Below are 57,671 nucleotides of genomic sequence, written 5' to 3' on the forward strand. Positions count from 1 at the left end.
ATTTGATGGCTGTACAAAGTACCGTTTGTCTTCCCAGCGCAGACAGGTGAGGTCTCCCCCCCAGCAACATCCCGTATCCAGCGCGTAGATACCTTCAGGCGTGCCTTTCCCCTCCAGCGATGCCCAGTGCCCGAAAGCAATGCTATAGGCTTCACTGACCGGTCCAGGAATGGCAAACCAGGGCTTCAGTGGGGCTGGCGCATCTTCTGGCGACTCTTTGCTGTACATATCCAACTGACCGTTGGGGAAGCAGTAGCGCATGCGGGTAAATGCGTTGGTAATAAAACGCAGGCGCGCCAGTCCCGTGAGTTCCGGTGTCCAGTTGTTTGGCATGTCGCCATACATGGCGTCGAGGAAGAAGGGATAAGAGTCGCTCGACAATACGGCTTCAACATCGCGGGCGCAATTCCTCGCTGTCTGCAGATCCCATTGTGGGGTAATACCGGCATGCGCCATCACCAGCTTCTTCTCTTCATCAATCTGCAAGAGCGGCTGGCGGCGTAACCAATTAAGCAACTCATCCGCGTCCGGTGCTTCGAGCAGCGGTGTGAGCCGGTCTTTCGGTTTGTTACGACTGATACCGGCAAATACGGCCAGCAGGTGCAAATCGTGATTGCCAAGGACTAACCGCACGCTATCGCCCAGCGATTTCACGTAGCGTAAAACGTCCAGAGAGCCCGGCCCACGCGCGACCAGATCGCCAGTGAGCCATAGGGTGTCTTGTTCGGGGTTGAAGTCTACCTGGTGCAGCAAGGCGATCAGTTCATCGTAACAACCGTGAACGTCGCCAATAAGGTATGTCGCCATAGTTATTGTTTTAGTGAATGAGTGTTGGAACGGCGAGCCGAAACACGGGAATGTCGATGGTAAAGGCGATGCCTTGTTCATCGATCATTTCGTAATGACCCTGCATGGTGCCCAGCGGTGTTTCAATTACCGCTCCGCTGGTGTACTGATACTCTTCGCCAGGTGCGATGTGGGGCTGAACGCCAACCACACCTTCGCCCTGAACTTCGGTTTCGCGGCCATGACCATTAGTGATCAACCAATAACGCCCCAACAGCTGCACAGGCGCTCGCCCCAAATTGCGGATAGTCACGGTATAAGCAAAAACGTAACGTTCATCATCAGGTGAGGATTGCGCCTCAATGTAGACGCTTTGTACCTGAATGCACACTCGGGGCGAATTGATCATCTTTAACTCTCCTTCGATGGCGCGTTTTCTGACAGATAGTTAGCCATCCGGCAGTATTGCGCGACAGAGATATTTTCCGCTCGCATCGCCGGATCAATACCCAGCTCGGTCAGGACCTCAACGCTAAACAGGTTGCCGAGGCTGTTACGTACCGTTTTACGGCGCTGATTAAACGCTTCGGTGGTAATACGGCTCAGCACGCGGACATCTTTAACCGGGTACGGCATCGTCGCATGAGGAACCAGACGCACAACGGCGGAATCGACTTTAGGCGCAGGCGTGAATGCGGATGGCGGTACTTCGAGTACCGGTATCACATTGCAATAATATTGCGCCATGACGCTTAATCGACCATACGCTTTACTGTTTGGCCCTGCAACCAGACGATTGACCACCTCTTTTTGCAACATGAAATGCATGTCGGCAATGGCATCAGTATAGGTAAAAAGATGGAACATCAGCGGCGTGGAGATGTTGTACGGCAGGTTGCCGAAAACGCGCAGCGGCTGGCCCATCGTTTGTGCGAGTTCGCCGAAGTTCATCGTCATGGCATCTTGCTGATAAATCGTCAGCTTTGGCCCTAAAAACGGGTGAGTTTGCAGGCGCGCGGCAAGGTCCCGGTCCAGTTCAATGACCGTGAGCTTGTCCAGACGTTCGCCTACTGGCTCGGTCAATGCTGCCAGGCCAGGGCCGATTTCGACCATTGCCTGACCCTTCTGCGGATTGATAGCAGAGACAATACTTTCGATCACAAACTGATCGTTAAGGAAGTTTTGCCCGAAACGTTTACGGGCTAAGTGGCCCTGATGGACTCGATTATTCATTAGTATTAACAATCATTTTGATGGCGAGATTAAGCGCCGTAATAAAACTGCCGACATCTGCTTGCCCACGACCCGCAAGTTCAAGCGCGGTGCCGTGATCGACAGATGTGCGAATAAAGGGCAGGCCCAGCGTGATATTCACCCCGCGACCAAATCCCTGGTATTTTAGCACGGGGAGGCCCTGATCGTGGTACATTGCCAATACGGCATCCGCGTGGTCGAGATATTTGGGCTGAAACAGCGTATCTGCTGGCAGTGGGCCGTTTAGTTTCATCCCCTGCGTACGCAGTGCATCGAGGACCGGAATGATGGTGTCTATCTCTTCCGTCCCCATATGACCGCCTTCACCAGCATGCGGGTTAAGACCGCACACCAGAATATGCGGATCGGCAATGCCAAATTTGGTGCGCAAATCATGATGCAGAATGCCGATCACTTCCTGCAACAGGGCGGGCGTAATGGCGTCGGCAACGGCTCTGAGCGGCAAATGCGTGGTGGCCAGCGCCACGCGCAGCTCCTCCGTCGCCAGCATCATCACCACTTTCTTTGCCTGTGAGCGCTCTTCAAAAAACTCGGTATGCCCGGTAAACGGCACGCCAGCGTCATTGATTACGCCCTTGTGGACCGGACCGGTAATCAGCGCCGCAAATTCACCTTGCAGACAACCATCACAGGCGCGAGCCAGCGTATCCACGACATATTGCCCATTTTCTACCGCCAACTGACCTGCGACTACAGGTGCTCGTAGCGCAATCGGTAACAGCGTCAACGTACCTGCTGATTGCGGTCTGGCTGGAGTATCTGAAGAGTAGGGGAGGAGTGAAAGCGGTAAACCGAGCATCGCTGCCCGGTCACTGAGAAGAGCGGCATCCGCACAGACGACGAGTTCTACGGGCCACTCACGCTGTGCGAGCTGAACCACGAGGTCTGGGCCAATCCCGGCGGGTTCGCCGGGAGTGATGACAACGCGTTGAATACGAGTCATTAGTTGCTCAGAATTTTAACGTATGCGCTGGCGCGCTGTTCCTGCATCCAGGTCGCTGCTTCTTCCGAGAATTTACGGTTCATCAGCATACGGTAGGCACGGTCTTTCTGCGCTGCGTCAGTTTTATCGACATTACGCGTGTCCAGCAGTTCGATCAGATGCCAACCGAAAGAGGAATGCACCGGGGCGCTCATCTGGCCTTTGTTAAGTTTGGTCAGCGCATCGCGGAAAGCAGGATCGAAAATATCCGCAGCAGCCCAGCCCAGATCGCCGCCCTGGTTGGCAGAACCGGGATCCTGAGAAAACTCTTTTGCTGCTGCCGCGAAGGTGGTTTTACCACTCTTAATATCTGCCGCGATTTGTTCCAGCTTCAGACGCGCCTGTTGATCGGTCATGATCGGCGATGGCTTCAGCAGAATATGGCGGGCGTGCACTTCAGTCACGGAGATGCTCTGGCTTTGACCACGCATGTCGTTGACTTTCAGGATGTGGAAACCCACGCCTGAACGAATAGGGCCGATGATATCGCCTTTCTTCGCGGTGCTTAACGCCTGAGCAAAGATGCCCGGCAGTTCCTGAATACGTCCCCAACCCATCTGGCCGCCTTTCAGCGCCTGCTGATCGGCGGAGTAAGTGATGGCCAGTTTGCCGAAATCGCTACCGTTACGTGCTTCATCAACAACAGAGCGTGCCTGGCTTTCAGCCGCGTTTACCTGCTCTGACGTTGGGTTTTCCGGTAATGGGATCAGAATGTGGCTCAGGTTCAGCTCGGTGCTGGCATCGTTTTGGTTGCCAACCTGCTGCGCCAGTGCATCCACTTCCTGCGGCAGAATGGTGACGCGACGGCGAACTTCGTTGTTACGCACTTCGGAGATGGTCATCTCTTTGCGGATCTGGCTCCGATAGGTCGAATAGCTTAAACCATCCTGTGCCAGACGGCTGCGCATCTGATCCAGCGTCATGTTGTTCTGCTTGGCGATGTTGGCGATAGCCTGATCCAACTGCTCGTCAGAAATTTTCACCCCCATCTTCTGACCCATCTGCAGGATGATTTGATCCATGATCAAACGTTCCAGGATCTGATGACGCAGCGTGGCGTCGTCTGGTAACTGCTGACCAGCCTGACCCGCATTAAGTTTTACTGACTGCATTAAGCCATCGACGTCGCTTTCCAGAACGACGCCGTTATTGACGACGGCTGCGACTTTATCGACTACCTGTGGGGCAGCGAAACTGGTATTCGCGATCATGGCGATACCGAGAAGCAGCGTTTTCCAGTTCTTCATACTTTTTCCATTTCAATTAACCGCAATGCGGATTACGTGTAAATTAATCAGATCATAAAGCGCTTTGATACGGCAAAATGTTCGAACGCAACATCTGGTTGGTGCCGAGACCGTAGTTGGAGCTCAGGCCGCGGAGTTCGATATTAAAGCCGATCGTGTTGTCATAAACTGCGTGTTTCTGGGTGTCATCCCAACCGTTCAGCTTACGTTCGTAGCCGAAGCGAATGGCGTAACAGCAGGAGTTGTACTGTAAGCCCAGCATGGAGTCTGCTTCTTTGTTCACGTTGGTATCGAAGTAGTAAGCACCGACAATCGACCAGCGATCGGCGATCGGGAAGCTTGCCACTGCGCCCACCTGCGAAATCCCGTTCTTATACTGATCGGCCGTCGAGTAGTAAGAAGGCAGGGTTGCCTGGATATACTCTGAACTGGCATAACGGTAGTTCAACTGCAGCATACGGTTTTCGTCGCGGCGGTATTCGATACTGCTGCTGCTGGTGGCGATGCTATCCAGACGCGTGTCGTACTGAATCCCACTACGCAAACCCCAGCGATCGGAGATGCGCCAGTAGGTGTCTCCCGCCCAGACCAGCGAACCCGTTTTGTCGTCATTCTCCCATTTAATGTTGTCATCGCCAGTGCGAGACTCAGTGAAATAGTAGATTTGACCCACAGAAATATTAAAACGTTCAACGGCCGCGTCATCATAAACGCGAGATGTGACCCCGGTCGTTACCTGGTTAGCGGAAGCAATACGGTCCAGACCGCCATAAGTACGGTCGCGGAACAGGCCGCTGTAGTCAGATTGCAGCAGGGACGAGTCATAGTTATAGATATGGCTTTGGTCGCGATACGGGACGTACAGGTACTGGGCGCGCGGCTCCAGCGTCTGGGTATATCCCGGCGCCAGCATTTGCATATCACGCTCGAATACCATCTTGCCGTCAACTTTAAACTGCGGCATGACGCGGTTGGCGGAATCATCCAGCTTGGTGTTTTGCGGGTTACTGTTGTACCAATCCAGATTGGTCTGCTGATAGTGCGTAGCCAGCAGTTTCGCTTCGGTATTGATACTGCCCCAGTTATTCGACAACGGCAGGTTGATGGTCGGTTCAAGGTGAACACGCGTTGCTTCTGGCATGTTGTCATTGGTGTTCACGAAATGGACCGCCTGGCCATAAATACGGGTATCAAACGGACCGACGTCATTCTGGTAATAGTTGACGTCTAACTGCGGCTGCGCAGAGTAACTGTTACTGTTTGCGGAATCGAAGACCTGGAACTGCTTGGTCGAAACCGTGGCGTCAAAGTTCTGTACCGCATAGCCGACGCTGAATTTCTGCGTGGCGTAGCCGTCGGTACTGGAGCCGTATTTGTTATCAAAATCATTAAAGTAACTGGTGTCGCTGACCTTGGTGTAGTCGACGTTGAAACGCCACACCTGGTCCATGACGCCAGAGTGCTGCCAGTAGAACAGCCAGCGGCGTGAGTTGCTGTCCTTCGGATTATCATCTTCGTACACTTTATCGGAGTTCAGATAGTCGAACTCCATCAGGCCTGCGCCCGCCTGGGTGAGGTAGCGGAATTCGTTCTCCCACATGATGCCGCCACGACGGTGCATATAATGCGGCGTGATGGTGGCGTCCATATTGGGCGCAATGTTCCAGTAGTACGGGAGGTAGAACTCAAAATAGTTATTAGTAGAGTATTTTGCGTTCGGGATCAGGAAACCGGAACGGCGCTTATCGCCGACGGGCAACTGTAAATAGGGGCTGTAAAAGACCGGAACCGGACCCAGTTTAAACCGGGCGTTCCAGATTTCCGCGACCTGTTCTTCACGATCGTGGATGACTTCGCTACCGACGACGCTCCAGGTATCCGAACCGGGCAGACAGGAGGTAAAACTACCGTTTTCCAGAATGGTATAACGGTTTTCCCCACGCTGTTTCATCAGATCGGCTTTCCCGCGTCCCTGACGACCTACCATCTGGTAATCCCCCTCCCAGATGTTGGTATCTTTGGTATTCAGATTAGACCAGCCCTTCGGTCCCTTCAGAATCACCTGATTGTCATCGTAATGAACATTACCCAACGCATCGACGGTTCGTACTGGCTCCGGCTGGCCTTCTGCTTGCTTCTGGTGAAGCTGAACTTCGTCGGCCTGCAGGCGGCTATTACCCTGCGCAATATCCACGTTGCCGGTAAACACCGCGTCATCCGGGTAATTCCCTTTCGCGTTGTCGGCATTAATGGTGACGGGTAATTCATTGGTTTCGCCCTTCACCAGAGGACGGTTATAGCTCGGCACGCCCAGCATACACTGTGAGGCGAGATCGGCTGCCAGGCCCTGTTGGCTATAAAGGGCGCTGGCAATCATGGTGGCCAGAAGAGTGGGAATACGTTTTTTCATACGTTGTATTTATTGTTCCATCATCGGTAGCGTCGCGCGTGACAAACGGTCACAGCCTAACTTATCTCATCTTCACTGCGCTAGTGTTAATCCTGCCCATTTAGGCATCCGTGGTGTTAGGCACGGCATTGAATGACAGGTATGATAATGCAAATTATAGGCGATGTCCCACAATTGACCGCAGCCGTAAAACGGTAAAAGCAGCTTATATTGTGGGACATAGCCTGGCTGAGAGCACAAAGATTTGGGGAGTCTATGCAGTATTGGGGAAAGATAATTGGTGTAGCCGTGGCTTTAATGATGGGCGGCGGCTTCTGGGGTGTGGTTCTGGGCCTGTTAGTCGGCCACATGTTCGACAAAGCCCGCATGCGCAAAATGGCGTGGTTTGCCAACCAACGTGAACGCCAGGCGCTTTTTTTTGCCACCACTTTTGAGGTAATGGGACATCTGACTAAATCCAAAGGTCGCGTTACGGAAGCCGATATTCATATCGCCAGCCAGTTGATGGATCGGATGAATTTGCACGGTGATTCCCGTACTGCCGCGCAACACGCCTTCCGGGTGGGAAAATCAGACAATTACCCGTTACGTGAAAAGATGCGTCAGTTTCGCAGCGTCTGTTTTGGTAGATTCGATCTGATCCGCATGTTTCTGGAGATTCAGATCCAGGCGGCATTTGCCGACGGGTCATTGCACCCTAACGAGCGTGAAGTGCTGTATGTGATTGCTGAAGAGTTGGGGATTTCGCGCACCCAGTTTGATCAGTTTCTGCGCATGATGCAGGGCGGGGCACAGTTCGGCGGCGGATATCAGCAGCAGTCCGGCGGTGGCGGCTGGCAGCAGGCGCAACGAGGCCCGACGCTGGAAGACGCCTGCAATGTTCTCGGTGTTAAAACAACCGACGATGCGACCACCATTAAGCGTGCTTATCGTAAACTAATGAGCGAACACCATCCGGACAAACTGGTGGCGAAAGGGCTGCCGCCAGAAATGATGGAGATGGCTAAGCAGAAGGCGCAGGAAATTCAGAAGGCGTACGAGCTGATTAAAGAGCAGAAAGGATTTAAGTAAATATACACAGCATCCTTCAAGCTGCCTCTTTGTTGGCTGCACTGTGAAACCCCAGTCACATAGTTATCTATGCTCCTGGGGATTTCTTCGTTTGCCGCCTCGATGCATCTCGAATGATTTGTGTCTATAAATAGAGACACAAAGCAAAAACGAAATGCGTCCCCAGCAACGTTTTAAAAATCCGCCGGGACTTTAAACGTCATGTTGTTGCCGTATGCGGGATGGGTGATGGTTAACATCTCTGCGTGCAGCAGCAGGCGTGGTGCTAACGCCAGGGCTTCTGGCGGAGCGTAGAAGCGGTCGCCGAGGATCGGATGTCCTAATGCCAGCATATGCACACGCAACTGGTGGGAGCGTCCGGTTATGGGTTTGAGCACCACCCGGGCGGTGTTATCTGGCGCGAACTCGACCACTTCATACTCGGTCTGCGCGGATTTCCCGGTCTCATAACACACTTTCTGCTTTGGTCGGTTCGGCCAGTCGCAAATCAGCGGTAAATCAACCAGTCCCTCGGCTGGCGCCGGATGTCCCCATACGCGTGCAACATACTGCTTTTTCGGTTCGCGCTCGCGAAACTGGCGTTTGAGTTCACGCTCTGCCGCTTTGGTTAGCGCGACTACAATCACGCCGCTGGTTGCCATATCCAGACGATGTACGGATTCAGCCTGTGGGTAGTCGCGTTGAATACGCGTCATCACGCTGTCTTTGTGCTCATCCAGACGACCCGGCACGGACAACAAGCCGCTCGGCTTGTTGACCACCATAATGTGCTCATCCTGATACAGGATAACCAGCCAGGGTTCCTGCGGCGGATTGTAGTTTTCCATCCCCATGTATGGCTCCGTTACTGGTGCGTCACGACGATCAGACGCAGGGCATCCAGACGCCAGCCCGCCTGCTCCAGGCTTTCCAACACCTGCTGGCGGTTGCTTTCAATGGCGCTCAGTTCGTCATCACGGATGTTCGGGTTAACGGCACGTAGGGCTTCCAGACGCGACAGTTCTGCTGTCAGCTTCTCATCCGCTTCTTTGCGCGCCGCGTCGATCAGCGCACGGGCGGATTTTTCCACCTGCGCCTCACCCAACTGCAGGATGGCATGAACATCCTGCTGCACGGCGTTGACCAGTTTGCTGCCGGTGTGGCGGTTAACGGCGCTGAGCTGACGGTTAAAGGTTTCGAATTCAACCTGCGCGGCAAGGTTATTGCCGTTTTTATCCAGCAGCATGCGTACCGGCGTTGGCGGCAGGAAGCGGTTCAACTGCAGCTGTTTCGGCGCTTGCGCCTCTACAACGTAAACCAGTTCAACCAGCAGAGTGCCGACCGGTAACGCTTTGTTTTTCAATAAAGAAATAGTGCTGCTTCCGGTGTCGCCGGACAGGATCAGATCCAGACCATTGCGGATCAGCGGATGCTCCCAGGTAATAAACTGCGCGTCTTCACGCGACAGGGCGACATCACGTTCAAACGTAATGGTGCAGCCATCTTCCGGCAGGCCAGGGAAATCCGGTACCAGCATATGATCGGACGGCGTCAGTACGATTAAATTGTCGCCACGGTCATCCTGATTAATACCGACGATATCAAACAGGTTCATGGCAAAGGCGATCAGGCTGGTGTCGTCATCCTGCTCTTCAATACTTTCGGTAAGTTGCTGAGCTTTTTCACCGCCATTGGAGTGAATTTCCAGCAGGCGATCGCGGCCTTGCTCCAGTTGGGCTTTCAGCGCCTCGTGCTGCTCACGGCAGGTTTTGATCAGGTCATCAAAGCCATCGGTATTTTCCGGCTCAGCCAGGAAGCCGATCAGATTGTTGTATACCGTGTCATAGATAGTACGTCCGGTTGGGCAAGTGTGTTCGAACGCATCCAGACCTTCGTGGTACCAGCGCACCAGCACGGATTGCGCGGTTTTTTCCAGGAACGGTACGTGGATCTGAATATCATGTGCCTGGCCGATACGGTCCAGACGACCAATACGCTGTTCCAGCAGGTCCGGGTTGAACGGCAGGTCGAACATCACCAGGTTGCTGGCGAACTGGAAGTTACGCCCTTCTGAGCCGATTTCAGAACACAGCATCACCTGGGCGCCGCTATCTTCTTCGCTAAACCAGGCCGCCGCGCGGTCACGTTCAATAATCGACATTCCTTCATGGAACACGGCGGCGCGGATCCCTTCGCGTTCGCGCAGGACCTGCTCCAGTTGCAGCGCGGTGGTCGCTTTCGCGCAGATAACCAGCACTTTTTGCGAACGGTGGCTGGTCAGGTAGCCCATCAGCCATTCCACGCGCGGATCAAAGTTCCACCAGGTGCCGGTATCGCCTTCGAATTCCTGATAAATCTGTTCCGGGTAGAGCATGTCGCGAGCCCGGTCTTCCGCACTCTTACGCGCGCCCATAATGCCGGAGACTTTTATCGCGGTCTGGTATTGGGTCGGCAACGGTAATTTGATGGTATGCAGTTCGCGTTTCGGGAAGCCTTTCACACCGTTACGGGTGTTACGGAACAGCACACGGCTGGTGCCATGGCGGTCCATCAGCATCGAAACCAGTTCCTGACGCGCGCTCTGGGCGTCTTCGCTGTCGCTGTTTGCTGCCTGCAATAATGGCTCAATATCCTGCTCGCCAATCATGTCGCCTAACATGTTCAGCTCATCGTTACTCAGCTTATTGCCAGCCAGTAGCATGGCGACGGCATCAGCGACCGGACGGTAATTTTTTTGCTCTTCAACAAACTGGGCGAAATCGTGGAAACGGCTTGGATCCAGCAGGCGCAGACGTGCAAAGTGGCTTTCCATACCCAGTTGTTCTGGCGTAGCGGTCAGCAGCAGGATACCCGGTACGCGTTCAGCCAACTGTTCAATGGCCATATATTCGCGGCTGGGCGCATCTTCGCTCCACACCAGGTGATGGGCTTCATCGACAATCAGCAGATCCCATTCGGCGTCACACAGGTGCTCCAGACGCTGTTTACTGCGACGGGCAAAGTCCAGCGAACAGATAACTAACTGTTCGGTTTCAAACGGGTTGTAGGCGTCGTGTTGCGCTTCTGCATAACGCTCATCATCGAACAGCGCAAAACGCAGGTTGAAACGGCGCAGCATTTCGACCAGCCACTGGTGCTGTAGCGTCTCCGGGACGATGATCAGTACGCGTTCAGCGGCGCCAGAAAGCAGTTGCTGATGCAGGATCATCCCGGCCTCAATGGTTTTACCTAAACCCACTTCGTCAGCCAGCAAAACGCGCGGGGCGTGACGACGACCAACATCATGAGCAATGTTGAGCTGGTGGGGGATCAGGCTGGTACGTTGGCCGCGCAAACCACTCCATGGCATACGGTACTGTTCGCTCTGAAATTTACGCGCGCGATAGCGCAGCGCAAAGCGGTCCATACGGTCAATCTGACCGGCAAACAGGCGATCCTGTGGTTTGCTGAATACCAGTTTACTGTCGAGCAACACTTCACGCAGCGTTACACCGGTTTCTTCGGTATCAAGGCGGGTTCCGATATAGGCAAGCAGGCCGTTTTCTTCTTTTACTTCATCGACATGCAGTTGCCAGCCTTCATGGCTCGTTATCGTATCGCCAGGATTGAACATCACGCGGGTCACGGGAGAATCACTGCGCGCATACAGACGGTTTTCGCCCGTCGATGAGAAAAGTAAAGTGACGGTTCGCGCATCCATGGCGACAACAGTACCAAGTCCCAGTTCGCTTTCTGTATCGCTGATCCAGCGTTGACCAAGTGTAAAAGGCATATATGTTCGGCTCTATATCTTTAATTGCAGGCAATACTCGTCATTTTCCGGACTAACCCGGTTTTTGAGAGCATACGACCCCGCTACCAGGCTAATAAATCAGTGGTAGTGGTGTTAAATGGGTCCAGGAATGGAAAGGGCGCTATGGTACTGGATGGCGGCGGTTTCGTCACGCGTCAAAATAACCCCAGTTGCCCTGTGAGTAGTGTAGCAAAGTTATCATCAATAAAGGGAAGTATTCCCTCGGCAACCGGTTGTATCTGACGGGTCAGATAGTGCTCGTAATCGAGAGCAGATTGCTGATAATTCACAGGTTCAGGGCCGTTTACTGTCCAGACATATTTAATGGTGCCTCGGTTTTGGTACTGTGGCGCGCGACCTCGTTTTATATTCTGCTCATCAGCCAGTCGTGCCGCGCGGACGTGTGGCGGAACATTACGCTGGTATTCACTTAACGGGCGGCGCAGGCGTTTGCGGTACACCAGTTGTGCATCCAGTTCACCTGCCATCAGACGGTCGATGGTCTCGCGGACAAACTCCTGATACGGCTCGTTACGAAAAATTCGCAGGTACAGCGCCTGCTGGAATTGTTGCGCCAGCGGTGTCCAGTCGGTGCGAACCGTTTCCAGCCCCTTAAACACCATGCGTTGTTCAGCCCCTTCCTGAATCATCCCGGCGTAACGCTTTTTACTACCGGTATCCGCACCGCGAATAGTCGGCATCAGAAAGCGACAAAAGTGGGTTTCAAACTCCAGCTCCAGCGCGCTGGTCAGATTTTGTTGCTTTAGCGATTGCGCCCACCACGAGTTGACATGGCTCACCAGCTCCCGGCCAATCCGGGCGGCATCATCTTCTGAGTGCGCCTTTTTAAGCCAGACAAAGGTTGAGTCGGTATCACCATAGATGACGTCGTAACCCTGAGCCTCAATTAACGCTTTGGTCTGGCGCATGATCGCATGGCCGCGCATCGTGATTGATGAGGCCAGTCTCGGGTCGAAAAAGCGACAGGCGGTAGTACCCAGTACGCCGTAAAACGCATTCATGATAATTTTCAGCGCCTGCGAGAGCGGTTTATTCCCGTGGCGTTTTGCTTCTTCACGCCCGTGCCAGATCTGAGTAACGATCTCCGGCAGGCAGTGTTTTTCGCGTGAGAACCAGGCGTCAAGAAAACCTTCGGTGCTGTGCTCCCGATCCGGGTGCGCCATCCCTTCGATAAGCCCCACCGGATCGATCAAAAATGTACGAATAATTGAGGGGTACAGGCTTTTGTAATCCAGCACCAGAACGGAGTCGTACAATCCCGGGCGCGAGTCCATCACATAGCCGCCGGGGCTGGCGTGCGCGGGAACTTCCCCCAGATTTGGCGCCACGTAACCCGCCCGGTGCATGCGCGGAAGGTAGAGGTGGCCGAAGGCGGCAACCGAACCACCGTGACGGTCGACCGGCAGACCGTTGACCGTCGAGCGCTCCAGCAGAAAAGGCATGATCTCGGTTTTATGAAAAATGCGCGTGACCAGCTCACAGTCTTTGAGATTGTAGGTAGCGAGCGCGGGTTTATCCTGGGCAAACCGACGGTCAATTTCGTCCATTCGGTCCCACGGGTTATCAATCGATTTTCCTTCGCCCAGCAATTCTTGCGACACCGTTTCCAGCGAGAATGACGAGAAATTCCAGAATGCGGATTTGAGCGCTTCAATGCCGTCAATGATCAGTCGACCTTTGGCCTGCGCGAAGAACACGCCGTTTTTGAAGCCATGCTCGCGCCACTCCAGTTCGCTATTATCACGACCAAAACGCAGGGGGATGCGATAACGTTCGGCATGCTTTTGCAGGACGCGTAAATCGAATTGCACCACATTCCAGCCAATGATGACATCGGGATCATGACGGGCAATCCAGTCGTTGAGCTTTTCCAGCAACTGCGGTCGGCTAGCCACGTACTCAAGTTCAAAATCCAGCGCCGAGGCATCGCCGTTTGCCGGGCCGAGCATGTAGACAATACGCTGCCCGCAGCCTTCAAGACCGATGCAGTAGAGTTCACCATGCCGCGTGGTTTCGATATCCAGCGATACCCATTTTAGCGGCGGTCGATAGTCCGGGTTTGGCTTCAGGCGGGCATTAATCAGCGTGCCGTTATGTTTGTCGCCTTCGACCCAGATCGGGGACGTGATAAAGCGCTCCATCAGATATCGCTCTGGCGGGCGTACGTCAGCCTCATAAACGGTGATGTCGTTTTCGCGCAGGAGTTTTTCCAGCCGCATAAGCTGGCGGTGGGAGCGGCAATACAGACCCGAAACGGGCTGGCGGTGGAAATCTTGTAGCTGAAGCGGCGTCAGGCGATAGCCGTTCTCTGTACGTAATAATGATGTAACGCGCGGAACCTGACTGCCAGGTATAAACGCGACGGATTCCTGAGGCGCGAGCGTGACCAGCAGCGGCCCGTCGTCTGTCGCCAGCCAGAATGAGACCTCAGTTCCCTGCGGGGTGTCCCGCCAGTGCCGGGTTAAAATAAAGCCTGCCTGCGCCACGCTGTGTATCCATTAAAAAACCAGGCATGATTATAGCCTGGATTGCACGATTGTACTGTTATTTTGTACAGTTGTAAGATAAAAGTCGCGGTAAGATGCAGTCGCAGTGACAGTAAAATTCTTTTCGGGTACAAAATTTCAGTGTCGAACTATTTAATTTATGAATACAGTTTCTGGTTATACTTCCGTAAATTATTTGATTAGTCTGTTTTGATTATTTATTTAAATTACTGCTTTTCGATTATGTGTTTTCCATAAATTGATAGTCTGCTTCAGGAGTTTTTTCACATTTTCAGAATAGTGCTTAACCCATTCTGCTACTTACCCCTCGGTTCAGAAAAAATTACACTTTTTTTAATTTGTTTTTATTCATGGTTAGTGTAACTATTTTAATCGAAGCATTCGGGTTGTCAGGTTGAATATAATATATATTATTGGATTACTATTGTCTGGATAAAAACAGATTTTCGGTACGATTTCGTCGGGAATATCTCTCTGCATAATTTGATTTTTATCTCCTGATGTAATTTTTATTCATCTGGCGGCTCGGGTGTTTTATATCAATAGCTTGGGTGTGTTGTGAAATGGAGAGGTGTTATGAATGTTTATACTCAGGCGTTACAGGTAGGATATGACCACTATTTATTTGTTAATACTCAGCTATCTAACCCGACTATTAAGTCGGTAAGTCAATACATTGAGTATAGAACATGGTCAGGTCAAATCTGGCGCTCTGAGATTATTGATCGTGGGAATGCCTTCTTTCACTGGCAAGGACAGGACAGAATAAATGGGCATCGTGATACGGTTATTAATTATCTGTTGAACGGCCAACGCTGGCAGTCAACAATTGCAGATTATATTTTCTTTCATTCTCTGGATGGCGAAGAGGCGCTGGGACATTATGATAATGTGATTAAATACGTTTGTGCTAATAATTGTGTGTATCGAAGTACGTTTGCGGAATATATAACTCAATAATAAGAAGGCGCGTCATTGTTTCCGGACGCGCCTGGCGTCATTTCACTGACCGTAATAGGCTTTTGCGCCATGTTTACGCAGGTAGTGTTTATCCAGCAGGGTTTGTTGCATATCCGGCAACTGCGGAGCGAGTTGGCGGCAGAATATCCCCATATAGGCGACTTCTTCCAGCACGATGGCGTTATGCACCGCATCTTCGGCATTTTTTCCCCAGGCGAACGGACCGTGAGAGTGCACCAGTACGCCTGGCATCTGCGCTGCGTCAATCCCTTGTTTCTCAAAGGTTTCAACGATCACATTACCGGTTTCCCACTCATACTCGCCGTTGATTTCGTCCTCGGTCATTTTCCGTGTGCAGGGAATGGCGCCGTAGAAATAGTCCGCATGGGTGGTGCCTGTCGCCGGAATCGACTGACCCGCCTGCGCCCAGATTGTCGCGTGGCGCGAGTGGGTATGAACAATGCCGCCAATGGTCGGGAATGCCTGATATAACAAACGGTGCGTTGGGGTATCGGAGGAGGGCTTTTTCGTGCCTTCAACGACTTCCCCGGTGGCGATACTGACAACAACCATATCGTCTGCGGTCATGACGCTGTAATCGACACCGGAAGGTTTAATCACAAACACGCCGCGTTCGCGATCGACGGCGCTAACGTTACCCCAGGTCAGCGTCACCAGGTTGTGCTTGGGCAGTGCCAGATTCGCTTCCAGTACCTGACGTTTAAGATCTTCTAGCATGTTAACTCCTGAATGCCGGATGGCGTTTCACTTATCCGGCCTACGGTGATTTGTAGGCCCGGTAAATGAAATGCCACCGGGCAATCCGTTTCACCAATTAACGTTTGAACCCGTAATACACTTCGTTCCAGCGCAGCGCGTCCTTAAAGGCCGGCAGACGGGTCTCGTTATCGATTACTGCGATCTCGATATCGTGCATTTCAGCGAACTGGCGCATATCGTTCAGATCCAGCGCATGGCTGAAGACGGTGTGGTGCGCGCCACCGGCAAGGATCCAGGCCTCGGATGCGGTTGGTAGATCCGGCTGGGCCTTCCACAATGCGTTCGCCACCGGCAGTTTCGGCAGGTCGTTCGGCGTTTGCACCGTGTCGATGCAGTTAACCAGCAGGCGATAACGATCGCCGAGATCGATCAGGCTGGCGACCACTGCCGGGCCGGTTTTGGTGTTGAAGATCAGACGGGCAGGATCGTCTTTACCGCCAATGCCGAGGTGCTGAACGTCGAGGATCGGTTTCTCTTCCACAGCGATTGACGGGCACACTTCCAGCATGTGTGAGCCGAGCACCAGATCGTTGCCTTTCTCGAAGTGGTAGGTGTAATCCTCCATAAATGAGGTGCCGCCCTGCAGACCGGTTGACATCACCTTCATGATGCGAAGCAGAGCGGCGGTTTTCCAGTCGCCTTCGCCCGCAAAGCCGTAGCCTTGCTGCATCAGACGCTGTACGGCCAGACCCGGAAGTTGTTTCAGGCCGTGCAAATCTTCAAATGTCGTCGTGAAGGCGTGGAATCCGCCCTGCTCAAGGAAGCGCTTCATTCCCAGTTCAATTCGGGCGGCTTCCAGTACGTTCTGACGTTTCTCACCATGGACTTGTGTGGCCGCCGTCATGGTGTAGGTGCTTTCATACTCGTCGATCAGCGCGTTGATTTCGCCGTCACTAATTGCGTTCACTACCTGCACCAGGTCGCCCACGGCCCAGGTATTTACCGAGAAGCCGAATTTGATCTGTGCGGCAACCTTATCGCCGTCAGTGACCGCTACTTCACGCATGTTGTCGCCAAAACGGCAGACTTTCAGATGGCGGGTATCCTGTTTGGACACCGCCTGGCGCATCCAGGAGCCAATACGCTCGTGCGCCTGCTTATCCTGCCAATGGCCGGTGACCACGGCGTGCTGCTGACGCATACGCGCACCGATGAAGCCGAATTCGCGACCGCCGTGTGCGGTCTGGTTCAGGTTCATAAAGTCCATATCAATGCTGTCCCACGGCAGGGCGGCGTTGAATTGGGTGTGGAACTGCATCAGCGGCTTATTGAGGATAGTCAGACCGTTAATCCACATTTTGGCTGGAGAGAAGGTGTGCAGCCAGACCACCAGACCTGCGCAGCGATCGTCATAGTTGGCATCACGACAGATCGCGGTAATTTCGTCAGGTGAAGTACCCAGCGGTTTTAACACCAGTTTGCAGGGCAGGTTAGCTTCCGTATTCAGTGCGTTAACAACGTGCTCGGCATGTTGGGTTACCTGACGCAGGGTTTCCGGGCCATACAAGTGCTGGCTACCAATCACAAACCACACTTCATAGTTATTAAAAATTGTCATTGTCGTGTCCTTAATGAGTCAGGGTTGCCAGGTCTACCGGGGCTTGTTGCGCCGGAGCGGCAGTCGGAAGGTATTGTTGTTCAGCGCTTACCGCCCACTGCTGGTAGCGGCGGTAAAGTTGTTCAAAACGTTGAGCCTGTTCTGGGCGAGGTTGCATCGTCTTTTCTACTGCGCTCGCCATGTGTTGCTGGGCGGCTGGAATGTCTGCATGGACCTGCGCGGCAACGGCGGCGAAGATAGCCGCACCGAGTGCGCAGCACTGGTCTGAAGCGACAATCTGTAGCGGACGGTTTAGCACGTCGCAGCAGGCCTGCATGATGACCGGGTTTTTACGCGCGATACCGCCGAGCGCCATGACGTTGTTAACCGCAATGCCTTGTTCGGTGAAGCATTCCATGATGGCGCGCGCGCCAAAGGCCGTGGCGGCGATCAGACCACCGAACAGCGCTGGCGCATCGGTTGCCAGATTCAGGTCGGTAATGACGCCTTTCAGACGCTGGTTGGCATTCGGCGTACGACGACCATTAAACCAGTCGAGCACCACCGGCAGGTGATCCAGCGACGGATTTTTCGCCCAGGCTTCGGTGAGCGCTGGCAGCAGCTGTTTTTGGCTGGCTTTAATCTGGGTTTTCAGTTCCGGGTGCTGCGCGGCAAGCTGTTCCAGCGGCCAGCTCAACACGCGGCTAAACCAGGCATAGATGTCGCCGAAAGCAGATTGCCCCGCTTCCAGACCGATAAAATGCGGCACCACGCTGCCATCAACCTGCCCGCAAATGCCTTTCACCGCGCGTTCGCCAACGCTGTGTTTATCGGCAATCAGAATGTCGCAGGTAGACGTGCCGATGACTTTCACCAGCGTATTGGGCTGTGCGCCTGCGCCGACTGCGCCCATATGGCAGTCAAAAGCGCCGCCTGAAATCACCACGCTTTCCGATAGACCCAGGCGCTGCGCCCACTCGGCACACAGAGTGCCAACCGGCAGGTCCGCCGTGAAGGTGTCGCTAAACATTGGGTATTGCAGATGGCGGTTGAGGATGGGGTCGAGTTCGTCAAAGAAACTGGCTGGCGGCAGCCCCCCCCAGCTTTCATGCCACAGGGATTTATGCCCGGCGCTGCAGCGACCGCGACGAATATCCTGGGGGCGCACAGTATTGGAGAGCAGGGCCGGAACCCAGTCACACAGCTCAATCCATGAGACCGCCGCCTCGGCGACCGCGTGGTCCTGGCGAGTCACGTGCAGGATTTTTGCCCAGAACCATTCGCTGGAATAAATACCGCCAATATAGCGGGAGTAATCGATCTTGCCTGGCGTGTGGCACAGGCGAGTAATTTCTTCGGCTTCTTCTACCGCGGTGTGATCTTTCCACAGAACAAACATCGCATTCGGGTTTTCCGCGAACTCCGGGCGCAGCGCCAGTACGTTGCCGTCGGCATCGATAGGCGCCGGGGTTGAGCCGGTACTGTCAACGCCAATCCCGACCACTTCTGCGCGTTGTTCCGCGCTCAGTTCGGCGAGTACGGTTTTCAGCGCTGCTTCCATGGATTCAATGTAGTCGCGCGGATGATGGCGAAACTGGTTGTTTGGGCCGTCGCAAAACTGCCCTTCCTGCCAACGTGGGTACCACTCAACGCTGGTGGCGATTTCTTCACCAGTGGCACATTCCACCGCCAAAGCGCGTACCGAATCACTACCAAAATCGAGGCCAATTGCAATCGCCATCGTCTTACTCCATCCAAAAATACGGGTATGGATAAACAGTAGTGACCAGGGATAAAAACCGTCAGGCAGGATTCGCTAATCTTATGGACTAAAATGCTGTGGCATCACAAAGTGTGACGCCGTGCAAATAATCAATGTGGACATTTCTGCCGTAGTTATAGACACTTTTGTTAGCCGATTTTGACGTTGGCGTGGTACATGTTTTTTACAAATTGCTTTTCACAAGCGGGGTTGATGGTCCATTACCGCAAACAACTGTGGCCCGCCGGGACGACGGCGATGATGTCTGGCGTAATATGGACAAATTGTTTCTTAGCAGAACCCAGGGAGTATTGAAATTATGGCTGAAACGCAAAACGATCCCCTCCTGCCGGGCTATTCGTTTAACGCACATTTGGTGGCTGGATTGACCCCCATTGAGGCGAACGGATACCTGGATTTTTTTATCGACAGGCCGCTGGGGATGAAAGGCTATATCCTCAATCTCACTATTCGTGGGGAAGGGATCATTAATAATCAGGGCAAGCAGTTTGTCTGTCGACCTGGCGATATTTTGCTGTTTCCGCCTGGCGAAATTCACCACTACGGACGCCATCCTGACGCCAGCGAGTGGTATCACCAGTGGGTCTACTTCCGGCCACGCGCTTACTGGCAGGAGTGGCTGGCCTGGCCGGCCATTTTTGCCCAGACCGGTTTCTTTCGCCCTGATGAAGCGCATCAACCGCATTTCAACGAACTGTTTGGGCAGATCATCAATGCCGGGCAGGGAGAGGGACGCTATTCCGAACTGCTGGCGATTAATTTGCTGGAGCAATTGTTACTCCGACGTATGGAAGCCATTAATGAGTCGCTGCACCCGCCAATGGACAACCGCGTTCGTGATGCCTGTCAGTACATTAGCGATCATCTGGCGGACAGCAATTTTGATATTGCCAGCGTCGCACAGCACGTCTGCCTGTCGCCTTCCCGTTTGTCACACCTGTTCCGCCAGCAATTGGGCATCAGCGTATTAAGCTGGCGTGAGGATCAGCGAATCAGTCAGGCGAAGCTACTGCTGAGTACCACACGAATGCCTATCGCCACGGTGGGTCGCAACGTCGGCTTTGATGACCAGCTCTATTTCTCTCGCGTTTTCAAAAAATGTACCGGCGCCAGTCCGAGCGAGTTCCGTGCTGGATGTGAATAAAAAGTGAATGATGTGTCCTGAAAGTTGTCATAACTGGCAATCTATTCAGACAATTGATGGCTTGACGAAGTTGAGAAGGGTTATCAAAATCCCTGCTTCGTAAATCTGACGGACACATTATGCAAGCATTGCTGGAACACTTTATTCTCCAGTCCGCCCTGTACTCTCTGATCGCCGTACTTCTGGTGGCTTTTCTGGAGTCGCTGGCGCTGGTTGGTCTGATTCTGCCCGGTACCGTGATGATGGCGGGGCTGGGAGCGCTGATTGGCAGTGGCGAACTGAATTTCTGGCATGCCTGGCTTGCGGGCATCGTCGGTTGCCTGCTGGGGGACTGGATCTCCTTCTGGTTGGGCTGGCGCTTTAAAAAGCCGCTGCACCGTTGGTCGTTCATGAAAAAGAACAAGGCGCTGCTGGATAAAACCGAGCATGCGCTGCATCAGCACAGCATGTTTACCATTCTGGTGGGCCGTTTTGTCGGCCCAACGCGTCCGCTGGTGCCGATGGTGGCGGGTATGCTGGATCTGCCTGTCGCAAAATTTATAGTCCCGAATATTATTGGCTGCGTGCTGTGGCCGCCGTTCTATTTCCTGCCGGGTATTTTGGCGGGCGCGGCAATCGATATTCCTTCCGATATGCAGAGCGGAGATTTCAAATGGCTGCTGCTGGCGACGGCGTTGCTGCTGTGGGTTGGAGGCTGGTTATGCTGGCGGCTGTGGCGCAGCGGCAAAGCGGCAGTCGATCGTTTAACTGCGTATTTCCCCCGCAGCCGTTTACTGTATCTGGCGCCGTTGACGCTCGGGATCGGCGTGGTCGCGCTGGTGGCGCTGTTGCGTCACCCGCTGATGCCGGTATATATCGATATTCTGCGCAAAGTTGTGGGTTACTAGCGATTCCTTTGCCGGATGGCGGCTTCGCCTTATCCGGCCTACGAAATATGAGGCTTGATGCCTAACAGCGCTGAGGCGCTGGCTTGACCGCTTAGTAGCTCGTCTGTTTTGCCTTGCCACGCAATGCGTCCGTCGGCGACCACGATTGACCGGGGCGCAATTCGCGCCGCATCTTCGACGCTGTGGGAAACCATCAGCAGCGTAAGCTGCTTATCACGGCAGACCTCGGCGACCAGGGTTAACATCTCCTGACGCAGCGCGGGATCGAGCGCAGAGAACGGTTCATCGAGCAGCAAAATGGGTTGCTCCCGCACCAGACAACGCGCCAGCGCCACACGTTGTCGCTGCCCGCCGGAAAGCTCACCGGGGAGTCGCTCCTGCAGTGAATCGAGCCCCATTTGCCGGGCGATGTGGCGCATTTTTTCCCGCTGCGATGCGTTCAGTTTTAATCCCGGATCAAGACCCAGACCGATGTTTTGCCACACGCTCAGATGGCTGAACAGATTGTTTTCCTGAAACAGCATGGAGACGGGACGACGCGAAGGAGGCGTTGCGGTGTGATCTTCACCTTCAATCATCATTGTGCCGCTGGCAGGCGTGAGAAAGCCGGCAATCAGATTCAGCAACGTACTTTTCCCGGCACCGCTGGGCCCGAGTATTGCGACCTGCTCACCGCGCGAGACTGACAGCGTAAAGCGCATGGGCAAATGGTGGTAAAGCCATGTGATATCAATCAGTTTTAACATTTCTACCCGGCAATTTCTCAATAACGGTAAACAGCGTAAAACACAGGATCAGCAGCAAGAGCGCCGTAACCGCGCCATCCTGACTGCGATAAGATCCAATCTGCTGATATAGATAAAACGGCAAGGTGCGGAAATCCTCATTGCCAAATAACGCCACCACGCCAAAATCGCCAATCGACAGTACGCAGGCAAAAGCCATCGCCTGCGCCAGCGGACGTTTCAGTGCCCGCAGTTCAACCACTTTCAGCCGCGACCATCCCTCAATTCCCAACGACTGGCACAACATACTGTAGCGTGCGGTCACGTCACGCATTGGGTTTTCCAGTACCTTCAGCGCGTAAGGGATCGCCATCAGCGCGTTGGTGAAAATCACAATGCCGTCGGCGGATTCGGGGAGACCAACGGTGTTATTGAGCAGCAGAAAGAAGCCGGTTGCCAACACGATGCCCGGCATGGCGAGGATCATCATGCCGCTAAGCTCCAGTACCTGGCCTGCCAGCACCTGCTGTCGGGCGCGCAGTTCGCGACTGCTCCATAACAGCATCATGGTGAGTATCACGCACAATGCCCCTGCCGCCAGCGCGATGCGCAGTGAAGTTCCCAACGCCTGCCACAGAACCGGCTGCATAAGCACATCCAGAACCTGGCGGTTAAGACCATCGACAATCACTGCCAACAGCGGCGGCAGCAACAGCAACAGGGCCAGGAAAATCAGCAACGAGTCTGCCAGACGGCTGTGCAGACGATCGTCGGGATCGCGCCAGCCCTGAACCAGCGTGGTGCCGGGCGCAATAGCGCGGCTCAGGCGTTGACTGAGGAGCACCAGCGCTAAACAACACAGCATCTGGATCAACGCCAGCATAGCGGCACGGGCGGGATCGTAATCGAAATTCAGCGCCTGATAGATAGCCAGCTCAATGGTGGTGGCCTGCGGCCCGCCACCCAGCGACAAAACGGTGGCGAAGCTGGCGAAGCACAGCATAAAGATGAGCGCGGCGACGGGAAGGATCTGACGGCGTAACCATGGCCATTCGACAAAGCGGAAGAAATGCCAGCCGCGAATACCCAACTGAGCGGCTAACTGTCGCTGTTCACCGGGAATATTTTCCAGCGACTGCAACAGCAGACGGCTGGCCATCGGCAGATTGAAAAAAACGTGCGCCAGCAGAATACCCTGCAAACCGTACGGCGAAAACGTCCACTCCAGCCCGAATATCTGCCAGAGTGAGGCTAACCAGCCCTGACGGCCATACACGCTGAGAATGCCAAAGACCGCGACCAACACCGGCAGGATTAACGTCATCGCGCACAGGCGTAGCAGCGCCAGACGTCCGGGGAAACGGCGGCGATAAAGTGCTCTGGCAAGGAAAATTGCCGGGACAACCGACAACACTGCGGATAAAAAAGCCTGCCAGAAAGAAAAACGCACCACGTGCCACAGGTAGTCGTCTCGCCACAGCGAGAGCCATTCTCCTTGTGGGGCGTTAAACCATAGCGCCAGAAACGCGGCCAGGGCTACTGCGACCATCAGCGTGGCGGCAGAAAGCCCTGGAACCAGCCAGCCGGGAATTAGCGGCTGACGGCGCGTTGCCATTCGCTAATCCATGTCTGACGCTGAGCCGCAACCTGCTGCGGGGTAAATTCCAGCGCGGTGGCCGGTTTCTTCAGTTGCTCAAATCCTGATGGGAGAGCAACCTGCGTCACCGGATACATCCAGTTGCCGGTCGGAATGGCATTCTGGAATGCCGGAGAAACCATAAACTTAAGGAACTTCTCAGCCAGTTCCGGCTGCTTGCTGGCCGCGGTGCGGGCGGCGACTTCCACCTGCAAATAGTGACCTTCACTAAAGTTGGCGGCGGCGTAGTTATCTTTTTTCTCGTCAATGATGTGATAGGCCGGAGAGGTGGTGTAGCTCAGTACCAGATCGCTTTCACCTTTCAGGAACAGGCCGTAGGCTTCGCTCCAGCCCTTGGTGACGGTGACGGTTTTGGCTGCCAGTTTCTGCCACGCCTCCGGTGCTTTGTCGCCATAGACTTTTTGCATCCATAACAGCAGGCCCAGCCCTGGCGTGCTGGTGCGTGGATCCTGATAAATGACGCGCCATTTCTGATCGCTTTCGACCAGTTCTTTCAGGCTCTTTGGCGGATTTTTCAGCTTGTTTTTATCATAGACAAAAGCGAAGTAGCCGTAATCAAACGGAACAAAGGTGTCATTTTTCCAGCCGCCGGGTACGTCAACGGCGTCGTTTGCGACATTGCTCTTGGCGAACAGTTTGGTTTGCGTGGCGGCTTCCAGCAGGTTGTTATCCAGTCCCAGCACGACGTCGGCTTTGCTGTTTTTTCCTTCCATGCGCAGGCGGTTAAGCAGCGAGACGCCATCTTCCAACGCGACCAGCTTCAGTTCGCAGTTGCAGTCAGCTTCAAAGGCTTTTTTGATTGTCGGGCCAGGCCCCCAGTCCGCAGCGAACGAATCGTAGGTATAGACGGTCAGCACCGGTTTGGCGAAGGCAGGCGCTGCGCACAGCAGCAAAAGCGGAAGACATTTTTTAAACACTTTGCACCTCAAGAGTTGGGTGGCAAAGGACTTGAGATAAGCCTCAAATCCCTTCGCCGGCATTATCCGGATCAGGTTCGACGGGTATCTCTCAGCCCATACACTTCATCATTCACGCTGCCTCTGTGTGGGCTGCGCTCACTCACCCCAGTCACATAGTTATCTATGCTCCTGGGGATTCACTCGCTTGCCGCCTTGAGGCATCATGAATGATTTTGTGTATGTTTTTTATTTAGCACCCCGTTGAGAACGGCGTTAGTGTAGTGATTTTGTTGCCGGGCAGCAATTAAGAGCTGGCTCTTAGGGATCCGGCGGCGCAAACCATGCCGATTTAAAATCAAACCAGCCGAGGGTATTCATGCGTAGCCCGCGCATACTACGCTGGCCCTGAATGATCAGCCAGTGGTGGATCAACGGCACAATGGCCTTTGTGGCGAGCAGCTGTTGGCACCATGCCGCCAGGCTCATTTCACCGGTTCGCCAGCGGGCCGCATCGTTTTCCCAGTCGCGCGAGATACAGTTTTGCAGCAGCGGGACTTCGCACAAATGAGCGAACAGCGAGAAATCCAGCGGGAGGGTAAAGTTGGCGCTGTTGAGCCAGATATCACTGACTATTTCACCTGCATGCCACTGATCGTAGTCGATCTCCTGAATGTTTAGCTGTACCTGATGCTGCGCCAGCAACGTTTTCATGATCTGCGCGATAATCCGATGTTCGATGTGATCGCGATAGTAGGTGAGCGTTAGCGTTTCCAGCCCGGCCGGTTTTTCACCATGCCCGGGTTTGGCGTGGTGCCAGCGGGGGAGTAACCCATAGGCGGGAAACCACAGTCTCTGGTACTGTTCGTCGGCGTGACAGATTAAATTGGTTGGCGAGAGAACGCGGCTTGCCCACTCGCGAACCTCCTGATTAGCACCACGATGGGTGCGTGTATCAAACAACAGGTAGTAGCAGCCTTCTTCCAGTCGACTTTCAATCGCCTTTTCATCCTCCGTGGGACCTTTTAGTGTCAACCCGCCGCCCGGCTCTTCGCCGATGTCAGGTAATACCCAAACGTTAACTTCATCGATCAGCGCCCGGTAGCCGAAGTAATCATCAAATGCGCGAATTTTCAGTTGGTTATTAGTATTGCGCATCACGGCATATGGGCCGGTGCCAATCGGATGGCTGGAGAAGTTATTTAGCGTTTCCCATTCTCGCGGCAGGATCATGGCGGGGACTTGCCCCAGTAGCCAGGGAAGCCAGCGGTCCGGTTGGGCAAGATGGATATCCAGCGTCCAGGCGGTGGGCGAGACGATTTGCGTAATGTGCGAATACAGCGGCAGCGCGTTGATGCGCTGTAGCGAAGTAATGACATCCTCCATTTCCAGCTCACGGCCATGATGAAAATGGATCCCCGGGCGCAGGAAGAATCGCCAGTGTAAAGGCGAAATCTGCTGCCAATGATGCGCAATGTCGGCTTCCAGTTCCCCATTTTCCTCATTTACCAGAATTAAGGAACTGAAGATTTGTCGGGCAATATGGGTTTCGGAGCGGCGTAACGCCGTACCGGGGAGCAGATTGCGCATAGGGCGATAATAGAGGACGCGCATGATGTGCCGCCCCTGGCGAAAACTGCGTCCCAGGTGGGAAACCAGCATTTGTCTGACAGCCGTTTTATCACCGACCAGTTGCACCAGTTGATCGATACGATCCTGTTCCAGCAGGTCTTCTGCCCGCTGCTGCTGGAGCGCCAGCCCGGTATAGAGAAATGTCAGGCGCGAGCGTTTACCCCGCCCAACTTCGGCTTCCCACGTTAACCAGCCGCGATCCTGCATGGTATTAAGCAGGGTGCGCATATGACGGCGCGAGCAGCTCAGCAGCTCCGCCAGTTCGTTTAGCGTCGTGTCTTGCGTTTTGCCGTCACAGCATTGCCACAGACGGATGAACTGTTGTTGCAAACGACCAGAAGACATAAAAGGGGAACTCCTGCGGAAAACTCAGCAATTTTATTATCCCTATATTAAGCCAATAATAGATTCCGATGAAGCGATGAGACAACGAAGGGGTCATCTATGCGTCAGTTCTGGTTGAAGTACTTTACTGCGACGGAAAAATCGTCCTGGTTGGCTTGCCTGAGCGCACCGCAGCGCTTAAAGATGCTTGAAGAACTGATGCAGTGGGAGGTGACAGCCTGACCTCCGAATTGCGAGTTGCAGACATCATGTGTGACTGAGTATTGGTGTTAATCGCCGCGCCAGCAGGTATTATCTGCTGGCTTTTTTCGTTTCAGCTGCGCTTAAAAGGAAAGATATGCTCTGGATTATGACCATGGGACGGCGCCTTAACGGCGTTTACGCGGCATTTATGCTGGTCGCTTTTATGATGGGTGTGGCCGGGGCGTTGCAGGCCCCCACGCTGAGCCTGTTTCTGAGCCGTGAAGTCGGGGCGCAGCCATTTTGGGTCGGGCTGTTTTATACCGTCAACGCTATTGCCGGGATCGGGGTCAGCCTTGGTCTGGCGAAACGATCCGACAGTCAGGGCGATCGGCGAAAACTGATCATGTTCTGTTGTCTGATGGCAATCGGCAACGCGCTGCTGTTTGCCTTTAATCGCCACTACCTCACGCTGATCACCTGCGGTGTGCTGCTGGCTTCGCTGGCAAATACCGCCATGCCGCAGCTGTTTGCGCTGGCGCGGGAATATGCCGATAGCTCGGCGCGTGAAGTGGTGATGTTTAGCTCGGTGATGCGTGCGCAGCTTTCGTTGGCGTGGGTGATTGGGCCGCCGCTGGCTTTTATGCTGGCGCTGAATTACGGCTTCACGGCGATGTTTTCCATTGCCGCAGGCATTTTTGCCATCAGCCTGGTGCTGATCGCGCTGATACTGCCATCTGTGGCTCGGGTGGAGCAACCTGTCGATGTGCCGCTGGAACAGGCCAGCGGTTGGCAGGACAAAAATGTACGCATGCTGTTTATTGCCTCTACGCTGATGTGGACCTGCAACACCATGTACATCATCGATATGCCGCTGTGGATTAGCCTTGAGCTGGGCTTGCCGGACAAGCTGGCCGGGATCCTGATGGGTACCGCGGCCGGGCTGGAAATTCCGGCGATGATTCTGGCGGGCTACTACGTGAAACGCTTTGGTAAGCGGCGCATGATGATCGCGGCCGTGGCGGCGGGCGTACTGTTTTATCTTGGTCTGATCTTCTTTCACAGCCGCACGGCGCTGCTGGTCCTGCAACTGTTTAACGCGGTATTTATCGGCATTATCGCCGGAATAGGAATGCTGTGGTTTCAGGATCTGATGCCGGGGCGTGCGGGATCGGCGACCACATTGTTTACCAACAGTATTTCAACGGGCGTGATTCTGGCGGGAGTGATTCAGGGAGCGGTGGCGCAGAGCTACGGGCATTTTGCCGTTTACTGGGTGATTGCGGCGATTTCGGTGGTCACGCTGGTGATGACCGGGCGGGTGAAGGACGTCTAATCATGTTGCCGGATGCGCAACGCATCCGGCGTCACAATGACTAGCGCATAAACGCGGGCTGCCTGTCTTCGTATTCGGTGATGGCGGCTTCGTGCTGCAGCGTCAGCCCGATGCTATCCAGACCGTTCAGCATGCAGTGGCGGCGGAAGTCATCGATCTTAAAGCTGTAGGACTTATCGCCCGCTTTGACGACCTGCGCCACCAGATCCACTTCAAATGTAATCCCCGGATTGGCTTTCACCAGGGTAAACATTTCATCGACCTGCGCGTCGCTCAGGGTTACCGGCAGCAGTTGGTTGTTGAAACTGTTGCCGTAGAAGATGTCGGCGAAGCTTGGCGCGATCACTACTTTAAAGCCGTAGTCGGTCAGCGCCCACGGCGCATGTTCGCGTGAAGAGCCGCAGCCAAAGTTTTCCCGTGCCAGCAGAATCGACGCGCCTTTATATTCCGGAAAGTTCAGCACAAATTCTGGATTTGGCTGTTGACCCTTTTCGTCCAGGAAACGCCAGTCGTTAAACAGATGGGCGCCAAAACCGGTGCGTGTGACCTTCTGCAAAAACTGTTTCGGGATAATTGCATCGGTATCGACGTTGGCGGCATCCAGTGGGACAACCAGGCCGGTATGCTGGGTAAATTTCTCTGCCATGGTAGTTTCCTTATTTGATGCTGCGAATGTCGGCGAAGTGGCCGGTAACGGCGGCGGCGGCGGCCATCGCCGGGCTGACTAAATGCGTGCGGCCACCGCGGCCCTGACGACCTTCAAAGTTACGGTTGCTGGTGGATGCGCAGCGCTCGCCTGGGTTCAGGCGGTCATTATTCATGGCCAGGCACATGGAACAGCCCGGTAAGCGCCATTCAAATCCTGCTTCGATAAAGATCTTGTCCAGACCTTCCGCTTCCGCCTGCGCTTTCACCGGACCAGAGCCTGGCACCACCAGTGCCTGTACGCCCGGCGCGACTTTGCGCCCTTTGGCGATTTCCGCCGCGGCGCGTAAATCTTCAATGCGCGAGTTGGTGCAGGAACCGATAAACACTTTATCGATAGCCACTTCTGTTAACGGAATGCCCGGTTTCAGCCCCATATACGCCAGCGCTTTTTCCGCCGATGCGCGCTCAACGGGATCGGTAAATGATGCCGGATCGGGAATATAATCGTTCACCGAGATCACCTGACCCGGATTCGTTCCCCAGGTTACCTGCGGCGCGATCTCTTCTGCTTGCAGAGTGACGACGGTATCAAACGTTGCGCCGTCGTCGGTTTGCAGCGTTTTCCAGTACTCAACCGCGTGGGCAAAATCCTCGCCCTTCGGTGCGTGTAAACGACCTTGCACATAGTTAAAGGTGGTTTCATCCGGTGCGACCAGACCCGCTTTGGCCCCCATTTCAATGGCCATGTTACACAGGGTCATGCGGCCTTCCATGCTCAGCGCACGGATGGCTTCGCCGCAAAATTCAACCACGTGCCCGGTACCGCCCGCGCTACCCGTTTTACCGATAATCGCCAACACGATATCTTTCGCCGTGATGCCCGGCGCGGCCTGGCCGTTGACTTCAATCTTCATGGTTTTGGCGCGACCCTGTTTCAGGGTTTGCGTTGCCAGCACGTGTTCAACTTCTGAAGTGCCAATACCGAACGCCAGCGCGCCGAATGCGCCGTGGGTGGCGGTGTGGGAGTCGCCACAGACGATGGTCATTCCCGGCAAGGTCACGCCTTGCTCAGGCCCCATCACGTGGACAATACCCTGATACGGGTGATTCAGGTCGTACAGTTCAACGCCAAATTCATTGCAGTTTTTGATCAGTTCCTGCATCTGAATACGCGCCATTTCGCCGGAGGCGTTAATGTCTTTGGTCTGCGTTGAGACGTTGTGGTCCATGGTGGCGAAGGTTTTACCCGGCTGGCGCACCTGACGGCCATGCGCGCGCAGACCATCAAACGCCTGCGGGGAGGTGACTTCATGCACCAGATGGCGGTCGATATACAGCAGCGGGGTTTCGTTTTGCGCCTCAAAGACTACGTGCGCATCAAATAATTTTTCGTATAACGTTTTGGCCATGATTACACCCCTTCTGCGACGTAACGGGCAATGATGTCGCCCATTTCATCGGTACCGACTGCGGCAGCGCCACGGGCCAAATCACCAGTGCGAATGCCTTCTTCTAATGCGCGGTTAATGGCGCTCTCAATTGCGGTTGCCGCATCGTTGGCATCCAGGCTGTAGCGCAGCAGCAGCGCCAGCGACAGGATCTGGGCGATAGGGTTAGCAATATTTTTCCCGGCGATATCCGGGGCGGAGCCGCCAGCAGGCTCGTACAGACCAAAACCTTGCTCGTTCAGGCTGGCGGATGGCAACATCCCCATTGAACCGGTGATCATGGCGCACTCGTCAGACAGAATGTCGCCAAACAGGTTGGAGCACAGCAGGACGTCGAACTGGGAAGGATCTTTGATCAACTGCATTGTCGCGTTGTCGATGTACATATGCGCCAGTTCAACGTCCGGGTATTCATTGGCAATTTCATTGACGATTTCACGCCACAGAATAGAGGTTTGCAGCACGTTAGCTTTATCAATCGACGTGACTTTACGGCGACGTTGGCGAGCTGACTCAAACGCGATACGGGCAATACGTTCGATCTCGAAACGGTGATATACCTCGGTATCAAATGCTTTTTCATGTTGCCCGCTGCCTTCGCGGCCTTTTGGCTGACCGAAGTAGATCCCGCCGGTCAGTTCACGCACGCACAGGATGTCGAAACCGTTAGCGGCGATATCGGCGCGCAGAGGACAAAACGCTTCCAGCCCCTGGTACAGCTTTGCCGGACGCAGATTGCTGAATAATTTGAAGTGCTTACGCAATGGCAGCAGCGCACCGCGTTCAGGCTGCTGGTTTGGCGGCAGGTTTTCCCATTTCGGACCGCCAACGGAGCCAAACAGAATGGCGTCAGCTTGCTCACAGCCTTCAACCGTAGCCGGCGGCAGCGGCTGACCGTGGTTATCAATGGCGGCGCCACCCACGTCGTAGTGGCTGGTGGTAATGCGCATGTTAAAACGGTGGCGAATTGCGTCCAGTACTTTCAAGGCTTGCGCCATCACTTCCGGGCCAATACCGTCACCCGGCAAAACAGCAATATGGTAATTCTTCGACATCACACGGTTTCCTTGTTGTTCTCGTTGTTCTGAGCTTTGCGTTGCAATTCTTTTTCGACTTCTTCGGCGCGCCAGATATTGTTCAGCACATGGACCATCGCTTTGGCGGAAGACTCGACGATATCCGTTGCCAGACCGACGCCGTGGAAGCGGCGACCGTTATAGTTGGCGACGATATCCACCTGACCCAGCGCATCTTTACCGTGCCCTTTGGCGGTCAGGCTGTATTTCACCAGTTCGACGTTGTATTCCGTTACGCGGTTGATGGCCTGATAAATGGCATCAACCGGGCCGTTACCGTTCGCCGCTTCGGCTTTGACGTCTTCACCGCAGGCCAGCTTGACGGAGGCAGTAGCAATGTCATTTGAGCCGGATTGCACGCTGAAGTAATCCAGACGGAAATGTTCTGGCTCTTCCTGCTGTTTGTTAATAAAGGCCAGCGCTTCCAGGTCATAATCAAATACCTGACCTTTTTTATCCGCCAGCTTCAGGAAAGCGTCGTACAGGTTGTCCAGATTATATTCACTCTCTTTATAGCCCATCTCATCCATGCGGTGTTTCACCGCGGCGCGTCCGGAACGGGAGGTCAGGTTCAACTGTACCTGATTCAGGCCGATGGATTCAGGCGTCATGATTTCGTAGTTTTCACGATTTTTCAGTACGCCGTCCTGATGAATGCCGGAGGAGTGAGCAAAGGCGCCGCTACCGACAATCGCTTTGTTAGCCGGAATGGGCATGTTACAGATTTGGCTCACTAACTGGCTGGTACGCCAGATCTCCTGATGATTAATGCGGGTCTGTACGTTCAGGATATCTTTGCGCACTTTGATCGCCATGATCACTTCTTCCAGGGAGCAGTTACCAGCGCGTTCGCCGATACCGTTCATCGCGCCTTCCACCTGGCGCGCTCCGGCGTGAACGGCAGCCAGCGCGTTGCCGACGCCCAGGCCTAAATCATCATGGGTGTGTACGGAGATGATGGCTTTATCGATATTCGGTACGCGTTCATACAGACCGGAAATGATTGCGCCAAATTCGAAAGGCATGGTGTAACCGACGGTATCGGGAATATTGATGGTTTTGGCACCCGCATTAATGGCGGCTTCTACTACGCGAGCCAGGTCTGCGATAGGAGTACGGCCAGCGTCTTCGCAGGAGAATTCCACGTCATCCGTGTAATTACGCGCTCGCTTAACCATATAGATAGCTCGCTCGATCACCTCATCCAGCGTGCTGCGTAATTTTGTTGCGATATGCATCGGCGAGGTGGCGATAAACGTATGAATGCGGAAAGCTTCAGCGACCTTCAGGGATTCAGCTGCAATATCGATATCTTTTTCAACGCAGCGCGCTAAGGCGCAAACGCGGCTGTTCTTAACCTGACGAGCAATGGTCTGTACTGATTCAAAGTCACCTGGTGAAGAGACCGGGAAACCCACTTCCATCACGTCAACGCCCATACGCTCAAGGGCCAGCGCAATCTGCAGTTTTTCTTTCACACTCAGGCTTGCCTGTAACGCCTGTTCTCCGTCGCGTAAGGTGGTATCGAAAATAATGACTTGCTGGCTCATGGTTTAGGTCCTTGGTCTTTAGGGCGCCTTGCTTCGAGCATAAAAAAACCCGCGCAACGGCGCGGGTTTCTGTCTTAACTGGAGCTGACTTAATGCTGAATGTCGTCCACCAGTCTACCGCGCAACGAAGATGCGTTTAGTAGTAGTAGACCGTTGAAACGAGCAATGTAAGTCATCAATTAAGCTCCAGGCGAATGCGATATGCTTTTAGTGGTACTGGATATGAACTCCGATGTCAACCCCATCCCTTGTAAATGCCCCTGTAGCAGATAAAAGTTTAGGCAAAACTTAAGCGAATTGTGCTGAATTTGTTGGCGTATATAAAATTAATCTGCTGATGCTTGTACATAATTTTCATGGTTTGACATATTTAAGCATATTTATTCGCATTTATTGTAACGGTTCGTTGAAGTCGATGGCGCGATTAAGATTTTATATCTTTATGATTTGTCTGTTTTTATAGCAATACTGAATAGATCGGGGCACAGCGGAAGGACATGATTGATAAATTAATGTTAACTTTTAATGTATTAATAATATAAACATTTAATTAAAACTTAAATATACATTCATGATGTGTATGATTGTATATTCGCCATGCTTATGGTTATATTGTTTTTGAAATTTAAACATATGAATCATCGTGCAGTGACCTCTGCCACACTGCGCTCGCATTGCTGTTTTGTTCATTTAGGTTTGTACCTTTATGTTTTCCTAATTTTAATGTTTTTCCTTTTTCTTATTTTATATGCATGGTAAATCATATTAGCGGAGGTTATTTCTTTACTCCGTCTGGGAAAAGGGAGTTTAGAGTGACAGTGGAGTTAACTATGCCAGAAGTAAAAATAATAGATAAACCCAATCTTTTAGAGCCAGGAAAACCGCAACTTCGCATGGTTGACCTTAATCTTTTAACCGTTTTTGACGCGGTAATGCAGGAACAGAATATTACCCGCGCTGCGCATACCCTGGGGATGTCGCAACCAGCGGTCAGTAATGCGGTAGCGCGCCTCAAGGTCATGTTTAATGATGAGCTTTTTGTTCGTTATGGTCGGGGGATCCAGCCGACAGCAAGAGCTTTCCAGCTATTTGGTTCCATTCGTCAGGCATTGCAATTAGTGCAAAACGAACTGCCTGGATCGGGTTTTGAACCAGCCAGCAGTGAACGTGTTTTCAATCTCTGCGTATGCAGCCCATTAGATAATATCCTGACATCGTTGATTTATAATCGGGTTGAACAGGTCGCGCCAAACATTAATGTCATATTTAAGTCTTCACTTAATCAAAATACCGAGCATCAGCTGCGTTATCAGGAAACAGAGTTTGTTATTAGCTATGAAGAATTCCGTCGTCCAGAATTCTCAAGTATTCCGTTATTCAATGATGAAATGGTATTAGTGGTAAGCAAAAAGCATCCGCGCATTAGTGGTCCATTATTGGAAAACGATGTTTATAATGAGCAACACGCGGTGGTTTCGCTGGATCGCTTCGCATCTTTCAGTCAGCCGTGGTATGACACGCCGGATAAACAATCCTGCGTCGCTTACCAGGGCATGGCATTAATTAGCGTTCTTAATATTGTGTCGCAAACGCATCTGGTCGCTATTGCGCCACGTTGGTTGGCAGAAGAGTTCGCTGATTCTTTAGAACTTCAGATATTACCTTTACCTTTAAAATTGAACAGCCGTACATGTTATCTTTCCTGGCATGAAGCTGCAGGCCGGGATAAAGGACATCAATGGATGGAAGAGCTGTTAGTCTCCATCTGTAAGCAATAGCATTCAGCAGAACAAGCCGGATAATACATCTGGTTTGTTCTGCTTTTTTATTTGTATGTAAAATTTTATGCTGAAATCCACTTTCCAGGATTAGCTAACAGTGTAAAAAAATAGAGTAATAGCTGTAAGTCCCCCTTTTTAAGCGATTATTTATCATATCATTTACTTATCCTGGTTTAATTCTCCATTAAATCGACGCTTTCCTCCGTTTTATTCTTATTTGCTCTGAGGCTACTCCAGCGGAGTCAATTGCCATGCGTCATCGTCAGCGGTTAATGTGTTGTTAAACCGTTATTCATTATAAGAGTGAGGCAAGCCATGGAGATGTTGTCTGGAGCCGAGATGGTCGTCCGATCGCTCATCGATCAGGGTGTAAAGCAGGTATTCGGTTATCCCGGGGGGGCCGTCCTCGATATTTATGATGCGTTGCATACGGTCGGTGGTATTGATCATGTGCTGGTTCGTCATGAGCAGGCCGCGGTACACATGGCTGATGGCCTTGCGCGCGCCACGGGGGAGGTGGGCGTCGTATTAGTCACTTCAGGACCCGGCGCTACCAACGCGATTACCGGGATTGCAACGGCTTACATGGATTCCATTCCGCTGGTGATCCTCTCCGGGCAGGTCGCAACGTCGCTGATTGGCTACGATGCCTTCCAGGAGTGCGACATGGTGGGCATATCCCGCCCGGTGGTGAAGCACAGCTTCCTGGTCAAACAAACAGAAGACATCCCACAGGTGCTAAAAAAGGCCTTCTGGTTGGCGGCAAGCGGTCGTCCGGGGCCTGTTGTGGTCGATTTGCCGAAGGATATTCTGAATCCCGCCAGGAAACTGCCTTACAGCTGGCCGGAGTCGGTGAGTATGCGTTCGTATAATCCGACGACTACCGGACATAAAGGGCAGATAAAACGTGCTCTGCAGACGTTAGTCGCGGCTAAAAAACCGGTTGTGTACGTGGGTGGTGGCGCCGTTAATGCCGCCTGCCATGAGCAGTTGTGCCAGATCGCTGAAGCTCTTAACCTGCCTGTTGTTTCCTCGCTGATGGGGTTAGGCGCGTTTCCGGCAACACATCGCCAGGCGTTGGGAATGCTGGGCATGCATGGAACTTACGAAGCAAACATGACCATGCATCATTCCGATGTGATCTTTGCCGTCGGCGTGCGCTTTGACGATCGAACAACCAATAATCTGGCAAAATATTGTCCAAATGCGACCGTGCTGCATATCGACATCGATCCGACCTCTATTTCGAAAACCGTCACTGCGGATATTCCGATTGTCGGCGATGCTCGTCTGGTACTTGATCAGATGCTCGAACTGCTGGAGCAGGAGAAATATCAGCAGCCGCTGGATGATAACCGTGACTGGTGGCAACAGATTGAACACTGGCGCGCCCGTCAGTGCCTGAAATATGACACGCAAAGTGAAAGCATTAAGCCACAGGCGGTGATTGAAACCATCTGGCATCTGACGAAAGGGGATGCGTATGTGACCTCTGACGTTGGTCAGCATCAGATGTTTGCCGCACTCTACTACCCGTTCGATAAACCACGCCGTTGGATTAACTCTGGCGGTCTCGGCACCATGGGATTTGGTTTACCTGCGGCGCTAGGCGTAAAAATGGCATTGCCTGAGGAAACGGTGGTGTGCGTGACCGGGGATGGCAGCATTCAGATGAACATCCAGGAACTGTCGACGGCGCTGCAGTACGAGCTGCCGGTACTGGTGCTCAACCTGAACAACCGCTATCTCGGCATGGTCAAACAGTGGCAGGACATGATCTACTCTGGACGTCATTCACAATCTTATATGCAGTCGCTGCCCGATTTTGTGCGCCTTGCCGAGGCTTATGGGCATATTGGTATCCAGATTAACCATCCTGAAGAACTGGAAAGCAAACTGAGTGAAGCGCTGGAGCATGTGCGCAACCGTCGTCTGGTGTTTGTCGATGTCACCGTTGATGGCAGCGAGCATGTTTACCCGATGCAGATTCGTGGGGGCGGTATGGATGAAATGTGGTTAAGTAAAACGGAGAGGACCTGATTATGCGCCGGATATTATCGGTATTGCTGGAAAATGAGTCGGGTGCCTTGTCGCGTGTGATAGGCCTTTTCGCCCAGCGTGGATACAATATTGAAAGCCTGACCGTCGCGCCCACTGACGATCCAACCTTATCGCGAATGACGATTCAAACGGTAGGGGATGAGAAAGTCCTGGAGCAGATCGAAAAGCAGCTACATAAACTGGTGGATGTTCTGCGCGTGAGCGAACTGGGGCAGGGCGCCCATGTTGAACGCGAGATCATGTTGGTGAAAATCCAGGCCAGCGGCTATGGTCGGGAGGAGGTGAAACGCAACACGGAGATTTTCCGCGGGCAAATCATCGACGTCACGCCGTCCATCTACACCGTACAGTTGGCGGGCACCAGTGATAAGCTGGATGCGTTCCTGGCAACATTACGTGAAGTCGCCAAAATTGTAGAGGTAGCCCGTTCTGGCGTGGTGGGGCTTTCTCGCGGTGATAAAATCATGCGCTAATAGTCGACTGTAGGCCTGATAAGCACAGCGCCATCAGGCATCATCGCGGAGGCCATGCCGGATGACGGCGTAAACGCCTTATCCGGCCTGGAGGGTTTTCGCTGATGCTATCTGTTGCGCTTTTTTTTGCGAAATCAGCAGTAACCAGAGACAAAAGCGGTTGCCGCAGTCATTATTCTGCGCTTAGATGTTAAGAAACTTAACCCATGCCATCACAAAGGTTATGGTTTGTACATTTTACGCAAGGGGCAATTGTGAAACTGGATGAAATCGCTCGGTTGGCCGGCGTTTCGCGAACGACTGCAAGCTACGTTATTAATGGCAAAGCAAAGCAATATCGCGTAAGCGACAAAACGGTTGAAAAAGTCATGGCGGTGGTGCGTGAGCATAATTACCACCCGAATGCCGTGGCGGCCGGGTTGCGTGCTGGACGCACACGCTCTATCGGGCTGGTGATCCCGGATCTTGAGAACACAAGCTATACCCGGATTGCAAACTATCTGGAGCGCCAGGCGCGTCAGCGCGGGTATCAACTGTTGATTGCCTGCTCTGAAGATCAGCCTGATAACGAAATGCGCTGTATTGAGCATCTTTTACAACGCCAGGTTGATGCCATCATTGTATCGACTTCCTTGCCGCCAGAACATCCGTTCTATCAGCGCTGGGCAAACAGTTCATTCCCGATTGTGGCGCTGGACCGTGCGCTGGATCGCGAACATTTCACCAGCGTCGTGGGCGCGGACCAGGATGATGCGGAAATGCTGGCGCAGGAGTTACGTAAATTCCCTGCAGAAACCGTACTTTATCTGGGCGCGCTGCCTGAATTATCCGTCAGCTTCCTGCGTGAGCAGGGCTTCCGCACCGCGTGGAAAGACGATCCGCGTGACGTTCATTTCCTTTACGCCAACAGCTATGAGCGGGAAGCGGCCGCGCAGCTCTTTGATAAATGGCTGGAAACGCATCCCATGCCTCAGGCGCTGTTTACCACGTCGTTTGCTCTGTTGCAGGGAGTGATGGATGTGACCCTGCGTCGCGATGGGCAGTTGCCGTCTGATTTGGCGATAGCGACTTTTGGCGATCACGAACTGCTCGACTTCCTGCAGTGTCCGGTGCTCGCGGTGGCGCAACGCCATCGCGATGTAGCTGAACGTGTGCTGGAGATTGTGCTGGCAAGTCTGGATGAGCCGCGTAAACCCAAACCTGGGTTAACGCGTATACGGCGTAATCTGTACCGTCGCGGTATTCTGAGCCGTAACTAAGTTGCCTCATTTGGTGACGTCAACGGGATAAGCCTCTGACGTCATCAAATATTCTATTCTCAGAAATAACCTCATTATAATTAAGAATATTCTTTAGAATTATCTGAAATTGATTCTTGAATTATGCCGAATTAAAAATGCAACTCTCCATTTTTGGGTTATTGAAACGTAAAGATGCGTTACGGTTGTATTATTTTGTTACATGCTTGTAGGGATTTGCCGAATTAACAAACACTTTGCTGCCCTATGCCGACAACCTCACGCTTACCTCGCTCCTGCACGGCATACAGACTGATTAACTGGTACTGTTATCTCGCTGCATATTGTCCTAAAATGCCGCTCGCGTCGCAAACTGACACTTTATATTTTCTTTTGATGATATTCGGTTGTTTTAAACAATCATGAGTTGTTGGATTTTTTTCTTACAAATATTCATGACGTTAATTTGCTTCGTTTGCTGTACGGAATTTGTTCAACGCTGATATTAGCTGTAAACAATGTGTTTTTTGCTCCGCTTAGCGCCGTGACTTGCTTGACAAGGTTTTCCTCCGCTCCGTAAACTCCTTTAAGTGGGATTTTGTGGGATAAAGTGGTAATCGGGGGTGAGACTGGCATGTTCCGGGGAGCAACGTTAGTTAATCTCGACAGTAAAGGGCGCTTATCGGTGCCCACCCGTTATCGGGATCAACTGCTCGAGTGCGCTACCGGTCAAATGGTTTGCACCATTGACATCCATCACCCGTGCCTGCTGCTGTACCCCCTGCCTGAATGGGAAATTATCGAGCAGAAGTTATCGCGTCTGTCGAGCATGAATCCAGTTGAGCGTCGCGTACAGCGCCTGTTGTTGGGGCATGCCAGCGAATGTCAGATGGATAGCGCTGGCCGATTATTGATAGCGCCGATTCTGCGGCAACACGCGGGGCTAACGAAAGAAGTGATGCTGGTTGGGCAGTTCAATAAGTTTGAGCTGTGGGATGAAACGACCTGGTATCAACAGGTCAAGGAAGATATCGACGCTGAGCAGTCTGTTACCGGCGCGCTGTCGGAACGATTGCAGGATTTGTCTCTATAAAATGATGGAAAATTATAAACATACAACGGTGTTGCTGGATGAGGCCGTCAACGGCCTGAATATTCGTCCAGACGGCATCTACATTGACGGGACATTTGGTCGCGGTGGTCATTCACGTCTGATCCTTTCCCAGCTTGGCGAAGAGGGACGTTTACTGGCTATCGATCGTGATCCGCAGGCTATTGCCGTTGCACAGACGATTACCGATCCCCGTTTCTCCATCGTTCATGGACCATTCTCTGCGCTGGCTGACTATGTCGCCGAGCGCGGACTTACCGGTAAGATCGACGGGATTCTTCTCGATCTTGGCGTTTCTTCACCGCAGCTTGATGACGCGGAGCGCGGTTTCTCGTTTATGCGTGACGGTCCGTTGGATATGCGTATGGATCCAACACGCGGTCAGTCCGCAGCCGAATGGCTGCAAACCGCCGATGAAGCGGACATTGCCTGGGTGATTAAAACCTTTGGCGAGGAGCGCTTTGGTAAACGCATTGCTCGCGCCATCGTCGAGCGCAATCGCATCGAACCGATGACCCGCACCAAAGAGCTGGCGGAAGTGATTGCGGCGGCAATGCCGGTGAAAGACAAATTCAAACATCCCGCGACCCGTACCTTCCAGGCGGTGCGCATCTGGGTGAACAGTGAACTGGAGGAGATAGAGCAGGCGCTAAAAAGCTCGCTCAGCGTGCTGGCACCAGGTGGTCGCCTTTCGATTATCAGTTTCCATTCGCTTGAAGACCGTATTGTGAAACGCTTTATGCGCGAACAAAGCCGTGGTCCTCAGGTTCCGGCTGGAATACCGATGACGGAAGCGCAGATCAAAAAGCTGGGCGGCCGTGAGTTAAGAGCACTAGGCAAGATGATGCCGGGTGAAGAAGAGGTAGCTGAAAATCCTCGTGCCCGTAGTTCAGTTCTGCGTATTGCAGAGAGGACGAACGCATGATCAGCAGAGTGACAGAAGCCCTTAGCAAAGTTAAAGGATCGATAGGAAGCAACGAGCGCCATGCCTTGCCTGGCGTGATCGGTGACGATCTTTTGCGGTATGGGAAGCTGCCACTCTGCCTGTTCATTTGCATTATTTTGACGGCGGTTACCGTCGTGACAACCGCACACCATACGCGGTTACTGACCGCGCAGCGTGAGCAGTTGGTTCTGGAGCGAGATGCGTTGGATATCGAATGGCGCAACTTGATCCTTGAGGAGAACGCGCTCGGCGACCATAGCCGTGTTGAACGGATCGCAACGGAAAAGCTGCAAATGCAGCATGTTGATCCCTCACAAGAAAATATTGTAGTACAAAAATAAGGATAAACGCGACGCATGAAAGCAGCGGCAAAAACGCACAAACCAAAACGCCAGGAAGAACAAGCCAACTTTGTCAGTTGGCGTTTTGCGTTACTGTGCGGCTGTATTTTGCTGGCGCTGGGTTTCCTGCTGGGACGCGTCGCCTGGCTGCAAATCATCGCGCCGGATATGCTGGTGCGTCAGGGCGACATGCGCTCCCTGCGCGTACAGGAAGTCTCTACATCGCGCGGGATGATTACCGACCGTTCGGGCCGTCCGCTGGCGGTGAGTGTTCCGGTGAAGGCGATTTGGGCCGACCCGAAAGAGGTGCATGACGCAGGCGGCGTGAGCGTTGGTGAACGCTGGAGAGCGCTGTCGACCGCGCTTAATCTCCCGCTCGACCAGCTGGCTTCCCGTATTAACGCCAACCCGAAAGGGCGCTTTATCTATCTGGCGCGTCAGGTTAACCCTGACATGGCCGACTACATCAAAAAACTCAAGCTGCCAGGTATTCACCTGCGTGAAGAATCCCGTCGTTACTATCCTTCCGGAGAAGTGACCGCTCACCTCATTGGCTTTACTAACGTTGACAGCCAGGGGATTGAAGGCGTTGAGAAGAGCTTCGATAAGTGGCTCACCGGACAGCCGGGCGAACGTATCGTACGTAAAGACCGCTATGGCCGCGTAATTGAAGATATCTCCTCTACCGACAGCCAGGCGGCGCACAACCTTGCGCTGAGCATTGATGAGCGTTTACAGGCGCTGGTCTACCGTGAACTGAATAATGCCGTCGCGTTCAACAAAGCGGAATCCGGCAGCGCCGTGCTGGTGGATGTCAACACCGGTGAAGTGCTGGCGATGGCGAACAGCCCGTCCTACAACCCCAATAATCTCTCCGGTACGCAAAAAGATGTCATGCGTAACCGTACCATTACCGACGTGTTTGAACCGGGTTCTACCGTCAAACCAATGGTGGTAATGACGGCGCTGCAGCGTGGAGTGGTACGCGAAAATACCGTACTCAATACGATTCCTTACCGAATTAATGGTCACGAAATCAAAGACGTGGCGCGTTATAGCGAATTGACCCTTACCGGGGTTTTGCAGAAGTCGAGTAACGTCGGTGTTTCTAAGCTGGCGTTAGCGATGCCGTCCTCAGCGTTAGTAGATACTTACTCACGTTTTGGGCTGGGAAAAGCGACCAATTTGGGGTTGGTCGGAGAACGCAGTGGCTTATATCCTCAAAAACAACGGTGGTCTGACATAGAGAGGGCCACCTTCTCTTTCGGCTATGGGCTAATGGTAACCCCGTTACAGTTAGCGCGAGTCTATGCAACGATCGGCAGCTATGGCGTTTATCGCCCGCTGTCGATTACCAAAGTTGACCCTCCTGTTCCGGGCGAGCGTATTTTCCCGGAAGCGACCGTTCGTACCGTGGTGCACATGATGGAAAGCGTAGCGCTGCCCGGAGGCGGTGGCGTGAAGGCGGCGATTAAAGGCTATCGCATCGCCATCAAAACCGGTACGGCGAAAAAAGTAGGGCCGGATGGTCGCTACATCAACAAATACATTGCTTATACCGCAGGCGTTGCGCCTGCGAGTCAGCCGCGCTTCGCGCTGGTTGTTGTTATCAACGATCCGCAGGCGGGTAAATACTACGGTGGCGCCGTTTCCGCGCCGGTCTTCGGTGCCATCATGGGCGGCGTACTACGCACCATGAACATCGAACCGGATGCGCTGGCAACGGGCGATAAAAGTGAATTTGTGAATAATCAAGGCGAGGCAACAGGTGGCAGATCGTAATTTGCGCGACCTTCTTGCTCCATGGGTGCCGGGTGCACCGGAGCGAGCACTGCGGGAGATGACGCTCGACAGCCGTGTGGCTGCATCGGGCGATCTCTTTGTCGCAGTATTGGGTCATCAGGCGGACGGGCGTCGGTATATCCCGCAGGCGATAGCGCAAGGTGTGGCTGCCATTATTGCAGAAGCAAAAGATGAAGCGACTGATGGTGAAATCCGTGAAATGCACGGCGTTCCGGTTATCTATCTCAGCCAGCTTAATGAGCGTTTATCTGCACTGGCGGGCCGTTTTTACCACGAGCCTTCTGAAAAAATGCGTCTGGTTGGCGTGACCGGGACCAACGGTAAAACGACCACTACTCAATTGCTGGCGCAGTGGAGCCAACTGCTGGGTGAAACCAGCGCGGTTATGGGAACCGTTGGCAATGGTCTGTTGGGCAAAGTGATTCCAACAGAAAATACCACCGGTTCAGCCGTTGATGTCCAGCATGTGCTGGCGGGGCTGGTTGCACAGGGCGCCACGGTTGGCGCGATGGAAGTCTCTTCCCACGGTCTGGTTCAGCATCGCGTCGCGGCGCTGAAGTTTGCCGCATCAGTGTTTACTAACTTAAGCCGTGACCATCTCGACTACCACGGTGACATGGAACATTACGAAGCCGCGAAATGGCTGCTGTACTCCACGCACCATTGCGGTCAGGCCATCGTCAATGCGGATGATGAGGTCGGTCGTCGCTGGCTGGCCAAACTTCCGGATGCGGTGGCCGTTTCGATGGAAGACCACATCAACCCGAACTGTCATGGTCGTTGGTTAAAAGCCGTTGAGGTGAAGTATCACGACAGCGGGGCAACGATTCGCTTTACCTCCTCATGGGGGGAAGGCGAAATTGAAAGCCGCCTGATGGGCGCGTTTAACGTCAGCAATCTGCTGCTGGCGCTGGCAACGCTGCTGGCGCTGGGATATCCGTTAGCTGATTTACTAAAAACAGCGACACAATTGCAACCGGTTTGCGGGCGCATGGAAGTATTCAGCGCGCCGGGCAAAACCACCGTGGTGGTTGATTATGCCCATACGCCGGATGCGCTGGAAAAAGCGCTGCAGGCGGCGCGTCTGCACTGTACCGGCAAACTGTGGTGCGTCTTTGGCTGCGGTGGCGATCGTGACAAAGGCAAACGTCCGCTGATGGGCGCGATTGCCGAACAATTTGCTGATGTGGTCGTGGTGACCGATGACAACCCGCGTACCGAAGAGCCGCGCGCCATCATCAACGACATTCTGGTGGGGATGCTGGATGCCGGACAGGCGAAGGTGATGGAAGGTCGCGCCGAAGCAGTGACTAACGCCATCATGCAGGCGAAAGAAAACGACGTGGTGCTGGTGGCCGGGAAAGGGCACGAAGACTACCAGATCGTTGGTTCACAGCGTCTCGACTATTCTGACCGCGTCACGGCAGCGCGTCTGCTGGGGGTGATCGCATGATTAGCGTAACGCTCAGCCAACTGGCGGAAATCCTCTGTGGCGAACTAAAAGGGGGCGACCTGACCCTCGATGCAGTGACAACCGATACGCGTAAAGTGACGCCGGGCTGCCTGTTTGTGGCGCTGAAAGGCGAACGCTTTGATGCCCACGATTTTGCCGACAAGGCGAAAGACGGGGGAGCAGGCGCGCTGTTAGTCAGCCGTCCACTCAATATTGATTTACCGCAGGTTATTGTAAAAGACACCCGTCTGGCGTTCGGCGAACTGGCAGCGTGGGTTCGCGCCCAGGTTCCGGCGCGCGTGGTCGCGCTGACCGGCTCATCCGGCAAAACGTCTGTTAAAGAGATGACGGCATCCATTCTGAGCCAGTGTGGCAACACCCTATACACCGCGGGCAATCTGAACAACGACATCGGTGTACCGATGACGTTGCTGCGCTTAAACAACGATTACGACTATGCCGTGATTGAGCTCGGCGCCAATCATCAGGGCGAAATCGCCTGGACCGTTGGCCTGACGCGTCCGGAAGCGGCGCTGGTGAACAATCTTGCTGCTGCGCATCTGGAGGGTTTCGGCTCTCTTGCGGGCGTTGCGAAGGCTAAAGGTGAGATTTTTGGCGGTCTGTCAGCGAATGGCATCGCCATCATGAACGCTGATAACAACGACTGGCTGAACTGGCAGAGCATCATTGGCGATCGCAAAGTCTGGCGCTTCTCCCCGAATGCGGCCAACAGCGATTTTTCGGCGGCTAACGTTCACGTGACCTCGCACGGTACGGAGTTTTCGCTGCGCACGCCAACCGGAAGCATCGATGTTCTGCTGCCGTTGCCGGGTCGTCACAACATTGCCAACGCCCTGGCGGCGGCTGCGCTCTCTATGGCGGTAGGCGCGACGCCTGAGGCGATCAAAGCGGGCCTGAAAGATCTGCAAGCGGTACCGGGGCGTCTGTTCCCGATTCAACTGGCAGAAAATCAGCTGCTGCTGGACGACTCCTACAACGCTAACGTCGGCTCGATGACCGCAGCGGTACAGGTGCTGTCCGAAATGCCGGGCTACCGCGTGCTGGTGGTGGGCGATATGGCAGAGCTTGGCGCGGAAAGCGAAGCATGTCACGTACAGGTAGGTGTTGCTGCGAAAAACGCGGGCATCGACCGTGTACTGAGTACAGGGAAACTGAGTCAGGCAATTAGCGACGCCAGCGGCGTTGGCGAGCATTTTGCGGATAAAACCGCGCTGGTCGCGCATCTCAAGGCGCTGATTGCGGAACATCAGATCATGACGATTTTAGTGAAGGGTTCACGTAGTGCCGCCATGGAAGAGGTAGTACGCGCATTACAGGAGAATGGGACATGTTAGTTTGGCTGGCCGAACATTTGGTCAAATATTATTCCGGCTTTAACGTCTTTTCCTATCTGACGTTTCGCGCCATCGTCAGCCTGCTGACCGCGCTGTTCATCTCTTTGTGGATGGGCCCGCGCATGATCGCCCGCCTGCAAAAAATGTCCTTTGGACAGGTCGTACGTAACGACGGCCCGGAATCACACTTTAGTAAACGCGGTACGCCGACCATGGGCGGGATCATGATCCTCACCGCGATTGTTATCTCCGTGCTCCTGTGGGCATACCCGTCGAACCCGTACGTCTGGTGCGTGCTGGTGGTATTAGTCGGTTACGGGATTATTGGTTTTGTCGATGACTACCGCAAAGTGGTACGCAAAGATACTAAAGGTCTGATCGCGCGCTGGAAATATTTTTGGATGTCGGTGATTGCGCTGGGCGTAGCCTTTGCGCTGTACCTGGCGGGGAAAGATACCCCGGCGACCGAACTGGTCGTGCCGTTCTTTAAAGACGTGATGCCGCAACTGGGACTGTTCTACGTCCTGCTGGCGTACTTCGTCATTGTGGGTACCGGTAACGCGGTCAATCTCACCGATGGTCTGGATGGCCTGGCGATTATGCCGACCGTGTTCGTGGCTGCGGGTTTTGCGCTGGTGGCATGGGCGACCGGGAACATGAACTTCGCTAACTATCTGCACATTCCGTATTTACGCCATGCCGGTGAACTGGTGATCGTCTGTACGGCGATTGTCGGCGCGGGGTTAGGCTTCCTGTGGTTTAACACCTATCCGGCGCAGGTCTTTATGGGCGACGTCGGATCGCTGGCGCTGGGCGGCGCGCTGGGCATTATTGCCGTGCTGCTGCGTCAGGAGTTCCTGCTGGTGATCATGGGCGGCGTATTCGTCGTAGAAACGCTGTCGGTCATTCTGCAGGTCGGTTCCTTTAAGCTGCGCGGACAGCGCATCTTCCGTATGGCGCCGATTCACCACCACTATGAACTGAAAGGCTGGCCGGAACCGCGCGTGATTGTGCGCTTCTGGATTATTTCGCTGATGCTGGTGCTGATTGGCCTGGCAACGCTGAAGGTACGTTAATCATGGCTGATTACCAGGGTAAAAAAGTCGTCATTATCGGTCTGGGTTTGACCGGGCTGTCCTGCGTGGATTTCTTCCTGGTGCGTGGCGTGACGCCGCGCGTGATGGATACCCGCGCGACGCCGCCGGGCCTGGATAAATTACCGGAAGCGGTTGAGCGTCATGTTGGCAGCCTGAATGATGACTGGCTGCTGGACGCCGATCTCATCGTCGCCAGCCCTGGTATTGCCCTGGCGCACCCTTCACTGAGCGCCGCCGCCGATGCGGGGATTGAAATTGTCGGTGACATTGAGCTGTTTTGTCGCGAAGCACAGGCGCCGATCGTCGCGATCACCGGCTCTAACGGTAAGAGCACGGTTACGACGCTGGTTGGCGAAATGGCAAAAGCAGCAGGCGTTAACGTCGGCGTAGGCGGTAACATTGGCCTGCCAGCACTGATGTTACTGGACGCCGAGCGTGAGCTATATGTGCTTGAGCTATCCAGTTTCCAGCTTGAAACGACCTCCAGCTTACAGGCCGTAGCCGCCACCATTTTGAATGTCACCGAAGATCATATGGACAGGTATCCGTTTGGCTTGCAGCAGTATCGTGCGGCCAAACTGCGCGTTTATGAGAATGCGAAAGTCTGCGTGGTCAATGCGGATGATGCGCTGACCATGCCGGTTCGTGGCGCAGATGAGCGTTGTGTGAGCTTCGGTGTCAACATGGGGGACTATCACCTTAATCGTCAGCAGGGCGAAACCTGGCTGCGGGTGAAGGGTGAAAAAGTTCTCAACGTGAAAGAGATGACGCTTACCGGCCAGCATAACTATACCAACGCTCTGGCAGCGCTGGCGCTGGCTGATGCAGCGGGTCTGCCGCGGGCGTCAAGCCTGAAAGCGCTGACCACCTTTACCGGACTGGCGCATCGTTTCCAGTTGGTACTGAATCATAACGGTGTGCGTTGGATCAACGATTCAAAAGCGACCAACGTCGGCAGTACTGAAGCGGCGCTGAATGGCCTGCATGTTGACGGTACGCTGCACCTGCTGCTGGGCGGCGACGGGAAATCTGCTGACTTTATGCCGCTGCAACGTTACCTCACCGGCGACAACATCCGTCTGTACTGCTTTGGCCGTGATGGCGCGCAGCTTGCGGCACTGCGACCTGAGGTTGCCGAACAAACCGAAACCATGGAGCAGGCAATGCGTCTGCTCGCGCCGCGCGTGAAGCCGGGTGATATGGTGCTGCTGTCGCCAGCGTGTGCCAGCCTCGATCAGTTCAAGAACTTTGAGCAACGCGGTGACGTCTTTACGCGTCTGGCGAAGGAGTTGGGTTGATGCGTTTATCTCTCCCTCGCCTGAGAATGCCGCGCTTACCGGGACTGGGTGTCCTGGCGTGGATCTTCGCGGCACTCAAAGGCTGGGTGATGGCTTCGCGCGATAAAGACGCGGACAGCCTGATCATGTATGACCGCATGCTGCTGTGGCTGACCTTCGGTCTGGCGGCAATTGGTTTCATCATGGTGACATCGGCATCAATGCCGGTAGGACAACGTCTGGCGGGAGACCCCTTCCTGTTTGCTAAACGTGACGCGCTGTACATCTTCCTGGCGTTCTGTTTGGCGATGGTCACGCTGCGTCTGCCGATGGCGTTCTGGCAGAAGTACAGCACTACGATGCTCATCGCCTCGATCATCATGCTGCTGATCGTGTTGGTGGTGGGGAGCTCCGTTAACGGGGCATCGCGCTGGATTGCTCTGGGGCCGCTGCGTATTCAGCCTGCGGAATTTACCAAGCTGTCGCTGTTCTGTTATCTCGCCAACTACCTGGTACGCAAGGTGGATGAAGTGCGAAACAACCTGCGCGGCTTCCTGAAACCGATGGGCGTGATCCTGGTGCTGGCCGTATTACTGCTGGCGCAGCCTGACCTCGGTACGGTAGTGGTGCTGTTTGTCACCACGCTGGCGATGCTGTTTCTTGCCGGGGCTAAATTGTGGCAGTTCATTGCGATTATCGGCATGGGGATATCGGCGGTCGTGCTGCTGATCCTTGCCGAACCGTATCGTATTCGTCGCGTAACCTCTTTCTGGAATCCATGGGAAGATCCGTTCGGCAGCGGATACCAGTTGACGCAATCGCTAATGGCGTTTGGCCGTGGTGAGGTTTGGGGGCAAGGGTTAGGCAACTCAGTCCAAAAACTGGAGTATTTACCGGAGGCGCACACCGACTTCATCTTCGCCATCATTGGGGAAGAACTGGGTTATATCGGTGTGGTATTGGCACTTTTAATGGTATTCTTCGTCGCTTTTCGCGCGATGTCGATTGGCCGTAAAGCGCTGGAAATTGACCACCGTTTTTCAGGCTTTTTAGCCTGCTCCATCGGGATCTGGTTTAGCTTCCAGGCGTTAGTAAACGTCGGCGCGGCGGCAGGTATGCTGCCAACCAAAGGTCTGACGCTGCCGCTTATTAGTTATGGTGGTTCCAGTTTGTTGATAATGTCGACGGCCATCATGTTTTTGTTACGTATTGATTATGAAACGCGTCTGGAAAAAGCCCAGGCGTTTACACGAGGTGCACGATGAGTGGTCAACCGAAGCGGTTAATGGTGATGGCAGGCGGTACCGGCGGGCATGTGTTCCCGGGACTGGCGGTCGCGCACCATTTAATGGCCCAGGGCTGGCAGGTTCGTTGGCTGGGCACCGCCGATCGTATGGAAGCGGACTTAGTGCCGAAGCATGGCATTGAAATTGACTTTATTCGCATCTCCGGTCTGCGTGGCAAAGGCGTTAACGCACTGCTTGCCGCACCCGTGCGTATTTTTAACGCCTGGCGTCAGGCGCGCGCCATCATGAAGCAATTCAAGCCTGATGTGGTGCTCGGTATGGGCGGCTACGTGTCAGGTCCTGGCGGCCTGGCGGCCTGGTCATTAGGTATTCCGGTCGTACTGCATGAGCAGAACGGCATTGCGGGATTAACCAATAAATGGCTGGCAAAAATTGCAACGAAGGTTATGCAGGCTTTCCCCGGCGCTTTCCCGAATGCGGAAGTGGTCGGGAACCCGGTACGCACGGACGTGCTGGCGCTGCCATTACCCGAAGCGCGTCTGGCTGGACGTGAAGGCCCGGTTCGTGTGCTGGTGGTCGGTGGTTCTCAGGGCGCGCGCGTTCTCAACCAGACGATGCCGCAGGTTGCCGCAAAGCTTGGCGAGGCGGTGACTATCTGGCACCAGAGCGGTAAAGGTGCGCAACAAACCGTTGAACACGCTTATGCCGAGGTCGGACAACCGCAGCACAAGGTCACTGAGTTTATTGATGATATGGCCGCCGCTTATGCATGGGCGGATGTTGTAGTGTGCCGTTCCGGCGCGCTGACGGTGAGTGAGATTGCCGCCGCAGGCTTACCTGCGCTGTTTGTGCCGTTCCAGCACAAAGACAGACAGCAGTACTGGAATGCGTTGCCGCTGGAAAAAGCGGGCGCCGCCAAAATTTTAGAGCAACCACAGTTTACTGTGGATGCCGTCGCCAGCACCCTTGCCGGGTGGTCGCGAGAAACTTTATTAACCATGGCAGAACGTGCGCGCGCCGCATCCATACCGGATGCCACCGAACGCGTTGCAAATGAAGTGAGCCGGGCTGCCCGGGCGTAATTGTGGTGATGCCTTTTGCATCGCATGAACTAAGAAGTTAATGGCTAAAGAATGAATACACAACAACTGGCAAAACTGCGTTCCATCGTGCCCGAAATGCGTCGCGTTCGGCACATTCACTTTGTCGGCATCGGTGGTGCTGGTATGGGCGGTATTGCCGAAGTTTTGGCCAATGAAGGTTATCAGATCAGCGGTTCTGACTTAGCGCCAAATCCGGTGACGCAGCAGTTGACGAATCTCGGTGCCACGATTTTCTTCAACCATCGTCCGGAAAACGTACGCGATGCGAGCGTGGTAGTGGTCTCCAGCGCCATTTCTGCGGATAACCCGGAAATTGTTGCGGCGCATGAAGCGCGCATTCCTGTGATCCGTCGCGCTGAAATGCTGGCGGAGTTAATGCGTTTTCGTCACGGCATCGCCATTGCCGGGACGCATGGTAAAACCACGACCACGGCGATGGTCTCCAGTATTTACGCGGAAGCGGGGCTGGATCCGACCTTTGTTAACGGTGGTCTGGTGAAGGCCGCAGGCGTTCATGCACGTCTGGGTCATAGCCGTTATTTGATTGCCGAAGCGGACGAGAGCGATGCGTCGTTCCTGCATTTGCAGCCGATGGTGGCGATTGTCACCAATATCGAAGCCGACCATATGGATACCTACCATGGCGACTTCGAAAATTTAAAGCAGACGTTTATTAATTTCCTGCATAACTTGCCGTTTTATGGTCGTGCGGTGATGTGCGTTGACGATCCGGTGATCCGCGAACTGCTACCGCGAGTTGGCCGTCAAACCACAACCTATGGTTTCAGTGATGATGCCGATGTGCGCGTTGAAGATTACCAGCAGATCGGCCCGCAGGGTCACTTCACCCTGGTGCGTCAGGGGATGGCCGAACTACGCGTAACGTTGAACGCGCCGGGCCGCCACAATGCGCTGAACGCGGCTGCCGCGGTAGCGGTCGCAACGGAAGAAGGTATTGAAGACGACGCGATCCTGCGCGCGCTGGAAAGTTTCCAGGGTACCGGACGCCGTTTTGACTTCCTCGGCGAATTCCCGCTTGAGCCGGTTAACGGTAAAGCCGGGACCGCGATGCTGGTTGATGATTACGGCCATCACCCAACGGAAGTGGATGCCACGATTAAAGCCGCGCGCGCGGGCTGGCCGGACAAAAATCTGGTGATGCTGTTCCAGCCGCATCGGTATACGCGCACGCGCGATTTGTATGACGACTTTGCCAACGTGCTGACTCAGGTTGATGCGCTGTTGATGCTGGATGTATACGCCGCGGGCGAAGCCGCCATTCCAGGCGCTGACAGCCGCTCGCTGTGCCGTACTATTCGTGGTCGCGGTAAGATCGATCCTATTCTGGTATCCGATCCGGCCCAGGTGGCAGAAATGTTGGCACCGGTATTAACCGGCAACGATCTGATTTTGGTGCAAGGCGCTGGAAATATCGGCAAAATTGCGCGTTCCTTAGCTGAAATCAAACTGAAGCCGCAAAATCCGGAGGAAGAACAACATGGCTGATAAAATCGCGGTCCTGTTAGGGGGCACCTCCGCAGAACGAGAAGTGTCGCTGAACTCTGGCGCGGCTGTGCTCGCCGGGTTGCGTGAAGGCGGCGTGGATGCCCATCCGGTTGACCCTAAAGAGGTTGATGTCACTCTTCTGAAATCAATGGGTTTTCAGAAGGTGTTTATTGCGCTGCACGGCCGTGGCGGTGAAGATGGCACGTTGCAGGGCATGCTGGAGCAAATTGGCTTGCCTTATACCGGCAGCGGCGTCATGGCTTCCGCGATTTCGATGGACAAACTGCGCAGCAAGCTGCTGTGGCAGGGCGCAGGTTTACCCGTCGCGCCATGGGTTGCGTTGACCCGCGCTGAGTTCGAAAAAGGTCTTAGCGATGAGGTAGTTGCAAAAATTTCTGCGTTAGGTTTGCCGCTGATTGTTAAGCCAAGCCGTGAAGGTTCCAGCGTAGGGATGTCAAAAGTTGAAGAAGAAAATGCTTTGCAGGGTGCATTAGCATTGGCTTTTCAGCATGATGAAGAAGTACTGATTGAAAAATGGCTCAGTGGCCCGGAATTTACAGTTGCGATACTCGGCGAAGAAATTTTACCGTCAATACGTATCCAACCCGCGGGAACCTTCTATGATTATGAGGCGAAGTATCTCTCTGATGAGACACAATATTTCTGCCCTGCAGGTCTGGAAGTCGAGCAAGAGGCCCAATTACAGGATTTAGTCCTGAAAGCGTGGACCGCCTTAGGCTGTAAAGGTTGGGGGCGCATTGACGTCATGCTGGACAGCGATGGCCAGTTTTATCTGCTGGAAGCCAATACCTCTCCGGGTATGACCAGTCACAGCCTGGTGCCGATGGCGGCGCGTCAGGCGGGTCTGAGCTTCTCGCAGTTGGTGGTAAGAATTCTGGAGTTGGCGGACTGATATGTCGCAGGCTGCGCTGAACACGCGAAACGGTGATGAAGAAGACGTAAATTCCTCACGCCGCAATAATGGAACGCGTCTTGCAGGAATACTGTTCCTGCTGACAGTGCTGTGCACCGTGTTTGTCAGCGGCTGGGTCGTGTTGGGATGGATGGAAGATGCGCAGCGTTTGCCGTTGTCAAAACTGGTGTTAACCGGCGAACGGCATTACACGCGCAATGATGATATCCGTCAGTCCATTCTGGCGCTGGGCGCGCCGGGAACCTTTATGACCCAGGATGTGAACATCATCCAGAGTCAGATTGAACGCCTCCCGTGGATTAAACAGGCGAGCGTCAGAAAGCAATGGCCTGATGAATTGAAGATTCATCTGGTTGAATATGTGCCAATTGCGCGTTGGAATGACCAGCACATGGTGGATGCTGAAGGCAATACGTTCAGCGTCCCATCCGGTCGGGCCAATAAGCAGGTATTACCCATGTTGTACGGACCGGAAGGCAGCGCAAGTGAAGTGCTGCAAGGGTTCCGCGATATGGGGCAGGTGCTGGCTAAGGATAGATTCACCCTGAAGGAAGCGGCGATGACCGCGCGTCGTTCCTGGCAGTTGACGCTAAATAACGATATTAAGCTCAATCTGGGCAGGGGCGATACGATAAAACGTTTGGCTCGCTTTGTGGAACTCTACCCGGTTTTACAGCAGCAGGCGCAAACCGATGGCAAACGGATTAGCTACGTTGATTTGCGTTATGACTCAGGAGCGGCAGTAGGCTGGGTTCCCTTGCCTCCTGAGGAATCTAATCAGCAACAGAATCAGGCACAGGCAGAACAACAATGATCAAGGCGACGGACAGAAAACTGGTAGTTGGACTGGAGATTGGCACCGCGAAGGTAGCCGCTTTAGTAGGGGAAGTTCTGCCCGACGGTATGGTCAATATCATTGGCGTGGGCAGTTGCCCATCGCGAGGTATGGATAAAGGCGGGGTGAATGACCTTGAGTCAGTGGTGAAATGCGTACAGCGCGCCATTGACCAGGCTGAGCTGATGGCAGATTGCCAGATATCCTCGGTGTATCTGGCGCTTTCCGGCAAACACATTAGCTGTCAGAATGAAATTGGTATGGTGCCCATTTCTGAAGAGGAAGTGACGCAGGAAGATGTGGAAAACGTCGTACATACGGCAAAATCCGTACGCGTGCGCGATGAACATCGTGTTCTGCACGTTATTCCGCAGGAATACGCCATTGACTACCAGGAAGGTATCAAAAATCCGGTAGGTCTTTCCGGCGTACGTATGCAGGCAAAAGTGCATCTTATTACCTGCCACAACGACATGGCGAAGAATATTGTCAAAGCCGTTGAACGTTGTGGTCTGAAAGTTGACCAACTGATTTTCGCCGGACTGGCAGCCAGTTATTCCGTGTTGACGGAAGATGAACGTGAACTGGGTGTCTGCGTGGTAGATATTGGTGGTGGTACAATGGATATCGCCGTTTATACTGGCGGGGCGTTGCGCCATACCAAAGTGATCCCTTATGCAGGGAATGTGGTGACCAGCGATATCGCGTATGCCTTTGGTACGCCGCCGAGCGATGCTGAAGCCATCAAAGTACGTCATGGCTGCGCGCTGGGCTCCATCGTCGGTAAAGACGAGAGCGTTGAGGTGCCAAGCGTGGGCGGTCGTCCGCCGCGTAGCCTGCAGCGTCAGACTTTGGCAGAGGTCATTGAGCCGCGTTATACCGAGCTGCTCAACCTGGTCAACGAAGAAATTTTGCAATTACAAGAACAGCTTCGCCAGCAGGGGGTGAAACATCATCTGGCGGCGGGGATTGTGTTAACCGGTGGCGCAGCGCAAATTGAAGGTCTTGCAGCCTGCGCACAGCGCGTGTTCCATACGCAAGTCCGTATTGGCGCACCGCTGAATATTACCGGTCTGACGGATTATGCCCAGGAGCCGTATTATTCAACGGCAGTGGGGCTGCTTCACTACGGGAAAGAGTCCCATTTGAGTGGTGAGGCTGAAGTTGAAAAACGCGTAACGGCGTCAGTTGGCTCGTGGATTAAACGACTCAATAGCTGGCTGAGAAAAGAGTTTTAATTTTTAAAGAGACCGACGCACATTAAAGGTCTCAGGCGACAGGCACAACGGAGAGAGAAACTATGTTTGAACCTATGGAACTAACCAATGACGCGGTGATTAAAGTCATCGGCGTCGGCGGCGGCGGCGGTAATGCCGTTGAACACATGGTGCGCGAGCGCATCGAAGGTGTTGAATTCTTTGCGGTGAATACCGACGCTCAGGCGTTGCGTAAAACGGCGGTTGGACAGACCATTCAAATTGGTAGCGGCATCACCAAAGGTCTGGGCGCGGGTGCAAACCCGGAAGTCGGTCGTAATGCGGCAGACGAAGATCGTGAAGCTCTGCGTGCAGCGCTTGACGGTGCAGACATGGTGTTTATCGCAGCAGGAATGGGCGGCGGTACCGGAACCGGTGCTGCGCCAGTGGTTGCTGAAGTGGCAAAAGATTTAGGTATCCTGACCGTTGCTGTCGTGACTAAGCCTTTCAACTTTGAAGGCAAGAAGCGTATGGCATTCGCGGAGCAGGGTATCACCGAACTGTCCAAACACGTGGACTCTCTGATCACTATCCCGAACGACAAACTGCTGAAAGTGCTGGGCCGTGGTATCTCCCTGCTGGATGCGTTTGGCGCAGCGAACGACGTGCTGAAAGGCGCAGTCCAGGGTATCGCTGAACTGATCACGCGTCCGGGCCTGATGAACGTCGACTTTGCAGACGTGCGCACCGTGATGTCCGAAATGGGCTACGCGATGATGGGCTCCGGCGTGGCAAGCGGTGAAGACCGTGCGGAAGAAGCGGCTGAAATGGCTATCTCTTCCCCGCTGCTGGAAGATATCGATCTGTCTGGCGCGCGCGGCGTGCTGGTCAACATTACTGCGGGCTTCGACCTGCGTCTGGATGAATTCGAAACCGTCGGTAACACCATCCGTGCCTTTGCATCGGATAACGCGACCGTGGTTATCGGTACCTCTCTGGACCCGGATATGAACGACGAACTGCGCGTGACCGTTGTTGCGACTGGAATTGGTATGGACAAGCGTCCTGAAATCACTCTGGTAACCAACAAGCAGGTCCAGCAGCCGGTAATGGATCGTTACCAGCAGCACGGTATGGCGCCGTTGACGCAAGAGCAAAAACCGGTTGCGAAAGTGGTTAACGACAATACGCCGCAAACCACCAAAGAGCCGGATTATCTGGATATCCCTGCGTTCCTGCGTAAGCAAGCTGATTAAGAATTAGCTGGAATTTGGGAATTGTGGCTCTTTGTGCTAAACTGGCCCACCGAATGTATAGTACACTTCGGTTGGATAGGTAATTTGGCGAGATTATACGATGATCAAACAAAGGACTCTTAAACGTATCGTTCAGGCGACTGGCGTCGGTTTGCATACCGGCAAAAAAGTCACCCTGACATTACGCCCTGCGCCGGCCAACACCGGGGTCATCTATCGTCGCACCGACTTGAATCCTCCGGTAGATTTCCCGGCCGATGCCAAATCTGTGCGTGATACCATGCTCTGTACGTGTCTGGTCAACGAGCATGATGTACGGATTTCAACCGTTGAGCACCTTAACGCTGCTCTGGCGGGCTTAGGTATCGATAACATCGTTATTGAAGTTAACGCCCCGGAAATCCCGATTATGGATGGCAGTGCCGCTCCGTTCGTCTATCTGCTGCTTGATGCGGGTATTGAAGAACTGAGCAGCGCCAAAAAATTTGTTCGCATCAAAGAGACCGTTCGTGTCGAAGATGGCGATAAGTGGGCTGAGTTTAAGCCGTATAATGGTTTTACGTTGGATTTCACCATCGACTTTAACCATCCGGCAATCGACTCCAGCACGCAGCGCTACGCGATGAACTTCTCTGCGGATGCGTTCATGCGCCAGATCAGCCGCGCGCGTACTTTCGGCTTCATGCGTGATATCGAATATCTGCAGTCCCGCGGCCTGTGCCTGGGCGGCAGCTTCGATTGTGCCATCGTTGTTGACGATTATCGCGTATTGAACGAAGACGGCCTGCGTTTTGAAGACGAATTCGTTCGTCACAAAATGCTCGACGCGATTGGTGACTTGTTCATGTGTGGTCACAACATTATTGGTGCATTCACCGCGTATAAATCCGGTCATGCATTGAATAACAAATTGTTGCAGGCGGTCCTGGCGAAACAGGAAGCCTGGGAATATGTGACCTTCCAGGACGATGCAGAACTGCCGCTGGCGTTCAAAGCACCTTCGACCGTACTGGCATAACGACATACGCTGTCGCATAAATTCGACTGGTTAATCTGGCACTCTCTCCGGCCAGGTGAACCAGTCGTTTTTTTATTTTCCGATTGCAAACCACCTTCCCTGAAGCGACTTTCTCCCCACCGGCAGAGTAAAATAGCGTTCGATCGCTGCTTTCTTAAGCATATTTACCCGCGACTTGCGTCATTACTGCTGTGGTGCGAACGCATTAATGGTAATATTTGTGCGCAAAAAATGGTTTTGCATATGTAACCCCAAACGCAGGGTATATCAGGTGGCAATAACGTGAGTGGAATACTGACGCGCTGGCGACAGTTAGGCAGACGGTACTTCTGGCCGCATCTCCTGTTGGGGATGGTCGCGGCTAGTTTTGGCCTGCCCGCGCTTGGTAATGCTGCTGAACCTAATACCCCCGCGAAGGCGACCGCCAGCAATCACGATCAAGGCGCTAAAGTTAACTTTAACCAGCTTGCTTTGCTGGAAGCGACCAATCGCCGCCCGAATTTTACCGTCGACTACTGGCATCAGCATGCTATTCGTACGGTTATTCGCCATCTTTCTTTTGCTATGGCTCCTCAGGCGCTGCCCGTTGCCGAAGAGCCGTTGCCAATCCAGGCGCACCATCTTGCGTTATTGAATACGCTCAGCGCGATGCTGACGCAAGAAGGCAGACCGCCAGCGACCGTGAGTCGCGTGACATACTCCCACTTTACCTCTCAGGCAGCGTTTAGCGTTCCGGTCTGGATCAGCCAGCTGCAGGGCATCCGCGCTGGCCCTCAACGCCTCAGCTAAAAAAGAACCTTCCAACTTATAATTTTTGACTCCGCACCGCGGGGCGTTTGAGATTTTATTATGCTAATCAAATTATTAACAAAAGTATTCGGTAGCCGTAACGAACGTACGCTGCGTCGTATGCGTAAAGTGGTCAATGTCATCAACGCCATGGAACCGGAGATGGAAAAACTCTCCGATGATGAGCTGAAAGCAA

General features: G+C 53.7%; 49 protein-coding genes (2 of these 49 only partly in view). 28 read left to right on the forward strand and 21 right to left on the reverse strand.

Annotation, left to right across the window (positions count from 1 at the left end; all coding sequences use genetic code 11):
* The 6 genes in view from apaH to lptD are tightly spaced (at most 52 nt apart) and all read right to left on the reverse strand, a layout consistent with a single transcriptional unit that may run on beyond the window.
* Nucleotides 1–807 carry the 5' portion of a bis(5'-nucleosyl)-tetraphosphatase (symmetrical) ApaH gene (gene apaH, locus FOB24_RS05625; RefSeq protein WP_038637114.1) on the reverse strand. It extends 42 nt beyond the left edge of the window, so 807 of the gene's 849 nt are visible here — the first part of the coding sequence; it begins with the start codon at nt 805–807; its stop codon lies off the left edge, out of view.
* Nucleotides 808–817: 10 nt separating this feature from the next.
* On the reverse strand, nt 818–1,195 hold the full coding sequence (gene apaG, locus FOB24_RS05630) for a Co2+/Mg2+ efflux protein ApaG (protein ID WP_038637116.1): 378 nt from the start codon (nt 1,193–1,195) through the stop codon (nt 818–820).
* 2 nt (nt 1,196–1,197) lie between these two features.
* Complete coding sequence (rsmA, locus tag FOB24_RS05635; protein ID WP_005124503.1) at nt 1,198–2,019, reverse strand: 16S rRNA (adenine(1518)-N(6)/adenine(1519)-N(6))-dimethyltransferase RsmA; 822 nt, start codon at nt 2,017–2,019, stop codon at nt 1,198–1,200.
* On the reverse strand, nt 2,012–3,004 hold the full coding sequence (gene pdxA, locus FOB24_RS05640) for a 4-hydroxythreonine-4-phosphate dehydrogenase PdxA (RefSeq protein ID WP_069324073.1): 993 nt from the start codon (nt 3,002–3,004) through the stop codon (nt 2,012–2,014). The genes rsmA and pdxA overlap by 8 nt, the downstream gene beginning before the upstream one ends.
* Nucleotides 3,004–4,290: a peptidylprolyl isomerase SurA gene (gene surA, locus FOB24_RS05645; protein WP_038637121.1), complete on the reverse strand. Its 1,287-nt coding sequence runs from the start codon at nt 4,288–4,290 to the stop codon at nt 3,004–3,006. The genes pdxA and surA overlap by 1 nt, the downstream gene beginning before the upstream one ends.
* Before the next feature lie 52 nt (nt 4,291–4,342).
* Nucleotides 4,343–6,700 carry an LPS assembly protein LptD gene (lptD, locus tag FOB24_RS05650; RefSeq protein WP_150344648.1) on the reverse strand — a complete coding sequence of 786 codons (2,358 nt, stop codon included), beginning with the start codon at nt 6,698–6,700 and terminating at the stop codon, nt 4,343–4,345.
* A gap of 255 nt (nt 6,701–6,955) precedes the next feature.
* On the opposite strand from lptD, the gene djlA reads away from it, so the two are divergent.
* A complete protein-coding gene (gene djlA / locus FOB24_RS05655; RefSeq protein WP_003845702.1) occupies nt 6,956–7,771 on the forward strand; it encodes a co-chaperone DjlA in 816 nt (271 codons plus the stop codon).
* Between the two features lie 173 nt (nt 7,772–7,944).
* Here djlA and rluA read toward each other — a convergent pair whose 3' ends face one another.
* The 3 genes from rluA to polB form a co-directional block, all read right to left on the reverse strand.
* A complete protein-coding gene (rluA, locus tag FOB24_RS05660; RefSeq protein WP_150344649.1) occupies nt 7,945–8,604 on the reverse strand; it encodes a bifunctional tRNA pseudouridine(32) synthase/23S rRNA pseudouridine(746) synthase RluA in 660 nt (219 codons plus the stop codon).
* A gap of 11 nt (nt 8,605–8,615) precedes the next feature.
* Nucleotides 8,616–11,522 (reverse strand): RNA polymerase-associated protein RapA, encoded by a 2,907-nt coding sequence (rapA, locus tag FOB24_RS05665; protein ID WP_038637132.1) that lies wholly within the window; start codon nt 11,520–11,522, stop codon nt 8,616–8,618.
* Between the two features lie 176 nt (nt 11,523–11,698).
* Entirely contained in the window at nt 11,699–14,050 is a 2,352-nt protein-coding gene (gene polB, locus FOB24_RS05670; RefSeq protein WP_150344650.1) for a DNA polymerase II, read from the reverse strand.
* Nucleotides 14,051–14,647: 597 nt separating this feature from the next.
* Between polB and FOB24_RS05675 the strand changes: the two genes are divergently transcribed.
* Entirely contained in the window at nt 14,648–15,031 is a 384-nt protein-coding gene (locus tag FOB24_RS05675) for a DUF4751 family protein (RefSeq protein WP_038637140.1), read from the forward strand.
* Nucleotides 15,032–15,073: 42 nt separating this feature from the next.
* Here FOB24_RS05675 and araD read toward each other — a convergent pair whose 3' ends face one another.
* The 3 genes from araD to araB all read right to left on the reverse strand — a co-directional run bounded on the left by araD (nt 15,074) and on the right by araB (nt 19,089).
* A complete protein-coding gene (gene araD / locus FOB24_RS05680) occupies nt 15,074–15,769 on the reverse strand; it encodes an L-ribulose-5-phosphate 4-epimerase (protein ID WP_150344651.1) in 696 nt (231 codons plus the stop codon).
* A gap of 97 nt (nt 15,770–15,866) precedes the next feature.
* Nucleotides 15,867–17,369 (reverse strand): L-arabinose isomerase, encoded by a 1,503-nt coding sequence (gene araA / locus FOB24_RS05685; RefSeq protein ID WP_150344652.1) that lies wholly within the window; start codon nt 17,367–17,369, stop codon nt 15,867–15,869.
* Nucleotides 17,370–17,379: 10 nt separating this feature from the next.
* Nucleotides 17,380–19,089 (reverse strand): ribulokinase, encoded by a 1,710-nt coding sequence (gene araB / locus FOB24_RS05690; protein ID WP_069324067.1) that lies wholly within the window; start codon nt 19,087–19,089, stop codon nt 17,380–17,382.
* 340 nt (nt 19,090–19,429) lie between these two features.
* Between araB and araC the strand changes: the two genes are divergently transcribed.
* Both araC and FOB24_RS05700 read left to right on the forward strand, forming a co-directional pair.
* On the forward strand, nt 19,430–20,275 hold the full coding sequence (gene araC, locus FOB24_RS05695; RefSeq protein WP_150344653.1) for an arabinose operon transcriptional regulator AraC: 846 nt from the start codon (nt 19,430–19,432) through the stop codon (nt 20,273–20,275).
* Between the two features lie 119 nt (nt 20,276–20,394).
* The gene (locus FOB24_RS05700) at nt 20,395–21,162 is read left to right on the forward strand and encodes a DedA family protein (RefSeq protein ID WP_038637157.1); all 768 of its coding nucleotides are present in this window, start codon (nt 20,395–20,397) and stop codon (nt 21,160–21,162) included.
* Between the two features lie 38 nt (nt 21,163–21,200).
* Here the strand turns inward: FOB24_RS05700 and thiQ are convergent, their stop codons facing one another.
* From thiQ to sgrR, 4 genes are all read right to left on the reverse strand, one after another.
* Nucleotides 21,201–21,908, reverse strand: a complete 708-nt coding sequence (thiQ, locus tag FOB24_RS05705; RefSeq protein ID WP_150344654.1) for a thiamine ABC transporter ATP-binding protein ThiQ — start codon at nt 21,906–21,908, stop codon at nt 21,201–21,203.
* Nucleotides 21,892–23,502: a thiamine/thiamine pyrophosphate ABC transporter permease ThiP gene (gene thiP, locus FOB24_RS05710; RefSeq protein WP_038637161.1), complete on the reverse strand. Its 1,611-nt coding sequence runs from the start codon at nt 23,500–23,502 to the stop codon at nt 21,892–21,894. Before thiP ends, thiQ begins: the two co-directional genes overlap by 17 nt.
* Nucleotides 23,478–24,461: a thiamine ABC transporter substrate binding subunit gene (gene thiB / locus FOB24_RS05715; RefSeq protein ID WP_069324065.1), complete on the reverse strand. Its 984-nt coding sequence runs from the start codon at nt 24,459–24,461 to the stop codon at nt 23,478–23,480. Before thiB ends, thiP begins: the two co-directional genes overlap by 25 nt.
* A gap of 300 nt (nt 24,462–24,761) precedes the next feature.
* Nucleotides 24,762–26,417 carry an HTH-type transcriptional regulator SgrR gene (sgrR, locus tag FOB24_RS05720; RefSeq protein ID WP_038637166.1) on the reverse strand — a complete coding sequence of 552 codons (1,656 nt, stop codon included), beginning with the start codon at nt 26,415–26,417 and terminating at the stop codon, nt 24,762–24,764.
* Between the two features lie 99 nt (nt 26,418–26,516).
* On the opposite strand from sgrR, the gene sgrT reads away from it, so the two are divergent.
* A complete protein-coding gene (gene sgrT, locus FOB24_RS05725; protein ID WP_016151681.1) occupies nt 26,517–26,639 on the forward strand; it encodes a glucose uptake inhibitor SgrT in 123 nt (40 codons plus the stop codon).
* A gap of 115 nt (nt 26,640–26,754) precedes the next feature.
* Complete coding sequence (locus tag FOB24_RS05730; RefSeq protein WP_085048318.1) at nt 26,755–27,933, forward strand: sugar efflux transporter; 1,179 nt, start codon at nt 26,755–26,757, stop codon at nt 27,931–27,933.
* Nucleotides 27,934–27,973: 40 nt separating this feature from the next.
* Here FOB24_RS05730 and leuD read toward each other — a convergent pair whose 3' ends face one another.
* The 5 genes from leuD to leuL all read right to left on the reverse strand — a co-directional run bounded on the left by leuD (nt 27,974) and on the right by leuL (nt 32,831).
* Nucleotides 27,974–28,579, reverse strand: coding sequence for a 3-isopropylmalate dehydratase small subunit (gene leuD / locus FOB24_RS05735; RefSeq protein ID WP_085048317.1), 606 nt, complete (start codon nt 28,577–28,579; stop codon nt 27,974–27,976).
* A gap of 10 nt (nt 28,580–28,589) precedes the next feature.
* A complete protein-coding gene (leuC, locus tag FOB24_RS05740) occupies nt 28,590–29,990 on the reverse strand; it encodes a 3-isopropylmalate dehydratase large subunit (RefSeq protein WP_085048316.1) in 1,401 nt (466 codons plus the stop codon).
* A 2-nt stretch (nt 29,991–29,992) separates the two neighbouring features.
* Complete coding sequence (gene leuB, locus FOB24_RS05745; protein WP_006686687.1) at nt 29,993–31,084, reverse strand: 3-isopropylmalate dehydrogenase; 1,092 nt, start codon at nt 31,082–31,084, stop codon at nt 29,993–29,995.
* The gene (gene leuA, locus FOB24_RS05750) at nt 31,084–32,655 is read right to left on the reverse strand and encodes a 2-isopropylmalate synthase (protein WP_085048315.1); all 1,572 of its coding nucleotides are present in this window, start codon (nt 32,653–32,655) and stop codon (nt 31,084–31,086) included. The genes leuB and leuA overlap by 1 nt, the downstream gene beginning before the upstream one ends.
* A gap of 89 nt (nt 32,656–32,744) precedes the next feature.
* Nucleotides 32,745–32,831: a leu operon leader peptide gene (leuL, locus tag FOB24_RS05755; RefSeq protein ID WP_048998978.1), complete on the reverse strand. Its 87-nt coding sequence runs from the start codon at nt 32,829–32,831 to the stop codon at nt 32,745–32,747.
* Between the two features lie 654 nt (nt 32,832–33,485).
* On the opposite strand from leuL, the gene leuO reads away from it, so the two are divergent.
* The 22 genes from leuO to secA form a co-directional block, all read left to right on the forward strand.
* Entirely contained in the window at nt 33,486–34,433 is a 948-nt protein-coding gene (leuO, locus tag FOB24_RS05760) for a transcriptional regulator LeuO (RefSeq protein ID WP_038637183.1), read from the forward strand.
* Nucleotides 34,434–34,751: 318 nt separating this feature from the next.
* Nucleotides 34,752–36,476 carry an acetolactate synthase 3 large subunit gene (ilvI, locus tag FOB24_RS05765; protein WP_150344655.1) on the forward strand — a complete coding sequence of 575 codons (1,725 nt, stop codon included), beginning with the start codon at nt 34,752–34,754 and terminating at the stop codon, nt 36,474–36,476.
* A gap of 2 nt (nt 36,477–36,478) precedes the next feature.
* Complete coding sequence (ilvN, locus tag FOB24_RS05770) at nt 36,479–36,970, forward strand: acetolactate synthase small subunit (protein WP_003829566.1); 492 nt, start codon at nt 36,479–36,481, stop codon at nt 36,968–36,970.
* 254 nt (nt 36,971–37,224) lie between these two features.
* Entirely contained in the window at nt 37,225–38,229 is a 1,005-nt protein-coding gene (cra, locus tag FOB24_RS05775; protein ID WP_038637189.1) for a catabolite repressor/activator, read from the forward strand.
* Nucleotides 38,230–38,842: 613 nt separating this feature from the next.
* Nucleotides 38,843–39,301: a division/cell wall cluster transcriptional repressor MraZ gene (gene mraZ / locus FOB24_RS05780; protein WP_038637194.1), complete on the forward strand. Its 459-nt coding sequence runs from the start codon at nt 38,843–38,845 to the stop codon at nt 39,299–39,301.
* A gap of 1 nt (nt 39,302) precedes the next feature.
* Nucleotides 39,303–40,244, forward strand: a complete 942-nt coding sequence (rsmH, locus tag FOB24_RS05785; protein ID WP_042312345.1) for a 16S rRNA (cytosine(1402)-N(4))-methyltransferase RsmH — start codon at nt 39,303–39,305, stop codon at nt 40,242–40,244.
* On the forward strand, nt 40,241–40,606 hold the full coding sequence (gene ftsL / locus FOB24_RS05790) for a cell division protein FtsL (protein WP_006686695.1): 366 nt from the start codon (nt 40,241–40,243) through the stop codon (nt 40,604–40,606). Before rsmH ends, ftsL begins: the two co-directional genes overlap by 4 nt.
* Before the next feature lie 15 nt (nt 40,607–40,621).
* Entirely contained in the window at nt 40,622–42,388 is a 1,767-nt protein-coding gene (gene ftsI / locus FOB24_RS05795; protein ID WP_038637202.1) for a peptidoglycan glycosyltransferase FtsI, read from the forward strand.
* A complete protein-coding gene (gene murE, locus FOB24_RS05800; RefSeq protein WP_150344656.1) occupies nt 42,375–43,862 on the forward strand; it encodes a UDP-N-acetylmuramoyl-L-alanyl-D-glutamate--2,6-diaminopimelate ligase in 1,488 nt (495 codons plus the stop codon). Before ftsI ends, murE begins: the two co-directional genes overlap by 14 nt.
* Nucleotides 43,859–45,217, forward strand: coding sequence for a UDP-N-acetylmuramoyl-tripeptide--D-alanyl-D-alanine ligase (gene murF / locus FOB24_RS05805; RefSeq protein WP_085048313.1), 1,359 nt, complete (start codon nt 43,859–43,861; stop codon nt 45,215–45,217). The genes murE and murF overlap by 4 nt, the downstream gene beginning before the upstream one ends.
* Nucleotides 45,211–46,293 (forward strand): phospho-N-acetylmuramoyl-pentapeptide-transferase, encoded by a 1,083-nt coding sequence (gene mraY, locus FOB24_RS05810; protein ID WP_016151694.1) that lies wholly within the window; start codon nt 45,211–45,213, stop codon nt 46,291–46,293. Before murF ends, mraY begins: the two co-directional genes overlap by 7 nt.
* Nucleotides 46,294–46,295: 2 nt before the next feature.
* Nucleotides 46,296–47,612: a UDP-N-acetylmuramoyl-L-alanine--D-glutamate ligase gene (gene murD / locus FOB24_RS05815; protein WP_150344657.1), complete on the forward strand. Its 1,317-nt coding sequence runs from the start codon at nt 46,296–46,298 to the stop codon at nt 47,610–47,612.
* Nucleotides 47,612–48,856 (forward strand): cell division protein FtsW, encoded by a 1,245-nt coding sequence (gene ftsW, locus FOB24_RS05820; RefSeq protein ID WP_038637214.1) that lies wholly within the window; start codon nt 47,612–47,614, stop codon nt 48,854–48,856. The genes murD and ftsW overlap by 1 nt, the downstream gene beginning before the upstream one ends.
* Nucleotides 48,853–49,920, forward strand: a complete 1,068-nt coding sequence (gene murG, locus FOB24_RS05825) for an undecaprenyldiphospho-muramoylpentapeptide beta-N-acetylglucosaminyltransferase (protein ID WP_038637216.1) — start codon at nt 48,853–48,855, stop codon at nt 49,918–49,920. Before ftsW ends, murG begins: the two co-directional genes overlap by 4 nt.
* Nucleotides 49,921–49,971: 51 nt before the next feature.
* On the forward strand, nt 49,972–51,447 hold the full coding sequence (gene murC, locus FOB24_RS05830; RefSeq protein ID WP_085048311.1) for a UDP-N-acetylmuramate--L-alanine ligase: 1,476 nt from the start codon (nt 49,972–49,974) through the stop codon (nt 51,445–51,447).
* Nucleotides 51,440–52,360 carry a D-alanine--D-alanine ligase gene (locus FOB24_RS05835; protein WP_121528583.1) on the forward strand — a complete coding sequence of 307 codons (921 nt, stop codon included), beginning with the start codon at nt 51,440–51,442 and terminating at the stop codon, nt 52,358–52,360. Before murC ends, FOB24_RS05835 begins: the two co-directional genes overlap by 8 nt.
* Nucleotide 52,361: 1 nt before the next feature.
* A complete protein-coding gene (gene ftsQ, locus FOB24_RS05840) occupies nt 52,362–53,195 on the forward strand; it encodes a cell division protein FtsQ (protein ID WP_038637223.1) in 834 nt (277 codons plus the stop codon).
* On the forward strand, nt 53,192–54,454 hold the full coding sequence (gene ftsA, locus FOB24_RS05845) for a cell division protein FtsA (RefSeq protein ID WP_003018755.1): 1,263 nt from the start codon (nt 53,192–53,194) through the stop codon (nt 54,452–54,454). The genes ftsQ and ftsA overlap by 4 nt, the downstream gene beginning before the upstream one ends.
* A 62-nt stretch (nt 54,455–54,516) precedes the next feature.
* Nucleotides 54,517–55,668, forward strand: coding sequence for a cell division protein FtsZ (gene ftsZ / locus FOB24_RS05850; RefSeq protein ID WP_003018753.1), 1,152 nt, complete (start codon nt 54,517–54,519; stop codon nt 55,666–55,668).
* A gap of 100 nt (nt 55,669–55,768) precedes the next feature.
* On the forward strand, nt 55,769–56,686 hold the full coding sequence (gene lpxC / locus FOB24_RS05855) for a UDP-3-O-acyl-N-acetylglucosamine deacetylase (RefSeq protein ID WP_006686706.1): 918 nt from the start codon (nt 55,769–55,771) through the stop codon (nt 56,684–56,686).
* A gap of 282 nt (nt 56,687–56,968) precedes the next feature.
* The gene (gene secM, locus FOB24_RS05860) at nt 56,969–57,475 is read left to right on the forward strand and encodes a secA translation cis-regulator SecM (protein ID WP_038637228.1); all 507 of its coding nucleotides are present in this window, start codon (nt 56,969–56,971) and stop codon (nt 57,473–57,475) included.
* Between the two features lie 60 nt (nt 57,476–57,535).
* Nucleotides 57,536–57,671: the beginning of a preprotein translocase subunit SecA gene (gene secA, locus FOB24_RS05865; RefSeq protein ID WP_038637231.1), read on the forward strand. Its footprint extends 2,570 nt past the window's final position; the window shows 136 of its 2,706 coding nt (coding positions 1–136); the start codon lies at nt 57,536–57,538; its stop codon lies beyond the right edge, outside the window.

The organism is Citrobacter werkmanii (genome assembly GCF_008693645.1).
Taxonomy (GTDB): domain Bacteria; phylum Pseudomonadota; class Gammaproteobacteria; order Enterobacterales; family Enterobacteriaceae; genus Citrobacter; species Citrobacter werkmanii.

Bases quoted from the DNA above. Each gene is read 5' to 3' on its own strand.
- ftsQ (WP_038637223.1), top strand. From the start codon at position 52,362: ATGTCGCAGGCTGCGCTGAACACGCGAAACGGTGATGAAGAAGACGTA.
- leuA (WP_085048315.1), bottom strand. From the start codon at position 32,655: ATGAGCCAGCAAGTCATTATTTTCGATACCACCTTACGCGACGGAGAA.
- FOB24_RS05835 (WP_121528583.1), top strand. From the start codon at position 51,440: ATGGCTGATAAAATCGCGGTCCTGTTAGGGGGCACCTCCGCAGAACGA.
- leuD (WP_085048317.1), bottom strand. From the start codon at position 28,579: ATGGCAGAGAAATTTACCCAGCATACCGGCCTGGTTGTCCCACTGGAT.
- FOB24_RS05700 (WP_038637157.1), top strand. From the start codon at position 20,395: ATGCAAGCATTGCTGGAACACTTTATTCTCCAGTCCGCCCTGTACTCT.
- sgrT (WP_016151681.1), top strand. From the start codon at position 26,517: ATGCGTCAGTTCTGGTTGAAGTACTTTACTGCGACGGAAAAATCGTCC.
- rsmH (WP_042312345.1), top strand. From the start codon at position 39,303: ATGATGGAAAATTATAAACATACAACGGTGTTGCTGGATGAGGCCGTC.
- surA (WP_038637121.1), bottom strand. From the start codon at position 4,290: ATGAAGAACTGGAAAACGCTGCTTCTCGGTATCGCCATGATCGCGAAT.
- mraZ (WP_038637194.1), top strand. From the start codon at position 38,843: ATGTTCCGGGGAGCAACGTTAGTTAATCTCGACAGTAAAGGGCGCTTA.
- leuL (WP_048998978.1), bottom strand. From the start codon at position 32,831: ATGACTTACATTGCTCGTTTCAACGGTCTACTACTACTAAACGCATCT.
- ftsL (WP_006686695.1), top strand. From the start codon at position 40,241: ATGATCAGCAGAGTGACAGAAGCCCTTAGCAAAGTTAAAGGATCGATA.
- ftsI (WP_038637202.1), top strand. From the start codon at position 40,622: ATGAAAGCAGCGGCAAAAACGCACAAACCAAAACGCCAGGAAGAACAA.
- leuO (WP_038637183.1), top strand. From the start codon at position 33,486: ATGCCAGAAGTAAAAATAATAGATAAACCCAATCTTTTAGAGCCAGGA.
- murD (WP_150344657.1), top strand. From the start codon at position 46,296: ATGGCTGATTACCAGGGTAAAAAAGTCGTCATTATCGGTCTGGGTTTG.
- djlA (WP_003845702.1), top strand. From the start codon at position 6,956: ATGCAGTATTGGGGAAAGATAATTGGTGTAGCCGTGGCTTTAATGATG.
- murG (WP_038637216.1), top strand. From the start codon at position 48,853: ATGAGTGGTCAACCGAAGCGGTTAATGGTGATGGCAGGCGGTACCGGC.
- araD (WP_150344651.1), bottom strand. From the start codon at position 15,769: ATGCTAGAAGATCTTAAACGTCAGGTACTGGAAGCGAATCTGGCACTG.
- lpxC (WP_006686706.1), top strand. From the start codon at position 55,769: ATGATCAAACAAAGGACTCTTAAACGTATCGTTCAGGCGACTGGCGTC.
- rapA (WP_038637132.1), bottom strand. From the start codon at position 11,522: ATGCCTTTTACACTTGGTCAACGCTGGATCAGCGATACAGAAAGCGAA.
- mraY (WP_016151694.1), top strand. From the start codon at position 45,211: ATGTTAGTTTGGCTGGCCGAACATTTGGTCAAATATTATTCCGGCTTT.
- ftsZ (WP_003018753.1), top strand. From the start codon at position 54,517: ATGTTTGAACCTATGGAACTAACCAATGACGCGGTGATTAAAGTCATC.
- ftsA (WP_003018755.1), top strand. From the start codon at position 53,192: ATGATCAAGGCGACGGACAGAAAACTGGTAGTTGGACTGGAGATTGGC.
- ftsW (WP_038637214.1), top strand. From the start codon at position 47,612: ATGCGTTTATCTCTCCCTCGCCTGAGAATGCCGCGCTTACCGGGACTG.
- FOB24_RS05730 (WP_085048318.1), top strand. From the start codon at position 26,755: ATGCTCTGGATTATGACCATGGGACGGCGCCTTAACGGCGTTTACGCG.
- leuC (WP_085048316.1), bottom strand. From the start codon at position 29,990: ATGGCCAAAACGTTATACGAAAAATTATTTGATGCGCACGTAGTCTTT.
- murF (WP_085048313.1), top strand. From the start codon at position 43,859: ATGATTAGCGTAACGCTCAGCCAACTGGCGGAAATCCTCTGTGGCGAA.
- FOB24_RS05675 (WP_038637140.1), top strand. From the start codon at position 14,648: ATGAATGTTTATACTCAGGCGTTACAGGTAGGATATGACCACTATTTA.
- leuB (WP_006686687.1), bottom strand. From the start codon at position 31,084: ATGTCGAAGAATTACCATATTGCTGTTTTGCCGGGTGACGGTATTGGC.
- araA (WP_150344652.1), bottom strand. From the start codon at position 17,369: ATGACAATTTTTAATAACTATGAAGTGTGGTTTGTGATTGGTAGCCAG.
- araB (WP_069324067.1), bottom strand. From the start codon at position 19,089: ATGGCGATTGCAATTGGCCTCGATTTTGGTAGTGATTCGGTACGCGCT.
- murC (WP_085048311.1), top strand. From the start codon at position 49,972: ATGAATACACAACAACTGGCAAAACTGCGTTCCATCGTGCCCGAAATG.
- ilvI (WP_150344655.1), top strand. From the start codon at position 34,752: ATGGAGATGTTGTCTGGAGCCGAGATGGTCGTCCGATCGCTCATCGAT.
- rluA (WP_150344649.1), bottom strand. From the start codon at position 8,604: ATGGGGATGGAAAACTACAATCCGCCGCAGGAACCCTGGCTGGTTATC.
- araC (WP_150344653.1), top strand. From the start codon at position 19,430: ATGGCTGAAACGCAAAACGATCCCCTCCTGCCGGGCTATTCGTTTAAC.
- thiQ (WP_150344654.1), bottom strand. From the start codon at position 21,908: ATGTTAAAACTGATTGATATCACATGGCTTTACCACCATTTGCCCATG.
- apaG (WP_038637116.1), bottom strand. From the start codon at position 1,195: ATGATCAATTCGCCCCGAGTGTGCATTCAGGTACAAAGCGTCTACATT.
- thiP (WP_038637161.1), bottom strand. From the start codon at position 23,502: ATGGCAACGCGCCGTCAGCCGCTAATTCCCGGCTGGCTGGTTCCAGGG.
- sgrR (WP_038637166.1), bottom strand. From the start codon at position 26,417: ATGTCTTCTGGTCGTTTGCAACAACAGTTCATCCGTCTGTGGCAATGC.
- lptD (WP_150344648.1), bottom strand. From the start codon at position 6,700: ATGAAAAAACGTATTCCCACTCTTCTGGCCACCATGATTGCCAGCGCC.
- rsmA (WP_005124503.1), bottom strand. From the start codon at position 2,019: ATGAATAATCGAGTCCATCAGGGCCACTTAGCCCGTAAACGTTTCGGG.
- pdxA (WP_069324073.1), bottom strand. From the start codon at position 3,004: ATGACTCGTATTCAACGCGTTGTCATCACTCCCGGCGAACCCGCCGGG.
- ilvN (WP_003829566.1), top strand. From the start codon at position 36,479: ATGCGCCGGATATTATCGGTATTGCTGGAAAATGAGTCGGGTGCCTTG.